The organism is Afipia sp. OHSU_II-C1, assembly GCF_000497575.1.
In the GTDB taxonomy this organism is placed as follows: domain Bacteria; phylum Pseudomonadota; class Alphaproteobacteria; order Rhizobiales; family Xanthobacteraceae; genus Afipia.
This window is the reverse complement of the sequence record NZ_APJI01000016.1, coordinates 169,153-226,823: the sequence shown is the minus strand read 5'-3', so window position 1 is coordinate 226,823 and position 57,671 is coordinate 169,153. Positions and strand designations below refer to the sequence as shown.

The window sequence follows — 57,671 nt, the reverse complement described above, 5'->3', positions numbered from 1 at the left end:
GCCCGAGGAAATCAGAACTTCGGTTGCACCTGCCTGCCGATGCAGCCACGAATCCTTGCCGGGAATATCGACATCAAAATTGCTGTGGGCGTGTTTCACCGTCGAGACATGAAGGCCCTCGGCGATAAGGTGCGGAATCAGGCGCGTGAGCAGGGTCGTCTTGCCCGCACCGCTCCATCCCGAAAGACCAATCACCTTCATACCCTGCTCCGAAACTAAAAAGGACCGCCCGGCCATGCCGGACAGTCCTTTATATAGGTATGAGCCTTATCGATAGATGGAATTATTCGGCGGGCATGGCCCGCGGTGTGCCTGTGTCGGGCGCCCGGCCCTTGGCCTGCTCTTCCTCGACCCAGAGCGAATGGTGCTCCTTGGCCCAGTTGAGGTCCACCTCGCCGGTGCCCATAGCGTCGAACGCGCCTTCCATACCGACCGTGCCGATGTAAATGTGCGCCAGAATGCCCGCGATAAACAACACGGCGATGATCGCATGGATCACCGTCCAGAACTGGAGCGCCGTCACATTAGCGGGGATGTACGGAAACAGCATAAACCAGCCCGATACCGACATCAGCAAGCCGCCGAGAATGACCATCCAGAAGATCCCCTTCTGGCCGGCATTGAAGCGCTTTGCCGGCGGGTGTTCGCCGTTCTTGAGAATGCCACCGCCCTTCCTGATCCACACGAGATCAAGCTTCCCCGGGATGTTATCCTTGACCCAGATCAGGAACATGATCACGAGGCCAAGCATGAACGGGAATGCGAGATAGTTGTGCGCGATCTTGCCCCACGCGGTCAGCGTGGAAAATGCTTCCGCTCCGAATATCGGAAGAATCAGTATGCGGCCGAAGCTGATATTCAGGCCTGACAGCGCCAGAATGATAAAGCAGCTCGCCGTCAGCCAATGCGTGAATCGCTCGAAGCTCGCAAAGCGAAGAATCTTGATGCCGGACAATCCATGCTCCACGCGGATGCGGCCGCGCACCATGAGAAAGATCGTGAGCAACGCGAGCATGCCCAGGATGGCAACGCCGCCAACAACGGGAAGCGTGTGGCGCTGGAAATCCCGCCAATCCTTTCCGGCAGGCTGAATCAGACTCCTTGCCATCGGATCAGGAATGGTGATCCGCCCGGTAATTTTGTCGCCTTCCTTCAGCGCCTTGAGAAGCTGGTCTTCATGCACAGCGTCGGCGGTGGGCTTGAACGATAGCTGCGCGGCGGCTGGCTGAGCCAGCACAAACAGCAGCGCGACGGCGGCACATATGGCCTTAAGGGTTGAGAGCGAGATCGACATCGGCACGACCTTCCAGTTTTCAATCAAGAACAACTTCGGACACGTTGTCCGAAGGCCGCTGGGGGCCTTCGGCGCTGCGCCCTAGCCTGTCGGTGAGTCGCTATAGGCTGTCTTCCAGCCCCACATGCCCGAACCATAGCCGCGCTTCATCACTCGTTCTTTGTAGATCTCGGCAATGATGGCGCCATCGCCGGCCAGCAACGATTTGGTCGAACACATCTCGGCGCAGATCGGCAGCTTGCCCTGGGCAAGACGGTTGGCGCCGTACTTGGCGTATTCGGCCGGCGAATTATCGGCTTCCGGACCACCCGCACAGTAGGTGCATTTGTCCATCTTGCCGCGCGAGCCGAAGTTTCCGACCTTTGGATACTGAGGCGCGCCGAACGGGCACGCGTAGAAGCAATATCCGCAACCGATGCAGAGATCCTTCGAGTGAAGGACCACGCCGTCTGCCGTGGTGTAGAAGCACGACACCGGGCAGACCGCGGCGCAAGGTGCGTCGGTGCAATGCATGCAGGCCATGGACACCGAGCGCTCGCCGGGCTTGCCGTCATTAATGGTAACGACGCGGCGGCGGTTGATGCCCCAAGGGACTTCATGCTCGTTTTTGCAGGCGGTCACGCAGGCGTTGCACTCAATGCAACGGTCAGCATCACAAAGAAATTTGACGCGAGCCATTGGTTATTCTCCTCTCACGCCGATTGAATCTGGCACAGGGTCACCTTGCCCTCGTGCATACCTGTGACCGGGTCGTAGCCGTACGATGTGATCGTGTTCACGCTTTCGCCGAGCACGATCGGATCCGCACCCTTCGGATATTTCGAGCGCTGATCGACGCCCTGGAACCAGCCGGAGAAGTGGAAGGGCATGAACGCCACGCCCTTGCCGACGCGATCTGTGACGAGCGCCTTCATGCGCGCCTTCGATCCGTTTTCCGGTCCGGTAACCCAGACCCAGCCGCCGTCCTTGATGCCGCGCTCGGCCGCGTCGGACGTGTTTACTTCAACGAACATGTCCTGCTGCAATTCGGCGAGCCACCGGTTCGACCGTGTTTCTTCGCCGCCGCCTTCATACTCCACGAGGCGTCCGGAGGTGAGGATGATCGGGAATTGCTTGGCAAGTCCCTTGTCCACTGCCGCCTTCTGAATCGAGAAGCCCAGGTTGGCCATGCGGAACTGACGACCGTCAGGCCGCGTCGGATACTTCGCGACCAGCTCAGGCCGCGCCGTGTAGATCGGTTCGCGGTGAACCGGCACCGGGTCCGGCAGATTCCACGCCACCGCGCGGGCCTTGCCGTTGCCATAGGCCATCACGCCATGCTCCAGCGTAACGCGGATAATGCCGCCGGACAGATCGACCGCCCAGCCCACGCCGTCCGGATTGTTGCCGCCGATCTTATTGATAGTGGCGAGTTCGGCCTCGGTGAGATCCTTGTCCCAGCCGAGCTTCTTCAGCACGCCATAGGTGAATTCAGGATAACCATCGGTCAACTCCGAGCCCAAGCTATAGGAGCCTTCGGCCAGAAGATTGACGTTCTTCACCGAACCATCGGGTTGCTTCTCCTCGTACACCACACCGAAGCGCGCACGGAATGTGCCGCCACCATCCTTCACATGAAGATTGGTGTTGTAGAGAGTATGCGTTCCCGGATGCTTGATCTGCGGCGTGCCCCAGCACGGCCACGGCAGCCCGTAATAGTCGCCGCCGACTTCGGGCTCGTCTTTCTTGGCGCGCAGCGTGACCAGGTCGAATTTGCCCTGGTTCTTCATGTGCGCCTTCAGCCGCTCCGGCGACTGGCCAGAGTAACCGGTCGAGAAACCGCCGCGATTGATTTCGCGCAGAATATCTTCAGGAACTGGACGATTGTTCTCCACCTTGATGTTCTTGAACATCAGATCGGCAAAGCCGAGTTTCTTCGAAACCCGATAGATAATCTCGTAGTCATCCTTGGACTCGAAGATCGGCTTGACGATCTGCTCACCCCACTGCAGCGAACGATTGGATGCGGTGCGGGAGCCTGATGTCTCGAACTGGCTACAGGCCGGCAGCAGGTAGGTGCCGTTCTTGCGTTCCGAGATCGCCGCGAACGTCGTCGGGTGCGGATCGGCGACCACGAGCAATTCGAGCGCTTCAAGACCTTTTACCATTTCGGTCATGCGGGGGATGGTGTTGCCACCATGTCCCATGATGAACACGCCCTTCACGGTATCCCGCTGATCGACGTCATCCGGTTTGGCAAGCGTCGCATCGAACCAGCGAGTCCACGGGATACCCGGCAATTCCATGTTCTGCTTGCGTGTGCGGGCCGGACGGCCGGCCTTTGCCGGCACTTCGTCGAAACGCGCCTGCAAGTAATCGTAATCGACTTCCCAGACACGGGCCCAATGCTTCCATGCGCCTTCGACGAGACCGTAATAGAGCGGCAACGACGTGATATCGAGGCCGATATCGGTCGCGCCCTGCACGTTGCAGTGACCGCGGAAGATGTTTGCGCCGGTCCCGTAAGAGCCCACGTTGCCGGTCGCGAGCAAAAGATTGCAGTAGGCGCGGACGTTGGCGGTGCCGACGGTGTGCTGCGTGCCGCCCATGCACCAGATGAATGTGGCAGGCTTCTGTTTGGCGAATGTCTCGGCGACCTTCTTCAATTGCTCGCCGGGAATACCGCTGACGCGCTCGACTTCTTCCGGCGTCCATTTGGCGACTTCGGCGCGGATTTGATCCATGCCGTAAACGCGCTGGGCGATAAACTGCTTGTCTTCCCAGCCGTTGTTGAAGATGTGGTGCAGCATGCCCCAGATCACCGCAATGTCGGTACCGCCGCGGAATCTCACATACTCGGTCGCATGCGCTGCCGTGCGCGTGAACCGCGGATCGAGCACGAAGACGTTGGCGCGGTTGATTTCCTTGCCCGTCAGAATGTGCTGAAGCGAAACAGGATGCGCTTCGGCAGCATTCGATCCCATGAAGATAATGGTCTTCGAATTACGGATATCGTTGTAGGAGTTCGTCATCGCGCCATAGCCCCAGGTGTTCGCAACACCCGCGACCGTTGTCGAGTGACAGATGCGCGCCTGGTGGTCGATCGAATTGGTGCCCCAGAACGCCGCGAACTTGCGGAACAGATAGCCGCCTTCGTTGGAGAACTTCGCCGATCCAAGCAGGTAGACCGAGTCGGCGCCGGACTTGGCGCGGATCTCGAGCATCTTGTCGCCGATCTCGTTGATGGCCTGATCCCATTCGATCTTCTGCCACTCGCCGTTGACCAGCTTCATCGGATACTTCAGGCGGCGATCGCCGTGCACCAGCTCGCGCACCGACGCACCCTTTGCGCAGTGCGATCCGCGATTGATCGGACTATCCCAGGCCGGTTCCTGACCGACCCAAACGCCGTTCTGCACTTCCGCGATGACCGTGCATCCGACCGAACAATGCGTGCAGATGTTCTTTTTGATCTCCGTCGGCGCACCGACGATTTTCGGCCCGGCCTGCGCCTTGCGCACCGATCCGAGTGGCATCAATCCGATAGCTGCGCCAGCGCCCGCAACGAGGCCTGAGCGGCGCAGGAAGGTTCGGCGATCGAGAACACCGGATGCGAGGCCCGCGGCAATGCCCTGCAAGCGCGCGCGGCCGGCGATTCCTTCTTTTCTCTTGATCAACATGTGCGTGCTTCCATCAATAACGGTTGACGCGATAGTAGTTTTTGACGTCCGGCGAATCGGCCTTGTAGCGAGCCTTGACGCGCTCGGCCTGTGACTCGTCCGCTTCCGCCTCGGTTGCCAGCGGCACAGCGGTAGCGGCCGCAGCGACGACGGATCCGCCCATCATGAAGAAGCGGCGACGATCCAGGCCCTTCGCATCCTGCGGCGCCTCTGGAGATGCCTTGCTCTTGGACGGTTTGCTCATCGCGGTCTCCTTCCAGTCAATTTCCACAGCGGGATTTCACGTCACTCTGAAAGCGTGAAAGCCTCTGATTCCAATTCCATGAAGATGCGGCCGACGCGCCCGACAGCGCGATAGAACTTGACCGATTGCGAAATCTCGAGATCGGCGAACATCCGCGCGGCCCATGGCTTTAGATGCCGCTCGAAGAACCGCGCCTGCGCCGCGAAGTCCGTATCGAACTCGCCGCGCGCAAGACCGGCCATGACCTCGAGCAGAATTGCGATGTGATCTTCCGGCTCACGCGCCGGTCCAGCGCGCTCAATTCCCAGGACGTCGAAATCTTCACGGACGCGCGCGAGCGGCCGCTCGTGCAGGAAGCCCGTGAGATAATACGAGGCATAGGGCAGCAGTTCGCCTCGTCCCAATCCGATAAACAGATCGAAAAATTCCTTGGCGACAGCGCGCTCGTCGAAAGCCATCGCAGCTGCGGCGAGTTCGATGTGCGCCATGCCGAGATCGGACGCGTCGCCTTTGAGCATCGCGACCTTGGACAACGTGTCAGCGGTCGGCGCCTTGCCCAGCAGCAACGACAACAAGCCGTACTCCGCGGCGCGAAGCTGATCGATTTCGTCGATGTCTGATTTCGCTGACATATGATCCCCGGCTGATCCGTAGAGGTCGGGGCGGAGAACGAAACGGGGGACCTGTGTCAGAGACTCAACGGCGAGAACTCTCTCAGCCGGAATACGCGACCATGCCGAAACCGAAGGCTGTGCAATTCCAATGGCCCTCGCCAGGGAAGCGACGCCGCCTGCGGCCTTGATTGCCTGCTCTAATCCCGCGTCCCGCATGGTACGAACCGAGTTCCCCCACCCGTGCCTTCAAATCAGGCATCTGTCTTACTGGAATTATTCTAGTTCCAATTAGTACCATAGGTTCGTCCTATGCCTCAAAAACTTTTGTCTAAATCCTTGGTTTTGCAGAACCATGTCGACGCGACGGATGTTGCGACGCATTAGATCTGATTTCGTCGACAGCTTGCACAATCTCAATCCGGTCCTGCTCAGTTTGCTTGAAATCAGCGGCAACAGGCGTTGTGGTCGACGACGGGGCAGACACTCTCACCTGTTGGAGTGGCAGATCCGCTTCTGAATTTTGCAGCGCAATACCGGAATCGCCGCTCGCAGCGGCGGGTGCGTCACTATGAGGCAGTGTATCCGACGATTGCTGAGCGCTGGATGATTCCCCGCCCATGATCTGCAAAACCATTTTCGAGATATCAGTGCCGGCCGCGATCTCGCTGCTTCCCGGCACACCGCCCGGCGTGTTCCAGTCATACGCATAGTCCAGCGCCGGATTGACGTAATTCCGGATCGCAGGATCCAGCGCCCAGGATTTGCGTAAAGCCGCATTTCGCAAACTCTCGGGCACGCCGTTGCGCAGGAAGCCGGTTATGTCGGTGGTTTCCGTGATGTCTTCCAGCTTCGGCAAGCTCGAGAGATCAAACTCCTCATCGGCATCGCCTTCAACAACTGGCGCGGGCGCAGCATCAGCCTCTTCAGCCGATCTTTCAGCCGCGCCATCGGTCTCTGGCTGCTTCGCAGCCTGTTTGCGCTGCGACCAGCGTGAAAGGAAACTCTTCTCGGTATCCTTCTCGTCCTGACTCATGCGCCGTCCTTACGTTCGCCGGATGGATCATCGCCGCGCCTGCGATTAACATTTGCCCGATCGCGCTTGCGCTTGTGGAATACCTGCTCAACGTGAAACTCATCGACGAAAGCAGCAATCCACGCCGCGATTTCCGGTGGCATCGGCACGGTGCCGATCACATCGGTGCCGCTTTCGAACATCGCCTCGCCTTCAGTCGGATCGGCCGTGACCTTGGTGAGTTCGAGTTCCGGTCCGCCATCCTGACGCCGCAGCGCGACCCATATGCGCGGCGACCCGTCAGCGAGATTGTCGCGGTAATTGGTCGTCTCAGCGCTGAACAGGTCGATAAATGCGGCACCAGCGTAATACAGCGTCGCACCCTCCTCCTGCGACAAGACTGTCCAGGGAGCTGTGGCAGGCACATTCTCGAGAATGGTTACAGGCGACCACATGTGGTCGATCCATGGATTCTCGATCACGCGGCGACGCAAGACCACGCCGACTTCACGGGACGCTTCGGTCATATCTGAACCTCCCGTTACCGATGAATCACGCAATATTCGCCGCTGGCGCAAGCGGCAATCCCGGAACAAGATTCTGCGGCTTCAGGCGCACCACCTTGTCCGCGCCCATCGCCAGGATGAGATAAACCGGCTTGTTGCCGACGCGTTCATCCACGAACCGCGAATCCTCAAATGTCATACGCATCAGCGCCACGATCCGCTCGGCGGCATCTGCTCCTGGCGTATCTCCATTCCACAGCGCGTTGCCGATCCGGGTCCCTTCGCTGTCCAGTCCAATGAACCAGCGCCAGTCGCGGTCCTCGATAGACGCGACCGGCTCCACCTTCACAGCGACACCCAGAAGATGGGCGATCCAGCGTTCGATCACCCGGCAGAGCGCATCGCGCGCCTTCGGGTTGCCGCCCAGATTCATGACCATCGCATGCGCATCGGATCGCGACCAATAGGTCCAGGCATTCTCGTCATCCATGACGTCCATCTCGCCGAACGCCTGCGGCTGCAGCATTGCGGTCAAAGGCGAAGCATGAAGATCATGTTGCGCATGATGCTGCGCCTCGACGACTTCGGCATCGGCAAGCAACAGCGCGCCGTCGTGAACCGTAGCTTTCTGGCTCCGATAGAACAGTTCGGCCGCGCGCAACACATAGGGATCTTCGCAGCCTTCAAGTGCGTTGCGCAGGATCAGATGACATAGCTGCGACAGAAAGATCGGCGGCAGATCGCCGGCACCCTTGCGCGCCAGCGCCACATACACGGCCTCCAGCGATGGTGCCGCCATCAGCCGATCGCGAAACGCCGTCATGAACGTCCAGTTTTCGCGGGCGTCAGCGTCGACCAGTGCGGCAATGTCGGCTTTCGATACCGGCCGAAGCGGGTCTGCCAGCAGGCTTGCATGCAGGTTCCGCTCGGCGTCGCATGCATCATCGGGCGGCATCAGTTCTGGCCGCGCCAGGTAAGCCATGATCAGTTCCGGCGTCGCAATCAGCCCGCCGTGATCGGCCCGGCGGGTCAAATGATGGCCTGAAGCAACCCAGAATTCTCTCATGTCCGGTCCGTCTTTGTGAGCCCAAGAAGATCGACTTCCTCGGCGGGTTCGTCACCTTCGACCTCATGAAAGGTAAAGGCGCGTGCATGGGTGTGCAATCGATCACCACCCGGTTCGATCGCGCGCGGCTTCAGCGTCCGAAAGCGCTCGCGGATTTCTCCGTTCTCCACACTCCGGTGTACGGCCAGCAAAGTTTGTGGCGGATGATCGCAAAGCGAAGCCGCAAACGCGACTTCTTCTTCAGCGGCAGAGCGCGCGGCCTCAATGTTTGGTGCGCCGAAACTCGCCATCAATTGCGCCGCGAGCTGATCGACCACACCCTGCCGTTCGGCTTCGGTGGCCTCGGTTACGACGGCAAGCGTCGACCAGCCGAGACTATCGACCCCGAGAAAACCGGAACGCAGAGCAACCCGTTGCTTCTGTCCGAGGGTCGCGGGATCGCCGTCCCAGAACACGAACGCACCGGACACCGCCCATTCACCGGGCTCGGCGGCACGCTCGAACACAAATGTGTCCGAGGGGTCAAGCCTGATGGTGCGTGGCAACTTATGCATGTAAGCCTCACGCCAGTTTCGGGGCGCGGTATTCAGGGTCATACCATGCGACCTTGGCCAGCCTATCGAGCAGGCTGTCACGCTCCGGCGGATTTTTCGCGGAGGTACTGCGAAGCAGATCGCCATTGACGTCGATTCCGCGCCTCTGGCCGGCCGCGTGCGGCGTAAGCCGCTCCAGATAATCCCGCGCAATCGGCTCGAAACCTCGCTCGTTCCATCGATCGAACGCCGTCATGAGATGGCGGGCAAAGCTGCCCACGATCGCCTCTGTCTCGACCATCTCGAACCCTTCGTTGAGCAGGGCAACACCGCCCGCCGCAACGGTTTCCTCAACATGAGCCATGTCCGCGGCGCGCAGAATGACGCCGAATACAAGCCAATCCGGAACGTCATCTTCGCGGCAGGTCTTCGGCCAGCCAAGCCGCCCACCGCCCAGCACGCCGCCATCGAACAGGATCGTATCTGGCCAAGTGAACTGTACCTCCCGCTCCGGCGGGCAATGCACCGCGATAGCGTCCCCGATCGCATTCATCCCGGCGAAGAACGCCCGGCGCGCCGACACCAGCGGCTCGTCCGGCTCGAGCACGACGGCGAACTCGACCAGGTCGTAGCGCCGGACCCAGACCAACGTTCCCGCGCCGGCTTCGGATGCAATAGTGCAGCCGTGCGCAAACGCATCGCCATACTCGCGAAGCGATACGAGTGTGTACCCCGGAGGCAGATCGAGCGGCTGTTCCGCTTGCGCGTGACGCGAAACCATCATCGTAGAAAATTTCCCTAAGCTCTTTGTATTTGGGCAGTCTATGCTATCCCGGTCAAGGCGGCCGGGCGCTTGCGCGAGCCGTCATCTCGGCACCATATGGTTGAAATAGCCACTCTGAGCAGACGCCAAGGGTCAAGGTTGCAGATCATGAACAGCGCAAAGTCCCGCCTTCTGGTTTGCAGTTGCGAAAAGAGCATGCCGCTCGATGCGCAGGCAATCGGGCGCGGGTGCGCGGCGTACATGACACAGGCCAACCAGCTCTGCGGTCTGGACCTCGCCCAGTTCAAGGCGGCGCTCGCTGAAGGCCAAGCGATCACGGTCGCGTGTACGCAGGAAGCGCCACTGTTCAAAGAAGTCGCTGAGGAATTTCCCGACATTCCCCTTACCTTCGTGAATATCCGCGAAACCGGCGGATGGTCGAAGGATGCCGCGGCGGCTGGGCCGAAAGCCGCGGCGCTGATCGCCGCTGCTTCGGAAGAAATGCCGCCGATCTCGCTGGTCACGCTGGAAAGCGGCGGGGTCGCGCTGATTTACGGCCATGACGATGTTGCCATCGATGCGGCCAAGCGCCTCGCGGATCGCCTCGACATCACCGTCATACTCACCAAGCCCGGCGATATCACGCCGCGTGCTGTTAACGAATTTCCGGTACTCAAAGGCACGATCCGCAATGCGCGCGGATACCTTGGAAATTTCGAACTCTCCATCGACGACTACGCTTTGCCGGCTCCCTCCTCACGGAGCAAGCTGCTGTTCGGCGCCTCGCGCGACGGAGCGACTTCAACCTGCGATCTCATCCTCGATCTCAGCGGCGGCCTGCCGCTATTTCCGGCGCATGATCTGCGGCCCGGCTATCTGCGCGCCGATCCGCGCGACCGCGCCGCCGTTGAGCGCGCGATTGCGGAAGCCGGTAACCTTGTCGGCACGTTCGACAAACCGCGCTTCATACACTTCGAAGAATCACTCTGCGCGCATTCGCGCTCCAACATCACGGGCTGCACGCGCTGCCTCGATCTGTGCCCAACCGGCGCGATCACACCGAACGGCAACGCCGTCGCGATCGATCCCAATATCTGCGCCGGATGCGGCTCCTGCGCTTCAGCCTGCCCGACCGGCGCTGCATCCTATGCGCTGCCGAGTGCGGATGCGCTGATGCGCCGCCTGCGCACGTTGCTGCAAACCTATCGCAAGGCAGGTGGCGAACACGCTGTTGTACTCTTTCATGACGGCGACCACGGCGAGCCCCTGATCGATGCGCTGGCGCGATTTGGCGACGGCTTGCCAGCTAACGTGCTTCCGGTTCGCGTCAACGAAGTCACGCAGCTCGGACCGGAATCCCTCGCAGCGGTCTTCGCCTATGGCGGCACGGGCGCCGCGCTCCTGATGCGCGCGCAGCCCCGGCACGAAACGGCCGGACTGCGGCGCGCAGCCGATATGTCAGGGATGATCGCCGCTGCGCTCGGCTTCGGCGACGGCCTCGTCCGCGTTCTGGGAACCGACGATCCCGATCAGTTGCGCGCGATGCTCGACGCGATGCCGCGTGGCGTTGCTTCATTGAATCCCGCGACCCTCATTCCGCGCGGCGCCAAGCGCGGCGTGCTGGAGACCATTTTCCGGGAGCTGCATCTCGCGGCCCCTGCTCCCGTCGATGTCGTTCCGCTCGCGGCCGGCGCGCCATTCGGCACCGTTCAGTTGAATGTCGAAGGCTGCACGCTCTGCCATGCCTGCGTCACCGCCTGCCCGACCAACGCGCTTTCCGACAATCCCGACCGGGCGATGCTGCGCTTCACTGAAAGCCTTTGTGTTCAGTGCGGACTTTGCGAAGCGACCTGTCCCGAGAAGGTTATCACACTAGAGCCGCGGCTCGATTTCCAGGCGTGGAATGCACCACTGCGCGTACTGAAAGAAGAAGAACCATTCCACTGCATCGCCTGCGGCACGCCGTTCGGCACCAGGAGCTCGATCGAGCGCGTGCTGTCGAAGTTGCAGGAAAAGCACTGGATGTTCGAAGGCGCCAACGCGCCGCGGCTCGACGTCATCAAGATGTGCGCGGACTGCCGGGTCGAGGCTGTCGTCAATGAAAGTTTCGATCCCCATGCCGCACCGCAACGGCCGCCCGTGATGTCCACCGAGGATTATCTGCGCGCGCGGGAAAACAAGAAGAACGATCCTTTCGGATCGCAATGAACCGGGCGCGCCGTGAGCGCGATCGGCCGGGAGATCGAACTTGTCAGTTACCCATGCCACCTCGAACCCACCCGCCACATCGAAGGCCGCGGGCATTACCGGCGTGAAGCACGTCGTTGCCGTGGCCTCCGGCAAGGGCGGTGTCGGCAAATCGACGACCTCGTGCAACCTCGCGCTCGGATTTGCGGCGCTCGGACTGAAAGTCGGTATTCTCGACGCCGATATCTATGGCCCGTCGCAGCAGAAGCTGTTCGGCCTGCGCGGCAAACCGCGTCTGCTCGGTCCGCGCATGCTGGAGCCGCTGGAGCGCTTCGGGGTTAAAGTCATGTCGATCGGATTTCTGGTCGAGGAAGACAACGCCATGGTCTGGCGCGGGCCGATGGTGATTTCAGCCATCACGCAAATGCTGCGCGAGGTCGCGTGGAATGATCTCGACATTCTCGTCGTCGATCTTCCGCCGGGTACTGGCGACGCACAACTCACAATGGCGCAGCAAACGCCGCTGGCGGGTGCGGTTATCGTTTCAACGCCGCAAGATATCGCTTTGATCGATGCACGCCGCGGCATCGAGATGTTCAAGAAGGTCAACATCCCGATATTGGGCCTGATCGAGAACATGGCGAGCTTCTGCTGTCCGGCCTGCAACCATGTCACGCCGATCTTCGGCCACGGCGGAGCGCGGCTTGACGCGGAAAAGCGCGGCATCCCCTTTCTCGGCGAAATCCCGCTGGACATGGCGATACGCCAGACATCAGATGAAGGCCGTCCGATCGTTGCCACCGACCCAGAAGGCGTTCATGCGAAGCACTATATCGGCATCGCACGCCAGCTCTGGACATCCATCACCACCGGCGCCGCGGTGAGACCCGCGCCGCGTATCGTGATCGAGTAAGCCATGACGGAAACAATTCAAGCCAGGTCGGCAAATGCGAGAAAGGACCAGCCGATCCCGCGCGTGATGCCTGACCCGAAGAATCCGCGCCTCACCGAACGCGTTGTGGGGATCGACCAGACCGGTGCTCCAGTCGAAATCAGCGTACCGGTCGAGCGGCCGCTGACCCTTTATCTGAACTCCCAGGAGATCGTCACCATGATGACGATCAACGACTATCCGGAATATCTCGCGCTCGGCTATCTCCTCAACCAGAACATGCTGAAGCCCGACGATGTCGTGACCGAGGTGGTCTACGACGACGATCTCCAGGTCGTGGTCGTCTACACCGAGCGGGGCACCAACTTTGAAGAGAAGCTGAAGAAGAAAACGCTCACCTCGGGCTGCGCACAGGGCACAGCATTTGGCGACCTGATGGAAGCGATCGAGGGTGCCGTCCTGCCCAAGGCGGAATTGCGCACATCATGGCTCTATCAGATGACCCATGCAGTCAACACCGCGCCTTCGCTCTATCTCGAAGCCGGCGCCATCCACGGCTGTGTGCTGTGCAAGGAAGGCGAGCCGATCTGCTACATGGAAGACGTCGGACGGCACAACGCCGTCGACAAGATCGCGGGATGGGTCTGGCGGCACAAGGTCGATGCCGCGGACAAAATCATGTACACCACAGGACGGCTTACTTCCGAAATGGTGATCAAGACCGTGCGAATGGGCATTCCCATCCTGGTGTCGCGCTCCGGCTTCACCGCATGGGGGGTCGAACTGGCGCGGCAGGTGGGGCTGACACTGATCGGCCGGACCAAGGGCAAGCGATTCATTGCGCTGTCCGGACAGGAGCGGATCGTCTTCGACCAAAGCCTGGAATTTGTCGCCGAGGAATCCGCGCGGCACCGGCGCAAGGGCAGCGACGATGACTGAGGACCGGCCATCGACAGTCGGTGTTCTTCTCGCAGGCGGGCTGGCGCGGCGGATGGGCGGCGGCGACAAGCCGATGAAAACCATCGGCGGCCGCACCATCCTCGAGCGTGTGATCGCGCGGCTCGCACCGCAATGCGATGGACTCATTCTCAACGCTAATGGCGACCCTGCCCGCTTCGCGGCGTTTGGGCTTCCTGTCGTCGCAGACACCGTTGAAGGATTCGCCGGCCCGCTCGCCGGCATCCTGACAGCGCTCGACTGGGCGGCCGCGCACAGGCTGGATGTCGAATGGGTGCTCAGCGCGGCAACGGACTGCCCTTTCCTGCCGCGCGATCTGGTTGCGCGATTGCAACGTGCGCGGATCGCGGAAGACGCCCAACTTGCGGTCGCAGCTTCCGGCGAACAGGTCCATCCGGTCATCGGACTCTGGAACGTCGCACTGCGCGGCGAACTTCGGCACGCGCTGGTGGTGGAAGACATGCGCAAGATTGATCGCTGGACCGCTCGCTACAAGCTGGCAACAGTGACCTGGCCGGACAAGCCGATTGATCCGTTCTTCAACGCCAACACCGTCGAGGACGTCGCAGAGGCCGAGCAACTCGCGGCGCTCGACGACGCTTGACCCGGACCTACTATGCCGGACGGAATCCCGCCCGCTCGAGCGCTGCACGCGTTTCCGGCGATGTGAGCGAGTCCAGAAAAGCCCTTACGGCGGGCCGCTGCTTTCGCGCGGTCACGAGCGCAAAGTCATAATGCTCTTCAGCGAATGGAATGAAGCCCAGCCCGGCTGCACGCGCCACCGGCGCAATGGTCATGCCCCAGTCGGCACGCTTCTGCGCCACCGCCGCCGCGACGGCATTGTGCGAGCGCGGCTGGTTCCAGTAGCCATCCGGTTTTACGCCATCGAGCAAACGATCGATCAGAATGCGCGTGCCCGCGCCCTGATTGCGGTTGACCATCAGACATGACGGGGCTTTCAGCGCGGCCCGCACAGCATCTTCCGCACTGAGACTTTCGAAGCGTTCGTCCCCCACACGAAACACAATGCCTTGCATACGCCGGTAGCCCGGCACGAGTTCAAGGCCGGGTACAAGAAACGGCGTGTTGTGTGTATCGGTTTTTTCATCGAAGAGATGGATCGGCGCGAGATCACACTCACCGCGCCGGGCCGCTGCCAGCCCACCAAGGCTTCCCACCGAGATCGAACGGACAGACAGTCCGGCGCGCGCCAGCGGCGCCGTGACAACATCGAGTCCTGTACAATGGCTGCCGACAATGACCAGATCGGGCACACGGACATGCGGTGTGAACAGCGTCACTTCTGTGTCGGTTCCTGCGGGCATCTGGTCCGCAAGCGCATCGATTTTCAAAAACCCGTCGGCCTGCGCGAACGACGTGATCGCGCCGGAGCCCTTGCCCGACGGATAGGCGATCAATCCATCGTCGCCCTCCACCAGCGACACCATGACGAATTCGGTACGCCCAAGCTCTGACGCGATGCGCACCGGCACCTTCGCCGTCACACGTGCATCGTTGCGCGCCGGCAAACCCGCGAGACGGCGCAACACCGGCACGATCATGTCGTGAAATGTGAACATCGCCGACGTGGGAAACCCCGGCAGGATCACGACCGGCTTGCCGTCGCACACTGCGAGGCACAACGGCTTTCCCGGCTTCAGCGCAACGCCATGCGCGACGATGCCCGGCTTTCCAAGCCGCGCGACAATGCGATGGGAAACGTCACCTTCGCCTTTCGATGTGCCACCGGACAGAAGAAGCATGTCGCTGGCCGCCAGCGCCTCGCGCATCACAGCTTCGAGCTTGTCCTCCTCGTCCGGGAATGCGCCAAGAAAGACAGCCTCGCCGCCATTTTCGGAGACAGCCGCGGCAACGATTGCACCGTTGGTGTCGTAGATCGCAGCCGGACGCAGCGGCAGGCCGGGTTGAACAAGCTCGTCTCCGGTTGAGATGATTGCAACGCGCGGCTTCTTCGTCACCGGAACGCGTGCGATCCCCGATGCAGCAAGCATGCCGATCTCGCGCGAGCCCACCAGCGTGCCGGCGCGCAGCAAAATCTCGCCGCGCGCGATATCCGAGCCGGCATAGGACACGAACTGCCCCGGCGAAACAGCACGCCGGATCTCGATCGCGTCATTGCGCAGCGGCTGCGTATGCTCGATCATCACCACCGCATCAGCGCCACGCGGGATGGGACCACCGGTCGCAATCGGCGTTGCGGAGCCTTGCACCACCGGCAATTCCGGCGCGATGCCACAGGCAATTGTTTCGTTGTTCAGCCGCAGATGAACCGGCGACGCCTCGCCCGCAACGGCTAAATCGGCGGAGCGAACGGCAAATCCATCTACATTTGAGCGGTCGAACGGCGGCACATCCATCGCCGCCACGATATCGTTCGCCAAAGCCAGGTCGAGTGCGTCTGACAGCGCGCGTTCTTCGACGGGCAGATCGCGGGGAAAAAGCGCGGCCTCAAATCGCGCGAGCGCCTCCTCACGCGACAGGATCGTGAGAAACTGATCCTGACCTCCGCTATTACGGGTTGAGTTTGGGCCTGACTTGTTCATTTCACCGAACTCATGACATTTCGCGAAGGAGAAACGCATCTACGGGCGTTCCAACTGCATAGCCTTCGCTGTTCCCAGGTACCGCAAGCCATGCGTCAGCGCTAACAATGGCATTGAGCGAAAGCTGTCCTGTCGCGAGCGGCATCCAGGCCTGATCCGACATTTTCAGCAGTACGATTTCGGTAACACCGATAGCGGAAGAAATCTTGCGCGCAAGGGGGCTGACCATTTCCTGCCGCGGCTGTCGTGCGGTCAGCATGTCCAGCACCGGTTGAACCACCGCAAGGCAAGCGCCCAGGGCCTGCTCGGGCAAGCCCGGCAGCGCGACCAACGGCGTTGCGCCGATTTTACCAACGGCTGCGGTGCGCCCCGGCTGGAGGGCAAGGCCGTGCGCTAGCAGCGTACCGCGCTCCTTGAGCGCCAGAACTGCCGTATCCATCCGACCGCTCCCCGTTCCGCCGACCGTCAGCAGCAGATCGCATCCCTCTGCGCCGATAGCAGCAGATATGCTTGCCACGTCGCGCCCGCTCGTTTGCGACATTGTCACACGAGCGCCGTTCGCTTTCGCGAAATCGGAGACGAACTGTGACGATTCCGCGCTATCAGCATGCACATCGATCACATGAACGCACGGAGATCGAACCGCCACGCGCTGGAGTCCGGCTGCGCGAACAGCAAGCAGATCGAACGCATCGATCCGTCGCCCCGGCTCAACAAGCGCTCCCCCTGCTGCGATGTCATCCCCCGCACGTCGAACTCCCTGACTGGGAACTGCCTCCGCCACAACCTGACACAATGGACCGATCTGCTCGACAAGGTCGGCATCCAGCACGCAGTCGCAATCGTCCGGCAGACGCTCGCCCGCCTCAACCCAGCGTAGCGGTTTCGCAAGCTGAACGGGCGAATAGGACGATGCGCCCACAATGTCGTGCGCACGCAACGCCCATCCGTCTGTCATTGCAGTAGTGAAGGCAGGGAGCGCTGTTTCTAGCGGCGGAGTTTGCGAGGCGACACAGCCAATGGCTTCGGCTAACGACACTTCAATGGCGTCGACAGGTCTCAGGTCGCGGTATAGCAACCCGAGCGCAACCTCGAGCGGCGTGAGCGCCGCTGTCAAACGCTGTGTCTGAATCATGCCGGATGGTGGACCATCTGGCGGCGGCTTAGCAACCGCCGGATGGTCCTGCTCAGACAAGCCCTCAAGATGCCTTCTTTTCGGCGTTGGGGAAGAACAGCTGCTTGCCGTTGACCTGATAAGCGGCGATAGCGGCCTGCCCCTCCGGCGAAATCAGCCAGTCAATAAAACTCTGGCCAAGATCCTTTTTCACGGTGGGGTGCTTTTCGGGGTTCACGAGAATCACGCCATACTGGTTGAACAGGCGCCTGTCGCCTTCGACCACGATGGCGAGGTCGCCGGGGCTCTTGAACGACAGCCAGGTGCCCCGATCGGAAACGACGTAGGCATTCATCGCACCCGCGGTGTTGAGCGCGGCGCCCATGCCCTGCCCGATCTCGCGGTACCAAGGTCCTTTGGCGGTTTCGAGATCGACTCCGGCCTGCTTCCACAAGGCAAGCTCCGCCGAATGGGTACCTGACTTGTCGCCACGCGAGACAAATGGAGCGGCCTTTTCCTGAATGGTTTTCAGCGCAACGACAATGTCCTTGCCCTTGACGCCTGCAGGATCGGTTTTCGGGCCGATCAGGACAAAGTCATTATACATGACATCGAAGCGCTTCACGCCCTGCCCTTCGCTGACGAATTTTTCTTCCTGCGCCTTGGCATGCACGAAGACAACGTCGGCGTCGCCGCGCCGCGCCGTATCAAGCGCCTGCCCGGTGCCCTGCGCAATCACCTTCACGTCAATGCCGGTCTTAGCTTTGAACAAAGGCAGGATGTAACCGAACAGACCGGAATCCTGGGTCGATGTCGTCGAGGCGACGACGATGGACTTGTCCTGGGCGGAGACTGGTGTCGTGAACGCCGCCGCAAGCAGTGAGGCGACGAGGGCATAAGCATATCGATGTGTCATGACATGTCCTTGTGAGGGTTCAAACGACGAGATCACCGCGCACGAAAGCCGCAGCTTCCGGTGTCGACGGGTTCCTGAGAAAGTCTTCGGCAGGTGCCTGTTCGCGGACGGTGCCGCGCACCATGAAAACAACATCACCGGCAAGCCGCCGCACCTGGCCCAGATCGTGAGATGCCATGACGATCTTGATTCCGGATTGAGCGGCGGCACGTACGATCTCCTCGACGCCGCGCGTCGCCGCTGGATCAAGACTCGCGGTCGGCTCGTCGAGCATGAGCAATTCGGGATCCCGTGCAAGCGCGCGCGCAAGGGCAAGCCGCTGTTGCTCACCGCCGGAGAGACGGCGGGCCGGGCGCATCGCGAGTTCGGAGAGGCCTACGCGTTCAAGCAATTCCACCGTACGAGCGGCAACCTTCTCGCGCGGGTAATCCGCATGGGTCAGGCCGTAAGCGACATTGGCGGCAGCAGTCCGTCGTAACATGACCGGGCGCTGAAACACGAACGCGCGCCGTGTTGGCTTGATGTCGGCCCGCCCGCCCCAGGTGATTGTGCCTTCGGTTTGCACCGAAAGACCCATACAGAGCCGCAGCAGCGTACTCTTGCCCGCCCCGTTCGGCCCCACCACCACGGTCGGCGCACCGGATGAGAGCGTCAGACTCAGGCGATCGATGATCGTCGTGACGCCAGCGCGAACGGAAACTCGATCGAGGATGACAGGAAGATCGGTGACCGGCGCGCGCATGTTCACCCCGCCTGCCGTTCGGACCACATACGCGCACCCCATGCGGCGGCGTTGATCGCAAAAACCAGAACGACGAGAATCAAACCGAGCCCTAGTGCGAGCGGCAGGTTTCCTTTCGATGTCTCCAGTGCGATCGCCGTGGTCATCGTCCGGGTGAAGCCGTCGATGTTGCCGCCGACGATCATGACGGCGCCCACTTCTGCCGCGGCCCGGCCGAAGCCGGCAAGCAATGCGGTCAGCAGACTGAAGCGCGCGTCCCACAACAGCGTCGTCATGCGGCCAAGCGGCCCGACGTCCATCGCAGACAGTTCGTCGCGATATTCTGTCCAAAGATCTTCAATGGTCTGGCGTGCAAGTGCGGCGATGATCGGCACGATCAGGATCGCCTGCGCAATCACCATGGCGGACGGCGTGAACAGAATGCCGAGCTCGCCGAGCGGTCCGGAGCGCGAGAGAAGAAGATAGACCACAAGGCCGACAACGACCGGCGGAAGTCCCATGAAGGCATTCAGGAGGACCACGATGGCATTGCGTCCGGAAAAGCGTGTAAGCGCCAGGACCGCCCCGAGTGGCAGGCCAATGCAGGCCGCGAGCACGACGGCCGAAAGGCTGACAGCGAGCGACAGTTTGACGATGGCAAATAACGCTGCATCGCCGCTCACGATCAATTGCCAGGCGTTTAGCCCGTCCAGCATTCCGTTTCCTCCCCATGCGTTGTCCTGCATATTTTTCGATGGTGTCAATGAATTGAAAATATGCAGGAATATTCATATAAACGCAGAATGGAAATGCTGACGACCAGTGAGGCAGCCGATTACCTCCGCCTTGGCGAGCGCAAGCTCTACGAGCTCGTCGCGGAAGGCGCGATCCCCTGCACCAAGGTCACTGGCAAGTGGCTTTTCCCGCGCGATGAGCTCGACCGCTGGATGCTGTCAGGCCTGATGCGGCCGGCCGGAATGATGGCGGCCGATCCGCCCCTCATTGTCGGTGGAAGCCAGGACGTGCTGCTCGAATGGTGCCTGCGTGAATCCGGCTCCGGCCTCGCGACTCTTGCGGAGGGGACCGAAAGCGGTGTTGGACGCGTCTTGCGCGGCGAAGCGATCGCCGCGGCCATTCATTTTCATACGGACAATGAGGTGAACGGTTCAGGCGAAGACGCGAATGTCGCCGCGGTGCGCACATTGTCAGGCTTGCACGATGCGGCGTTGATCGGTTTCGTGCGGCGCGAACAGGGCCTCCTGCTCCAGCCGGGAAATCCGAAAGGTCTGAATGGGCTCGCGGATGTCCTCGCGCGCGGTGCAACCATGGCCCTGCGGCAGCCCGGTGCGGGCGCTCAGATGCTGCTGGAAGTTCTTCTGAAACAGCATGGCGCGAAGCCGAAAGATCTCCGCTGGCTCGAGCCGCCTTGCTTGACCGGACCCGATCTCGCAACAGCGATCCGCGCGGGCGAAGCCGATTGCGGCATTGCGACGCGGGCTGCCGCTAGAGCAGCGGGTCTCGATTTCGTGCCGTTGCTCTGGGAAAATTTCGATCTGGTGATGCGGCAGCGCTCTTACTTCAAGCCTGCACTTCAAGCATTGGTCGGCTTTATTTCAAGAAAGCCGTTCAGGCAACGCGCGACCGATCTCACCGGCTATGACGTTTCGCCCGCCGGGACGGTCCGCTTTTTTGCGTGACGTTATTTTGATTTGGTGTCCGGCGGACAATCCGGGCTCACCTGCATCGGTTTGCCATCACTCTGGACAGTTGGCGCCGCAGAATTGGCATGGCCGCTGGCTGACGGCAGAATGGCGCTCTTCTCCATCGCCATCGAGTTCGTCGACGATGAATCCGCCGCCTTGCCCGTCGTTGTGCCGGGGGCCGTGTTGCAACTGGTTTCCGGCTTGTCAGCCGACGGTGCCGGCGTCTGTGCGAAGACAGGCGTCGTGGTGAAAACGCCCACAAGAATGGCTGCGGTGATCCGGTCAATCATTTTGAGGCTCCTGTGAGCGGAAAACATCAAGCGTCCGAACGAGGCAAACGCCCGTCCGTGACCATTGTTCCGTTGCAGCCAGTGACGCGCTGACGCAGGACCGCTTGGGCAGCACTTTATTGAACAGGACTTTCATGCTTCGCTGGATAAGAAATGAAAATGGCTTTTCGAGAAGGAACCACCGGTGCAAGGCCTTGACCGTCGCAACATAAGGTACCGGTTTCGCCTTTTGCTCGCGGTCAGTGTACTCGCCGCGGCAATCGGTGCGATTCCTGCCATCGCACAGTTACGTGGCCACGGCGGCCCGGTTCGGGCGCTTGCGATTTCATCCAACGGACGAACACTGCTCTCGGGAAGCTTCGATGGCAGCGCGATTCGCTGGTCGCTTGATCGCGACGCTGCCGAACAAGTGCTGCGATTTCATGCCGATGCCGTCAATGCGACCGCCCTCCTCAGGGATGGCCGCGCAGCAACTGCGGGCGCTGATGGTCGCATCGCAATCTGGACTCCGGGCAAACAGCAGCCTGACAGCGTACTCGAAGGCCACACGGCCCCGATCGCCGCGTTAGCGCTGTCACCGGATGGGGCAATCCTCGCTTCGGCGGCGTGGGATCACACTGTGCGACTCTGGCCGCTCGCTGGCGGCCCAGCGCGTGTGCTCGAGGGCCATACGCAAAACGTCAACGGCGTCGCCTTCAGCCCCGATGGCGAATCTCTTGTCAGTGTCAGCTACGACCTCACGGTTCGCATCTGGCCGCTCGACAGCACGGCTTCGCCGGTCATTGTTGCCCTGCCCACACCGCTGAACGCGGTGATCGTGTCCGGTGACGGCGAGATCGCCACCGCCGGCGCAGACGGGAAAATCTATTTCCTCACCGGCGCGGGAAAACCGGACGGCGAAGCTGCCGCGGGACCGATACCGGTGATTGCAATGGCGGCATCGAAAGATGGTGCATTGCTCGCGGCGGCGGATGTTCGGGGCTCGGTTGCGATCGTCGATCGCAAAGCGCGCGCACTCGCCCGCAGGCTCGTCGGACCGGGACTTCCGGTGTGGTCGGTGGCGTTCCTGGCAGACAACGGCACGCTTTTGACCGGCGGCGCCGACACCGTGATCCGGCGCTGGAACGCACGCACCGGAGAGCCGATCGGATCGACAATTCAGGACAGCCCGAACGACCCGCTCGCCGCCTTTGCGGGTGACCGCGGCGCCGAGGTTTTTAAAGCTTGTGTGGCGTGTCATACGCTCACGCCCGATCAGGGCAACAAGGCTGGCCCAACGCTCTCGGGAATTTTCGGACGCAAGATCGCAACGCTGCCGGGCTACAATTTTTCAGAGCCACTGAAAAAGCTCGAGATCGTTTGGACGCCGGAAACCGTGGCGAAACTTTTCGAGATCGGCCCCGCAGCCTATACTCCGGGCACAAAAATGCCGGAGCAGCTGATCGGATCGCCCGAGGATCGTAGCGCGCTGGTCCAGTTCCTTGCTCGCGCGACAAAGAAATAAGCCCGAAAACTTTCCTGGTTCAGTTCCGCAGGCCGGGCGCCTCATGGCCGGTGCGCGCGACGTACTCCGTATAGCCGCCGCCATACTGGTGAACGCCTTCCGGCGTCAACTCGAGCACCCGGTTGGACAAGGCTGCGAGAAAGTGCCGGTCGTGCGAGACGAATAGCATGGTGCCCTCAAACTGCGAGAGCGCTTCGATGAGCATTTCCTTCGTCGCCATATCGAGATGGTTCGTCGGCTCGTCCAGCACCAGAAAATTCGGCGGATCGAACAGCATCTTCGCCATCACCAGCCTTGCTTTCTCGCCGCCTGAAAGAACCCGGCACCTTTTCTCGACGTCGTCACCCGAGAAGCCGAAGCACCCAGCCAGAGCGCGCAACGATCCCTGCCCCGCCTGAGGAAACGAATATTCCAGTTCCTCGAACACGGTGCGTTCGCCATCGAGCAGATCCATGGCGTGCTGCGCGAAGTAACCCATCTTCACGCTGCCGCCGAGACTGACCATTCCATCATCCGGCTCTGTGGAGCCAGCCACCAGCTTCAGCAGCGTGGACTTGCCCGCGCCATTGATGCCCATCACACACCAGCGTTCCCTGCGCCGTACCGAGAAGTCCAGCCCCTCGTAAATGCTCCGGCTACCATAGCCCTTGTGTACATTCTTCAAGCTCACGACGTCTTCACCGGAGCGCGGCGCTGGCAGAAACTCGAACGCCACCGTCTGGCGTCGCTTGGGCGGCTCGACGCGTTCGATCTTGTCCAGTTTCTTCACGCGGCTCTGCACCTGTGCCGCATGCGAGGCGCGCGCCTTGAACCGCTCGATGAACTTGATTTCCTTCGCCAGCATCGCCTGCTGCCGCTCGAACTGCGCCTGCTGCTGCTTTTCGGCGAGCGCACGCTGCTGCTCATAGAATTCGTAATTGCCCGAATACGACGTCAACGAACCGCCGTCGATTTCCACCACCTTGCTGACGATGCGATTCATAAACTCGCGATCGTGCGAGGTCATCAGCAGCATACCCTCATAGTTTTTGAGGAATTCTTCCAGCCAGATAAGGCTTTCCAGATCCAGATGGTTGCTCGGTTCATCCAGCAGCATCGCATCAGGCCGCATGAGCAGAATGCGGGCCAGCGCCACGCGCATCTTCCAACCGCCCGACAGCGCGCCGACGTCGCCGTCCATCATTTCCTGACTAAAACTCAAACCCGCGAGAACCTCGCGCGCACGCCCCTCCAGTGCATAGCCGTCCAGCTCCTCGAAGCGGTGCTGCACCTCGCCGTAGCGCTCGATGATGGCGTCCATCTCGTCCGCCTTGTCGGGGTCCGCCATGGCGGCCTCGAGTTCTTTCAACTCCGCAGCCACGGAACTGACCGGGCCGGCGCCGTCCATGACCTCGGACACCGCGCTGCGGCCCGACATTTCACCGACGTCCTGGCTGAAATAGCCAATGGTCACACCGCGATCGACGGCCACCTGACCTTCATCAGGAAGCTCCTGGCCGGTGATCATGCGGAACAGTGTCGTCTTGCCTGACCCGTTCGGACCGACGAGGCCAACCTTTTCGCCCCTCTGAAGCGCTGCGGAGGCTTCGATGAAGAGAATCTGATGGCCATTCTGCTTGCTGATATTGTCGAGACGGATCATGTGCACACGAGTCAGGGAAAAAAGTTGCGCCGTCTTAGGCCATGTGGCGCGGCCACGGAAGGGTGTGTATCACCACCAGATCACGCGAATACGACCCCGGAAATTTGCTATTTCGCAAAAACAGGATTGTTACATTACATCAATGGTTTACGATGAATTGTTCAGGCAAGATGGACGCCAGCCGCGCAGCATCGTAGCAATGCGCTGATACGCCCTCGCTGACCGGCCGCGTCCGGTTTAGGGTGATCTGACAACAGCCGGAGATATCGATCGTGACGGAACATCTGCCGGCGGCTTCAATCGATGCCGTCGAAACCAGCCTCGCCTCGGCTGGCTATATCGCCAGCCGCCAGATTGCGACCGCGGTCTTTCTCGCGCAGCGAATTGAAAAGCCCATCCTTGTCGAGGGCCCCGCCGGTGTCGGCAAAACCGAGCTTGCCAAGGCTCTCGCCGCCTCGCGCAACCTCTCGATGATCCGCCTGCAGTGTTATGAGGGCCTTGATGAGGCAAAGGCGCTCTACGAGTGGAAATACGCTAAGCAGCTTCTCTATACGCAGATCCTGAAAGACAAGGTCGGCGAAGTCCTCGGCGGGGCTGAAACGCTTCCCGCCGCCCTGAGCCGCTTGCACGATTTTGGCGACGTCTTCTTCTCCCGCGAGTTCGTCGAACCCCGCCCTCTTTTGCAGGCGCTTCAGCAGACCAACGGCTGCGTGTTGCTGATCGACGAAATCGATAAGGCCGACGCGGAGTTCGAAGCTCTGCTTCTGGAAATCTTGTCTGATTTCCAGATCACCATTCCCGAACTCGGAACGATCTCGGCCATCGTGCCGCCGACCGTGATTCTCACTTCGAACGGCGAACGCGACCTCGGCGACGCCCTCAAGCGGCGCTGCCTTCATCTTCACATCGGATTTCCCGATCAGAAGCTGGAAGAGCGGATCATCGAAAGCCGCGTTCCGGGAATCTCGCAATCCCTGCGCAAGCAGATTGTCGGCTTCATCAACGACGTTCGCACACTCGATCTGAAGAAGCTGCCGTCGGTCAGCGAAACCATCGACTGGGCGCGCGTGCTCGTCCTCCTGGAAGCGCCGGAACTCGACAGCGAGACCGTCAAGGAAACGCTGAACGTTCTCCTGAAGTACGAAGCGGACATCGAAACCACGCTGCCGCAAGTCAGCGCTTTAGTGGCCAAGGGCGGCCGACAGAACGTATTCGGATAATGCAATGAGGGAAAACCTTCATCGCTTCTTTCGTGCAGCGCGCGGCGCCGGCGTTCGCATCTCGCCGTCCGAGAGCATGGATGCGATGAGGGCTGTGGCCGACATCGGTTTTTACGACCGGTCTGTTCTGCGCGACACCTTCCTCGTGACTCTCGCCAAGAGCCAGGAAGAAAAGCGGCTGCTCAGCGACTGCTTCGATGTGTTCTTCGATCATCCCGAGCTGACCCAGCCCCGGGCCGATGGCGATCCGGACGCCTCGGGCGTACAGCAAGAGGGCTCGGAGTCTGGACAGACTGAAGGCGCACCCGGCGCGCCCTCCTCCGGCCTCGGCCAGCTGGCGCAGACGCTTCTTTCGCAGGACCGCGCGGAGATGGAAGCCGCCATTTCCAATGCGGCCAACGCTGCTTCGCTGTCAGACATCCGGTTTTTCACCCAGCGCGGCATCTTTTCCAGCCGGATTCTCGATCTGCTGGGCATTCAGCAACTGCGCGACGATCTCGAGCAACTGGCGCAAACCAATCCTTCCGAAGCCGAGCGGCTCGCTACCGCGACCGAGGCCCTGCGCGAAAACGTTCGCGATCGTGTCTCACAGGCACTCCTTCTCTACGGGCGCGAAGAAACCGAAAATCTTCGCAACGAAATCCTGAAGAATGCGCCCCTCTCGCAGCTCGACCGGCGGCAGGTCGAACAGATGCGCGCGCTCATCCGCGTCATGGCGCGGCGGCTCCGCGAGCGCTACAGCCGGCCCCGCAAGCGCCAGCGGCGTGGGCATCTCGACGTGCGCCGGACCATCCGGCGCAACGCCGCGTGGGGCGGCGTTCCGTTCCTGACCACGTGGAAACGCCGCCACCGCGACAGGCCGAAAATCGTTGCCATTTGTGACGTCAGCGGTTCCGTCGCCAAGGTGTCGGATTTTTTCCTGCTGCTGATTTACAGCCTGCATGAAGTTGTCTCCGATGTGCGCTCTTTCGCGTTCTCGGGTCATCTGATGGATGTCAGCGACATTCTGGATTCAAAAACGCCCGAGGCAGCCATGGCGGACATCATGTCGCTGGTCGGCCTGGGATCGTCCGACTACGGAAAATCGCTGGCGGATTTCGAGTCACAATGGATGCGTCACGTCACGCCGCAGACGACGGTCATTGTGCTCGGTGACGCGCGAACGAACAATCTTAATCCGCGGGCCGATATCCTTCGTCGTATTTCGGAGAGATCGAAGCGGCTGGTATGGCTCAATCCCGAAGGGCGCATGATCTGGGGAATGGGCGATTCCGAAATGCCGCGATACGCGACGTATTGCAGCGTCGTGCGTCAGTGTTCGACGGCCCGTCAGCTTGAACGCGCCATCTCCGATATCGTTGCATCCTACCAATAGAACAGGAGCTGAGAGCCCTCCCCCTGTCGGGGACAGGGCCTCCTCTCGTGTCTCACCAGGTATCGATGCACGGCCGCTTGCGGTGCTCGCGCTTGGCCGGCTTCGGCACCGAGCGCAGCCCGGCCATGATCCAGCCTCGCGTTTCCGCGGGATCGATCACGTTGTCGATTTCGAACACCGACGCGATCGAAGTGGCCTTGCCGTTGGCGTATAGTTCGGCGACTTTTGCCTTGTAGTATTTCTCGCGTTCCACCGGATCGGGAATCGCTTCCATCTCCTTGCGGAAGCCGAGCCGGACATAGCCTTCCAGACCCATGCCACCAAATTCGCCGGTCGGCCACGCCGCCGTGAAGAACGACGCGTGGAAGCCACCGCCGATCATCGATTGCGCGCCAAGGCCGTAACCCTTGCGAAGCACGATTCCAAACAGTGGCACGGTCATGCTTGCGCCGGTTACGAACATGCGCGCCACATGACGAACGATTGCGGTTTTCTCCGCCTCCGGGCCAACCATGAATCCCGGCGTGTCGCACAACGACACGATCGGAATGTCGAACGCGTCGCAAAGTTGCAGGAAGCGCGCCGCCTTGTCACCCGCGTTGGCGTCGATCGCACCACCGAGATGCTTGGGATTGTTCGCAATCAGGCCGAAAGGCTTGCCCTCGATTCGGATGAACGCCGTAATCATGCCGACGCCGAAATCGCGCCGGATTTCGAGCACCGAGCCTTCGTCCGCGATCAGATCGATGACGGATCGGATATCGTAAACACGCAGGCGATTTTCAGGGATCGCGCGGCGCAGCAACCGCTGGTCTGGTGCTTTCCAGTCGGCAAGCGCGCCCTGAAAATACGACAGGTATTTTTGCGCGGCAGCCGTCGCGGCCTCTTCGTCCGCGACGAGAATATCGACAACCCCATTGGGCGACTGGAACGACACCGGCCCCACTTCCGCCGGATGATAGACGCCAAGGCCGCCACCTTCGATCATCGCCGGTCCACCCATGCCGATCGACGCATTCTCCGTGGCAATGATAACATCACAGCAGCCGAGCATTGCGGCGTTGCCTGCGAAGCAATAGCCCGAAACGACGCCGACCACCGGCACCAGCCCGGACAACCGCGCAAACTGCACGAACGAAGGCCCGTCGAGGCCAGTCATGCCAAGCCGGTCGGTATCGCCGGGTCGACCGCCGCCGCCTTCAGCATAGAACACAAGCGGCATGCGCCACTGCTCGGCAAGGCTGAGCATCCGGTCGATCTTCTTGTGATTCATGTGACCCTGAGTGCCGGCCAGCACGGTGTAATCGTAAGAGATCACCATGCAGCGTGCATCCTGCTCGCCGAGCTTGGTTGCGTTCACTGTCGCAACACCGGCAACAAGACCGTCGGCCGGGGTGTTCTTGATCAGGTCATCGACAGGCCGGCGGCGGCGCTGCGCGGCAATCGCCAGCGAGCCGTACTCCATGAATGATCCCTCGTCGACGAGTTGGGCGATATTCTCCCGCGCCGTTCTCTGGTTCGTCTTGCGGCGGCGCTCCACCGACTGCGGCCGGTTTTCATCCAGTGTATTGCCCTGGCGTGCGATCATCTCGGCCAGATCGGGACGAATGAAATCGAGATCGATCTCGGCTTCCTCCACCAACTCCTGCCCGGCCATCTCCTGCGGCTCGATATAGAGGATCGTTTCGCCCTGCATTAGCGTGACGCCGTCAGCCGCGACGATCCTGGTGATCTTTCCGCCCTGCTGGGCGGTCACCAGATGCTCCATCTTCATGGATTCGATGATCGCAAGTTGCTGTCCCGGATGCACGATGTCGCCCTCAGCAACCGGGATCGCAACCACCGTACCTTGCAGCGGCGCCGCTACTGCGACCGATCCCGCCGGCCCGCTCGTCGCGCCGTCGTTCTTGGCGCCGGTGCCCGATTTATCCTCGCCCACGCTTGTAAAGAACAGCGGCTGAGCAGCCTCCCTGGCCGCACTAACAAGCGCGGCCGCATGGGTATCGACAAAATTCGTGCTGATCCGGTTAGCAACAAAATCCGAATTTGCCAGCAGCGCCTGGATGAACGGGATGTTGGTCGCGACACCGTCGATACGAAATTCGCGCAGCGCGCGCGCAGCCTTTGCGACCGCATCAGGCCAGCGTGCGGACGGCGTATGAACGATCACCTTGGCCAGCAGCGAGTCGAAGGCGGCGCTTGTCTTGTAGCCAGCATAACCGAAGGTATCGACACGCACGCCCGGACCGGACGGCGGCTCAAACACCCCTAGCACGCCGCCGGTCGGCTTCGTTGCTCCGCTCTCGTCCATCACTTCCATGTTGATGCGTGATTGAATCGCAAAGCCGCGCGGCGGCGGGACATCGGACTGCGCCAGCCCGAGCGAGCCCAGCGTCGCACCGTCTGCGACCGCAAGCTGCGATTTCACCAGATCGACGCCGAGCACTTCTTCCGTGACCGTATGCTCGACCTGAAGCCGCGGATTTGCCTCGATAAACGCAAAGGCGCCATCGCCCTCGCCAGCTTCCCCGTCCACCAGAAACTCGAAGGTGCCGAGGCTGTCGTAGTTCGCCGCTCCGGCCAGTTGTTTTGCGGCTTCAACGATGCGCGCACGGAGACCATCGCTAAGCGAAGGGCTTGGCGCGACCTCGATCAGCTTCTGGTTGCGGCGCTGGATGGTACACTCGCGTTCCCACAGATGGCTGATCGCGCCATGGCGATCTCCGATAATCTGCACTTCGATATGGCGCGCCTTGCGAATGAGCCGCTCGACATACACACCGTCGCTGCCGAATGCCGCTTTCGCCTCGGACTGGCAGCGTGCATATGCTTCATCCAGATCGGACGCCTTCTCCACAGCACGCATGCCGCGGCCACCGCCGCCGGCCATCGCCTTGACCATGACAGCGCCGCCCTTGCCGAGCGATGTAAAAAACGCTTTTGCCTCGTCCAGCGTAGTCGGGCCGACGGTGCCTTCGATCACCGGGACACTGCAACGTTTCGCCAGCGCTTTCGCCGCAACCTTGTCACCGAACAGATCAAGCGCCTCAGGCGAAGGCCCGACGAATATAATCCCCTCTTCCGCGCAGCGCCGTGCCAGCACCGCGTTCTCGCTGAGAAATCCGTAACCCGGATGCAGTGCATCGCAACCGGTGGATTTCGCCGCCGAGATCACGCCTTCAATATCAAGATAGGCACGTGCACCGCGCCCGGGAATTTCGCAGGCCTTGTCCGCCGCACGGACATGAAGCGATAATGCATCGTCAGCCGGGTAGATCGCAACCGTTGCGAGCCCAGCGTCTGCGGCGGCGCGCGCGATACGAATGGCGATCTCGCCCCGGTTGGCGATCAGCAGCTTGCGAAACGACATAACTCTCTCCGTCACAAAACAACATCACTCCGGTGCGGGCAATCGTGACACCGCATCGGATGAATAATTTGGCGATCAACTCACGATGCGGCGGGCGCCTTCACGTCAAGTTCCTGCTTCTTGACCTTGCCGGTCGCGGTCATCGGCAACGCGTCGATGATCCGCACTTCCGGCACCTTGTAGACGGCCATCCGCTCCGCGCACCATGTACGAATATCTTCCGGCCTGGTCGTTCCGATCGCCTCAGGTTTGAGCTGAATGAACGCCACCGGCACCTGTCCCTTTTCGGGATCATCACGTCCGACAACACCCGATCCCAGCACCGCGGGATGCTGTCCGAGCAGCGCCTCGATCTCCGGCGGAAACACGCTCATGCCCTTGACCTTCAGCATCTCCTTGCGGCGACCGAGGAAGTGAATAAACCCTTCGGTATCGATGCATCCGATGTCGCCGGTGCGCAGCCAGCCATCGACGAGAGACTCTGCCGTCGCTTCCGGCTTGTTCCAGTAGCTCTTGAGCAGCGACGGCGTGCGAACGCGGATTTCCCCCTCGCTCCCAAGCGGTACGAGTTCGCCGGTCTGGAAGTCCGTGATCTTGAACTCCGCGCCCGGCACCGGAAGTCCGACGAAAATCGGCTGCGAAATCAAATCGAAATCATTGTCCTGGAAACCCGCCGTGAAGGTGTTCGACGTATGGGTTTCGGTCATGCCATACGCAGCTTCTGTTAGAACTGTTCCCGTCAGATCCTTCCACCGCTTGCGATAGTCAGGATTGAGCTTCTTCACGAACGAGACCACGCGGACCTGCGTCAGCGACGACAGGTCGAACTCCTTGAATCGCGGATGATCCATCAGCTCGACCGCGCCATCCACCGGCATCGCCGTGATGTTGACTTTATACTTGTCGATAGCAGCAAGTGTGCTCACCGCATCCCAACGCGCCAGCAGCACCAGCGTCGCGCCAGTGAACAGCGGGAAAATCAGTCCAAAGTTCTCACCCGCAATCCAGAATTCCGGGAAGAATGACAGAAAGATGCTGTCCTCATTGGCTGCGACAGAAATGCCATGGTTGGCCGCGGCCGTATAGACCATGTCGCCTTGGGTATGGACACAGCCCTTCGGCATGCCCGTCGTACCGCCAGTGTAGTTGAGCGCCGCAATGTCATCGAGACTGGCCGGCGGCAGCGGAACAGGCGCAGGCATCGCAGCAAGAGCCGGCAGCAGATCGGTCGCGCCCGGAACCGCGAGGCGCGGGCCGGTGATCGAATCCGGGGCCGGAATGGAGGGGTTTGCAGGGATAACATCGGCGAAGCTGGTGACGATGACCTCGCGCAGCTTGGTCACCGCTCTCACCTGATCGACGGTCGCCGCAAGCTGGTCGAGCGCGACGATGACCTCGGCATCTGTGTCGTTGAGCTCATAGGCGAGCTCGAAAGCGCGCGACAACGGGCTGACTGGCACATGGATCGCACCAAGTTTAAGGATACCGAAGAACACAATGTGAAACTGCGGACAGTTCGGAAGAAACACGGCGACGCGATCGCCCTTGCGCACGCCCTTCGCCTGCAAGAGGGCTGCGAACCGGTCGCTTTGCTGATCGAGATCGGCATAGGTCGTCACATGGCCGTAGAAAATCACCGCCGGTCGCTGCGGCCGCCGTTTCGCCCAGGCACGCAGATATTCGGTAAGCGCGACCTCGCCGTGCGGATACTGCGGCGCTCGCGCGATTCCCTCTGGCCATGTCTTGTTCCAGAGGGCGTGCAACTGCTCCAGATATTCTTTTTCGTCCAGGCGCGCGGCCATTTCCGGTCTTCCTTCTTATCTTTCAGAAATCAATCATCAACGGCGCTTCATGGTTGGATCGAGCGCAACACGCATCGACTCGCCCAGCGTGTTGAACGCAAGTGCCGTGAACAAAATCGCAAGCCCAGGCGGATACATCTGTTCAGGCGCGATCTCCATGTTCTGGTAAGCGCGCGCCAGCATCGCGCCCCAGCTCGGGTCCGGCGGCTGAATGCCAAGACCGAGGAAACTGAGGCTTGCTTCAGCGAGCAGTGCTGCGGCCAGCAACAACGTGACCTGGACGATCACCGGCTGAATTGCATTCGGCAGAACATGCCGCCAGAGGATGCGCCCCGTGGAAACGCCGAAACAACGCGCCGCATCAACATAGAGTTCGTTGCGCACCACCAGCGTGCGCGCACGGACCAGCCGCGCCAGTTGTGGCGCGAATACGATCCCGACCGAGATCATGCCGTTGGTCAGGCCGATCCCGAGTGCACCCGTGACCGCGATTGCGAGCACAATGGCTGGAAACGACAGGAAGCTATCCACCACGCGGCTGATCGCCTCGTCGACCCATCCTCCCAGATAGCCGGCCAGCACACCGACCGGAACGCCAATCGCAACGGCGATGGCGACGGCGAGAAAGCTTGCGTAGAGCGACGCCATGCCGCCGTAGATCAGCCGGCTCAGCGTATCGCGGCCGAGATCATCCGCGCCGAGCCAGTGCTTTGCCGTCATCGGCGACAAAGCCGCATCGAGATCTTGCAACGTCGGTGAATAGGGAGAAATCCAAGGCCCCAGGATCGAAATCAGGATCAGGATCAGCAGAAACGACAGGCTTAAAGCGCCCCGCAGATCAGAACGAAACCAGCGGCCGAAGCCAGCGAACCAGCTTGGCTTGCGTTCCACGATGACAACCGTATCCGCCATCTCAGGAAATCCTCGGGTCGAGAACGCTGTAGAGAATGTCGGTCAGCAGATTCAGCGTGACCACGATCAGGACCATTGCGAACACGACGCCCTGCACCACCGGAAAATCCCGGTTCATCGCAGCATTGACAATGAGACTGCCCATACCGGGAATGGCGAACACAGCCTCCACGACGACTGTTGCCGCAAGCATGCGATTGGCGAGCAGGCTCACCACCGTGAGGAGATTAACGCTGACATTCTTCAGCCCGTGCCGCCACAGGATCGACGACGGCGGCAGGCCCTTGGCGTGCAAAGTGCGCACCTGCTGCGACGACAGGATTTCGACCAGCGAGGAGCGAAGCTGCCTTGCAACCTCGGCGATGCCACCGGAAGCCAACGCTGTCGCGGGTAGAATCGCATGACGTAACGCACCCCAGGGATCCTGCGAGAACGCCACTGCCCCCGTAGCCGGCAACCAGTTCATTTCCAGCGCGAAGAATGCCACCAGCAACATGCCGAGCCAGAAGTTCGGCACGGCAACACCCAGCGATGCGATCGCCATGACGAAACTGTCGATCCATGATCCCGGCCTACTGGCCGCCGCGATACCAAGCGGAATTCCGATAAATAGCGCCAGCAGCAGCGCGAGTGTCACGATCAGAAGCGTGTGTGGCAGACACCGCTGGATCGAGGTGAGGACCGCCTCACTTGAGATGAGCGAGTTCGACAAATCACCATGCGCAGCTTTCCAGAGCCACGCCCCGTATTGGATGAGAAACGGCCGGTCGAGGCCGTAGATCTCGCGGATTTCCGCGATCCGCTGTTCCGATGCATTGTCGCCAGCGAGCGTTACCGCGACATCGCCCGGCACCAGCTTCAGCAGGCCGAAAACAATGAAGGTCGAGAGCACGACCACCGGCACCGTCTGCAACAGACGGCGACCGATGATGCTGAGCTTTGCGGCGGTAATCATGACGGACCATGCCCTCGTGGTCGAATGACCGGCGCCGCGCTTATCGCAACGGCGCCGTCAAGGATATTATCCCAGCGAGATGTTCTCGAACTTCGGCTTGCCGAGCAGGTTTGGCTTGAAGCCCTTGACCTTCTCGGAGAGCGCGTCGAGTTCAAACTGGAAGGCGAGCGGAGCAGACAGCGCGTTCTCCATGGTGAATCGCTGGATCTTCGCGAACACCGCTGCGCGCTTCGCAAGGTCTTCGCTTTCGCGGCTTTCCTGAATCAACGCCGACAGCTCGGGTGCCGCAAGGCGGCCTGCGTTGTAGTAGGCGCCCTTATCGAAACCGAGCGCATAGGTCATGCTTGGATCGGGACGTCCGGTCCACGCAGACACCAGAAGATCGAACTTCTTCTCGGTGGCGAAGAACTGCGAGCTGATTTCCGCGATCGTACCGCGCGTGAACTTGAGCCGGATGCCCGCCTTGCCAAGCTGATCCTGGATCACTTCGCCGCGGCGAACCGAGTCCTGATCCATGTAGCCGCCGATGGTCAGTTCAAGACCATCCTTGAAACCGGCCTCCGCCAGCAGCTTGCGGGCTTTGTCCGGATCGTGCGGATAGAGATTGGCGATGGACTTGTCATAAGCCCAATGCGTGCTCGGCAAGGTCATCCTTGCCGGTTCGCCAAGACCTCCCATGGTCGCCTTGACGAAGGCGTCGCGATCCAGCGCGAAATTGATCGCCTGCCGGACCTTGATGTTATCGAGGGGCGCACGAGCGGTATTGATGTAAATCTGAACGCAATACAGCGTCGGCGACGTCACCGTTGTGAGGTTCTTCGCCCGGTCAATGACCGGCTTCAGACGTGCAGGCAGCGCGAACGACATGTCGTTTTGGCCAGCAACCACCGAGCGCAGCGCGGTCGCTAGCTCGGGAATAATATTGAATTCGATCCCGTCGAGATAAGGCCGCCCCGGGCGCCAGTAGCTCTCATTGCGAGCGACTACAATGGCTTCGTTGTCGGCCCACCGCACAAACTTCCACGGCCCTGCCCCGACCGGCTTGCGGTCAGTGTCGTTGCCAAGTGCCTTGATGTTGGTCGGCGATACCATCATGCCTGCACGGTCGGAGAAGATCGCAGGCAATGCGCTGTCCGCGTTCTTCAGCTTCAACGTGACCTGCAGCGGGCCGGTGACCTCGACGGACTCGATACTCGTGAGATCCGCCTTCACGTTCGAGCGCTGATCCGCGCGGCCGCGATCGATGTTGAACTTGACGGCTTCCCCATCGAGCGGTGTGCCATCGTGAAACTTGATGCCACTCTGGATATCGAACACCAGCGTCTTGGGATCCGGGTAGTTCCATTTGGCAAGGCCGGGCTTCGGCTTGAGCGTGTCGTAGTCCCACTCGACCAGCGTATCGTACATGGTCCAGAGAATGCTGTGATCGGAACCTGCACCACCAGTTGCCGGATCGAGCGACGACGGATTGGCAGGCGCGGCAACTTTCAGGATGCCGCCCTTCTTTTGCGCCTCTGCGAGCGCCGGCAGACCGAATGCACCAGCGGCGGCGGCACCTCCCATCAGCGCCAGCATCTCACGACGGTGTAAAAGGCCCAGCATGTGATCGGATTTACTCATTTCGTTTCCTTCCGTTGTTATGGCGCAATTGACGCTTCTTGATTGTCCGGTGGCGGCCCGTCGGGGGTAGCGAAGTGGCAAGCAACCGCGTGTCCTGGCTTCAACTCACGCCAGGCCGGAACCTCGGCTGCGCAACGCGGCTGCACTGAGGGACAGCGGGTCCGAAACCTGCAGCCGGAGGGCGGCGCGACGGGGCTCGGGATCTCACCCTCAAGAATGATCCGTTTGTCGACCCGCATCGTGGACGGAAGTGGAATCGGCTCCGCCGACAGCAACGCCCGCGTGTAAGGATGGAGCGGCTGCTCGATGACATCTTCGGTCGGGCCAAGCTCCATCAACTTGCCAAGATAGGTCACGGCCACGCGATCGGAGACATGGGAAACAACGGAAATGTCGTGGGTGATGAAAACGTAGGTCAGCCCGAACTCGCGCTGCAGATCGGTGAAAAGATTGAGCACGTCGCCGCGGATGGACACATCCAGCGCGGCCACGACTTCGTCGCAGACAATGACCTTCGGGCGGAGCGTCAATACGCGGGCAATGTTGACACGCTGCTTCTGCCCGCCCGAGAGCTGGTGCGGATACCGGCCTGCCGTTTCGGGGGACAGCCCCACCCGCTCCAGCGCTTCGATACCGCGCCTGCGGCGCGATAAATCGTTGCCTTCGCGCATCACCTCCAACGGCTCGATCACGCTGTCGATGATGGTCATGCGCGGATTGAGGGCCGCGTTCGGGTCCTGAAAGATGATCTGATAGTCGCGCCGGTGCTTTCTGAACTGGCCGGTGCTGAGCGATGCCGGATCGATTCCGTCATGCAGGATATGTCCGTGAGTTGGCGCAATCAGCGACACCAGCGCGCGGCCCAGCGTCGTCTTGCCCGACCCGGATTCACCGATCACGCCGAAGGTCTCACCGGCGCATACATCGAAATCCATTCCGTCGATCGCCTTGACCGTCTCGCGGCCGTCGCGCGTCGGAAACAGGATACGCAGATCGCGTACCGCCAGAATGTTTTTCGTCGCGGTCATCAGTTCACCGCTCCCGGCAAGACAAGATCGGGCGAACGCCAACAGCGCGCGCCGCGCCCCGGCTCGACATCGATCATTGGTTGCTCGCGCTCGCAACCGGCGGCCGCATGGGAGCAGCGAGGGCGAAAGCGACAACCTGCAGGCATGCGGTTCGGCGGCGGAACGCGGCCAGGAATCGAAGGCAGAACACCGCGACGCTGACTTAGACCGGGCAACGAACGCAGAAGCCCCGATGTATAGGGATGGCGCGGGCGCATCAGTGCGTCATCGACGGGCGCGTCTTCCACCACCTCCCCTGCATACATGGTGATCATGCGGGTGCAGACTTCAGCGACCACGCCGAGATCGTGCGTGATGAAAATGAGCGCCGTGCCGGTACGCTCGCTTAAGGAGCGCAGGAGATCGGTGATCTGGGCCTGAACGGTGACATCAAGCGCGGTGGTCGGCTCATCTGCTATCAACAGCTTCGGCTTGCAGATCAGCGCCATCGCGATCATCACGCGCTGACGCATGCCGCCGGACAGTTGGTGCGGATACTCATCGCAGCGCCTCTCCGGCGCCGGAATGCCCACCTCTGCCAGGGCGGCAATGGCGCGTTCGCGCCCTTCCGCACGGCTGACGGGAAAATGCGCACGATAGGCTTCGCTGATCTGATCACCGACGGTGAAAACCGGATCGAGTGCGCTCATCGGCTCCTGAAAGATCATTGCAATATCGCGGCCGCGTACAGCTCGCATCTTACGTGACGAAAGCCCCGCGAGATTGGTGCCCTCAAACAGGATTTCGCCTTTCACGCGCGCGGACTGCGGCGGCAGCAGCCGCAACAGCGAAAGCCCCGTCACCGTCTTGCCGCAGCCGCTCTCACCGACAATGCCGACTCGCTCGCCCGGCGCGATCGAGAAGCTGACATTCCTGGTAATCGGCAACTCGCCATCTCCGGTCGCGAAGGACAGCGAAAGACCGCGCACGTCGAGCAATCGTGGCGCGGGCGCAGATTGCGTGCACGTCTCAGTGGAACTGGACAAGTCCGTCACGGGGACCATCACGCGGTCACGTCAAACGAACGGAAGGATTGAGCGAAACTTCGAGAGCTGCGGCACGGGACGAACCGAGGCGTCTGGATCAACCCGATCGACTTTCCCTGTCGATGGACCCCGAAGGATTAACGTCGCACGCGGCGCCTTCATCACTCTGCTCCCTTGCCTGCCTCGCCCGGTCTTGGTGCCGGGGATGACGGTCGTCCGCTCTTGTTTGCTGAAGCCGGTCGAGTTCGGGCCCAAGCGAGGCGTTTTCCCCTCGAAACGAGCCGCTGCTCGCATTTCGGGGTGACGTGCGGCCATACAAGGTTATCAGTTGTCAATTGTCAACAATTGACTTTAGCGGTAAAAAAAGGGACTGAGGCCGTCCGATGTGCGAACGTCCTTACACGGAGCAAAATGCAATGGACGCGCCTCTTCGGATGCAGAAGGCAACAAACGACGCCGACCTCGAGCGAAAGTTCGCGCCAAGAACAATTCCGGATCAGGTTGCCGAAGAACTCGGTGCGGAGATCGTTGCTGGCCGCCGCAAGGCCGGCGAACGTCTCGTCGAACTGGATCTCGCACGAGACTTCGGTGTCAGCCGCGGCCCGATCCGCGAGGCTATTCGCATTCTCGAACGCCGGCGCCTCGTTGAGCTGCTGCCACGGCGCGGAGCTTACGTGCGGCCTCTGTCGCTGAAATCGATCGCCGATCTGTTCAATGTCCGCATGGCCCTCTCGATGCTGGCGGTACGCGCAATGGCAACCGCACCGATCGAGAGCTATGTCGAAACTCTCGCAAGGCGCTGCTCAGAGTTGGAAGCGCTGGTGGAAACCGGCGATCCGGCGGCGTTTGCACTTGTCACGACGCGCGCGGTCAAAACTGTTGCGCGCGGCTCGGGCAACGAGCTTCTGGTCGAACTTCTGACTGATCTTGCCAACCAGACGGTGTGGACGACGATCTGGAAGGCGCCGCTCGACTATCAGACGCGGGAGCTGCGGCGACTAGCGACCGATCTGATGACGTCAACCCTGGAATCCATCAAGCGCAGGGACCCCGAGGCGGCGGCCGCGAGCCACGGCAAACTGCTTGAGGAAGACCGCGACCGGGCGCTGGAAACCCTGTCTCAATTGCGCGGAGAGTCTTTCAATCTGAGCGCCCTCTCGCAACCGGCGTCTCCGGCAACAAACGAACTGGCTCAGGCAGATTAAAGATCGGCCGACACGTTCTACCGATAAAGGCTTTCGATCTCGGTCTCGTACTTCTTGTGCACGTTGGCCCGGCGGACCTTCATCGTCGCCGTGACCTCGTCATCATCGTGGTCCAGCTCCTTGGTGAGCAGATAGAAGCGACGGATCTGCGAGACCTGCGCGAGCTTCGCGTTGGCGCTGTCGATCTCGGACTGGATCAGTTCACGCAGACTCGCATTCTCGGTCAGGTTCTTGAAATTTGTATAAGCGAGCCCCTTCTCCTCCGCCCACTTCCCCGCGAGATCATAATCAATCTGGATCAGCGCGGAGACGAACTTGCGGGCCTCGCCGATAACGATGCATTCCTTGATGAACGGACTTGACTTGACCGTATTCTCGATCTCGGACGGACTAAGGTTCTTTCCGCCAGCGGTGATCATGATGTCCTTGAGACGATCAACGATACGGAAGTGGCCATCGGTGAACTCAGCAACATCGCCGGTATGCAGCCAGCCGTCGCGGATCGCGGCCCTGGTGGCTTCCTCGTTGCGATAATATCCGGCGAATACCGTATCGCCGCGAATGAGAAGCTCGTTGGAGGCGCCGAGCTTCACTTCCATCTTGTCAATGCCATGCCCCACCGTCCCGACCCGGCGATCGGAAAGCACCTGCCCGAGCGCAATGCCGGAACTTTCGGTGAGCCCATAGACCTCGATCAAAGGCACTCCCAGCGTGCGAAAGAAATGCACAATGGCAGGCGAGATCGGCGCAGCGCCGGTCATCGCGATGCGTGTTTTCCGCAGACCGATGAAATTCTGCAACGCGCGGAAGATCAGCCAGTACGAGAGCGTAAACTTGAGCCTCTCCGCAAACGTCCTGTCCGCCGGGTTCTTTTCGGCGAACGGCTCACATACAGCATAAGCCCAGTCGAACAGCGCGCGGCGAACGCGCCCTGCTTCGAGCAGCTTGATGTGGATCGACGAGTGGAGCTTTTCCCAGATGCGCGGCACACCAAGGAACATGCTGGGCGCAACCTCGCGAAGATCCTCCTGCACGGTTCGGATCGACTCGCCAAAATTCACCAGCGAACCGAGATAAACCGGCACCATGACCGTCGTCATCTGCTCCGCGACGTGACATAGCGGCAGATAGGACAGAAGGCTCTCTGAGGCGTCAAGACTCAGCCGCTCCGTCGACGCGATCGCCTGCGCCCGGATGTTCTTGTAGCTGAGCATTGCGCCCTTGGGCTTGCCGGTCGAGCCGGAAGTGTAGATCACCAGTCCGATCTGCGAGAGTTGCTGGCGGTCAATGGTGCTGTCTGTCAGTCCAGCGTGAGTTGCTTCGAATTCGACGCCAAGCGCTTCGAGCGCATCGAACGACATGACCTGATCCGGCGGATAGTCCCTGATCCCCTTGGTTTCGAGGACGACGATGCTCCGCAGCTTCGGCAACTCATCGCGTCGCTCCAGAACCTTGTCGACCTGCTCCTGATCTTCGCACACGATGATTTCGGATTCGGAATGCGCGAGGACGTAGGCGACTTCGTTGGCCGGGCTGGTCGGATAGACGCCGACAGCGACACCATCGACAATATTTGCCCCGAGTTGCGCAAGCACCCACTCAATCCGGTTCTCGGACAGAATGGCGACGTGGCCGTTTGCGCTCAGTCCGAGCGCCCGGAAGCCAAGCCCCACATGGCAGGCGCGCGCGTAATAGTCCTTCCAGCTGCACGGATTCCAGATTCCGTATTCCTTCTGCCGGATCGCCACACGATCGGGATGACGGCGCGCGTTCTCACGCAGCGCCTGCGGCAACGTTATCTGGGGAAATCTCTCGGTCATGTCAGTGTTCCGAATCCAACGTTCACCGTATCTGCAGCGCTTTTCCTATCGCCTCGATCAGGACAGCCAGCGCTTGCGGCGCTTGTAGTGCTTGATGCCGCGAAAGCCCTTTGCTTCGGCGTTGGCAGCGCCGACGCCCAAATAGAATTCACGGACATCCTGATCGCGGATCAGTTGCTCCGTTGGCCCATCTGTCACGATCTTCCCGGACTCCATGATGTACCCGTACGTGGAGACAGCGAAGGCAACCGCCGCGTTCTGCTCAACGAGCAGCATCGAGACGCCCTGCTCACGGTTGATGCGCGCGATGATGGTGAAAATCTCTTCCACAAGTTTTGGTGACAGGCCGAGCGACGGCTCGTCCAGCAACATCAACTCGGGCTGCGCGATCAGCGCGCGCCCGATGGCCAGCATCTGCTGCTCGCCTCCCGACAGATATCCGGCACGTCCGGTGCGCCGCTCGAACAGGCGGGGGAAATAAGTGTAGACGAGGTCGAACGGCGTCCTGCCTCCTGCCCGCCCCGACATCGCATAGGTCGCGGCGGTGAGATTCTCCTCGACCGTCAGGTCCTCGAAGATCCTGCGCCCTTCCATCACATGGAAGAGGCCGCTCCGCACCAGTTGATGCGGAGCGAAGCGCGAGATGGTGTCGCCCTTGAACAGGATTTCGCCGGTCGTCACCTTGCCGTCTTCCAGTTCGAGAAGATTGGAGACGGCCTTGAGCGTGGTCGATTTGCCGGCGCCGTTGGAGCCGAGCAACGCGACCACCGCTCCCTTGTCGACCTTCAGCGACAGGCCGCGGAGCACCTGGACCGTCTTGTTATAGACGACCTCGATGTTGTTGACTGAGAGAAGTGCTTCCGCGGTCATTGTCGTTACTTCGCGATCTTGATCCAGTCGGAGACCGGCTTCATGGTCTTGTTCGCGCCGTCATACTGATAGACGCGGCCGACAGGAACGGTATTGCCGGGAATCGAAATCGGCACGCCGATGATGCCGCCGGTGTCGAAGTCCTTGATCGAATTCAGCGAGGCTTTCATGTTGGCCGCGGTGAGCTCCTTCTTGGCGTCAAGCGTGCGCTTGGCCGCTTCGGTCATCAGCATCGCGGTCAGGAAGCCCTGCATGTAGCCGGTCGACTGATACTCCGGACGGATCTGCCGGATCTTCTCCAGCATCGGCGACTTGCCTTCCGTGTCGTAATAGTAGCGATACGGCATCACGCCCATGAAGCCGTCAGCAACGTCTGCCGACTTGGCCCAGATGGCATTGTCCATCGACCAGAACGTACCCATGAACTTGGTCTTGAGGCCGAGCTGCTTTGCCTGGGTCATGAATTCCGGCAGCGGGGCCAGAATGTAGCCGTGGAAGATCGTGTAGTCGGGATCGGCACGGCGCAGCTTGAGAACTTCGGTGGAGACGTCGACGCTGGTGGGCGGCGTGGCAATTTTCTCAACGACCTTGAGGCCGAGCTCCGCCGCCCGCTTTTCGGTCGGCGCGATCGGATCGCGGCCGAATTCGGTATCGGAGTTGACCAGAGCGATCTTGGCGCCCGGCTTCGTCTTCGCGATATATTCAAGCAAAATGCCGATCATTTCCGAATAATCCGGACCCGCGATGAACTGGTACGGGAAATTCTTCGGATCGTTCAGCTCGGTCGCGAACGACGCGCCGGCCAGGACGATATCGCCGCGGCGACTGAGTTCGGCGTTGATGGTCTTGGAGAACGCGGTGGAGTCTCCGTAGTAGAGGCTCACCTTCTCCTGGCTGGTGATGCGATTGAACACCGCCACGGAATTATCGACCTTGTAACCGGTGTCTTCAGCGACATACTTGACCTTGCGGCCATTGATGCCGCCGGCATCGTTCACGATCTTCACATAGTCCTGGAAGGCATTATTCAGCGCGATCCCTGCGAAGGCGAACACGCCGGTCATCGGCATCGATGCGCCGATCACGATGTCGTCGGCGGCCCGAGCTGGTGCGTTAAAGCCTAAAGCAAAACAGCCCGCGGCTGCGTACGACAGAAGCTTCCGCCGCGTTGGAAGGATATTCATTGTTGTTTCTCCCTGCATACTATTTTTTGAACGGCCACAGATGGAAGAAGCGCCGCACGCGGCGCCAGATTTCGGCAAGGCCCTGCGGCTCGAACAGCAGGAACCCGATGATGAGCAAGCCGAAAACGATTGTCCGGATCGGTGACAGTTGCGCCACCGCATTCGGAATGAAGGTCATGTAGGAAACCGCGATCTTTAGAAATTCCGGCACCATGGTCATGAAGATAGCGCCGAGGATCGCGCCGAGAATGGTGCCCATCCCTCCGACGATCACCGCGGCAAGGAAAAACACCGAATAGATCAGCGGGAAGCTTTCCGGCGTGACCACACGGAAGAAGTAAGCCCACATTCCGCCGGCGACGCCCGCATAGAATGACGACAGCGCAAACGACAGCAGCTTGTACTTCAGCAGCGGAATGCCCAGCACTTCCGCGGAAATATCGCGATCACGGATGGCGATGAAGGCCCGGCCAATACGGGTGCGGAACAGGTTGGCCGCCGCGAGAACCGACAGCGCCGTAAGCGGCATAAAGAGCCAGTACAACTGGAACGGACGCGCAAGATCATATCCGAACAACCGCGCAGGTGGCATGCTGAGCCCCTGCGTTCCACCGAGAATTGCCGGTCCGTTGGCAAACAGGAAGTGGAGAATGAAAGACGCTGCGATGGTGGCGATGGCGAGATAAAGCCCCTTCACGCGCAGACTCGGAATGCCGACCACCATGCCGACGCCCGCCGCGACAAATCCCGCCACGACGAGATTGATAATGAACGGCGTACCCACCCGTATTTCAAGAATGGCGACGGTGTAGGCCCCGACCGACATGAAGGCCGCCTGCCCCAGACTGACAAGGCCGGTATAGCCGGTGAGAATGTTAAGCCCGGTCGTGCTGACGATATGGATCAGGACAAGACAGGCGAGATAGATCCAGTACTGATCGGCGAAGAACGGAAACAGCACGAGCCCTGCGAACAGCAGCACGAGCATGAACCGTTGCACGCTGGTGTCGAACAGCGCTTCCGCCTGGGCGTAGGTTTGATGGATGGCGCCGATACGCATCAGAGTCGCTCGATTTCAACAGTGCCGAACAATCCGTAAGGACGGATCATCAGCGCAACCACGAGAATGATGAAGGTCACGAGCAGCTTGAACTCCCCGCCTAGATAGGTGCCAACCAGCGCCTCGACAACACCGATGGCCAGACCCGCAACAAGCGCGCCGGCAATGGAGTCCAGACCGCCGACAATGACAGCGACCAGCACCGACAGACCGAACACACCCATGGTCGGCGAAATCCCGCCGATCGAACCGATCAGGATCCCGGAGCCCGCTGCCGCCATTCCGGCGACGATCCACGAGACCGAGAACACCGCTGGGACATTGATGCCGCAAGAGAATGCCGCCCCCTGATCGGTGGCAGTGGCGCGCAGCGCGACACCGCCGCGCCATGTCCGGAAAACCGCAAGGAACACCGCGATCAAGATCGTCGCGACCACAAAGCTCACCGCAATCTTCGGGGAGACGTAAGCGCTGCCGATAAAGATCGGTTTCGACGGCAGGAAGTTCGGCAACGTTGCAGGATCGCTTCCCCAGACGAATTCGACGAACCCGATCAGAACAGAGCTGAGGCCGACCGTCACCATGAACACCGAAATCGGGCTTTCGCCCAGCATCGGCCGGATCAAAACGCGCTCGATCACGCCGCCGAGAATGCCGCCGCCGATCACCGTCAGAATGATCGCAAGCCAGACCGGAAGCGCGAGCGCAGCAGTCAGTCCGAAGAAGAAATACGCGCACAGCATCAGCATTTCGCCGACCGCGAGATTCAGCACCTTGGTGGCCTTGTAGATCAGGACGAACGCGATGCCGGTCAGCGCCAGCAATGCGCCCGACCCGAGGCCCGAGAGCACGATCTCGATGAGAAAGAGCCAATCCATCACGCCGCCTTCTCGCCCGCAATACGCCGCGACAATTCGCCAACATCGCCCGAACCCAGATAGGCCGAGATGACATCGGGGTTGTTCTGGATCTCGGCCGGCTTGCCGGCTGCAATCACCTGTCCGAAGTTCAGCACGACGACGTGATCGGAGATGTCCATCACAAGGCCCATGTCGTGCTCGACCATCAGGATGGTGACGCCCCACTCTTCTTTCACATCGAGAATGAAGCGGGCCATGTCCTCGGTTTCTTCGCGGTTCATGCCTGCGACCGGCTCGTCCAGCATCAGGATGCGCGGACGCATCGCAAGCGCGCGTGCCAGTTCGACACGCTTACGGAGGCCGTAGGACAACGACGCCACCGGCTGATCGCGGATGTGTTCCATCTCAAGAAAGTCAAGCACACGCCGCTCGATCTCGGAGCGCAGTTCAAGCTCTTCGCGTTTTGCCCGGCCGAAGTACCAGAGCGCATCGAAGACATTTGTCTCCATGTGGGCATGGCGGCCGAGCTTGATGTTGTCGAGCACAGTCATGCCGCGAAACAGCGCGATGTTCTGGAACGTGCGCGCCAGGCCGAGCTTGGCTCGCGCCGGGGGATGCAGTTTGCTGATGTCCTCGCCGCCGAACGCGATGATGCCGGTGGATGGCCGATAGAAGCCGGAGATGCAATTGAACAGCGATGTCTTGCCCGCGCCGTTCGGGCCGATCACCGCCGTGATCGATCCGGGCGCGACTGAAAACGAAACATCCGTCAGCGCCTTCAGGCCGCCGAAAGCCAGCGACAGATTGCTGACGTTCAGTTCGGCGGACGACAGCGGATCGCGATCACGCATCGTCATGCCGCGCTCCGCGCGATCGGCCTATCGATATCCGGATGCACCGGATTCCCCAACCCTGTCACCATGACCTCCCCTTTTGATTTGCCTGGCGCTTCAGCGCTCTTGTGGCCAAGTGTTTTTTAAATCGCTGTCCTCATCGCTTCTGCTGCGCCAGCAGCGCATGTTCCATGTACATCCGCTCCACCGGCCGATCGAGCGAGTTGCCGGCCCGCTCAAAGCCGCGCCGCCAGTCTTCGACATGCCGCCGCATCCAGATCATACCGTGTTGCTTGTCGCGCTTCCGGATCGCATCGAGCAGATGATGATGTGCGGCAATCAGACGCGGCATGCCTTCGGCAACATTGCGCACCACCATCTCGGTGGTCGGAAAGAACAGCAGACCGGCCGGCTCGCGCGCCAGTTGCAGCACGCGATTGTGTGAGGCTTTTGCAATCAGGATATGAAACTCGGCGTCAAGTTCGGCGAACGCCGCGGGATTGGCAATGGATTGCTCGGTCTTCTCAATGTTGAGAGCGATCTCGGCGATGTCCTCGTCGGTGGCGTGATTAACCGCGTACTCAATCGCGGCAACCTCGAGGATCATCGCGGTCTCGAACAATTCCCTGAACGTGACTTCGTGCAGCACAAGCGCGCGGCTCAGCCGGCTTGCGAGCTTGTTGTATCGCGGCAGGCACGCATACAGACGGCGGCTTGAATCCCGCCGGATCAATCCGCCTTCCTCGAGAACCCGGATTCCCTCGCGAACCGTCGAACGATTGACGCCGAATTGTTGAACCAGTTCGGATTCGGTCCCGATCGGATCATCGGGCTTGATCCGGCCGTTGACGATTTCACGCTCGATCGCGTCAGCCACCTTTTGATAGGCGGGCGCGACTTCGATGCGCTTGAAATTCGGGGACGTCGACGACATGAAAGCCCGATGTTGATTGTCGGACAATTGGTAGGGGTGTGTCTTGTGCTCGTCAATGGGCTGCTAGCAGCGACTTTTTTGCTGCATTGCGAAAATTCGTCGGCCAAATTTCACTTTTGTTGTCTTGTCCGACAATGCAGACCAACCTAATGGCTTTTGATTGATCCCGTTGCAGTTGCTGGAGAATGTCGCCCTCCCATCCCGGCATTGAACAACCGCGGCCGAGGTGTTCGCCGCGACGAAAAGCAAGAGCATGCGGATGCCGGAATTCGATTGGCATCGTTGCAACTGTGCAAATTGACAAAGAGGGTGCCGTAGACGAAATCCGAATATGGAATTTCCGGTTATATTGCGCCGTCACCGATTAGCAGAGCGGATAACCTATGGTCAGCCAACGACTCCGAGCCCTGGACGGCTTGCGCGGCGTGGCCATCCTGCTGGTGATGGGCTTTCATTATTTTTATCATCTCGAGTCGTTCTACTATAAATCGACGCTGTACCCGTACGGCGAGACGTTCAGCAGCGTCCTGATCTTCAAGTACGGCTACATGGGCGTCGAACTGTTCTTCATCATCTCGGGCTTTGTCATCGCGATGACTCTGGAATCGTCGCGATCGGTGATTGATTTCGTGATCCGCAGATTCGCGCGCATCTGGCCCGCGCTGATTGTTTCTGCGATTCTCACATTCTTTCTGCTGAACTGGTCCGATGCGCCATTCGCCCTCCACCGCCGCCAGTTCTGGCCGAATTTCCTGCCGTCGCTCACGCTGACGCCGCCGTCGCTGTGGTCCGGCTGGTTTCCGAAGGTGGATTACGTCACCGGGGTCTACTGGTCGCTGGTGGTCGAGATCCGGTTCTACGTGATCGCGGTGATCCTGTTCTGGCTTTTCTCGCGGGAGAAACTCGCGCGCAACATCGTCATCTTTACACTCGTCGTCTATATCGCCCGCGCCCTGCTGCGGCGCGCGATGCCCGGATACAACGGGGTCTATGACGCGCTGTTCATTCCTGATTACCTGCCGTGGTTCGCGGCCGGTGCAGTGTTCTACGAACTGTACAAGGAACGGCTCGCCAAAGGCGCAGCGCTTATCATGCTCGCCATGATGTATGCGCTGATCGCGCGGGTCAGCACAAACTACGCGATGATCGGGCGAGATCCGGTCTTTGCCAGCGCCGCTGCGCTGTTTTTTCTGACGTTATTCTGGTTTCTCGCAACAAAACCGACGTCAATGAGAATTTTTGAAATTCGCCCGCTGGTCTGGATCGGCGAGTGCAGTTACTCGATCTATCTTTATCACTACGCGGTGGGGATGATCCTCATCTCGCAAGTGTCGAAGACCATCGGCCTCGCGCCGCAGCTTTTCCTGGTGGCGGCGATTTCACTGCTGGTGCTTGCTGTGGGCCGCGTGTCCTATGCGGTGGTTGAAAATCCGAGCCGGCGCTGGCTCACCAAGCTGCTGATCGGCCCGCCGCAGAAACCTGCGGCGGCGGCATCCCCGGCGGCCTAGTTATTTGCCGGTGAATGTCGGCTGTCGCTTGGCGAGAAACGCGTTGACGCCTTCGGTAAAGTCCTTCGTACCGATACATGCGCCGAACGCCTTCGCCTCAGCCTCCATCTGATCGTGCAAGGAGTTGTCGAGCGAGCCGCGCAGCAGCGCCTTTGCCTGTCCATAGGCGAATGTCGGCCCCTCCGCGAGACGTCGCGCCAGCTTCTCGGTCTCGCTGGCGAGATCGGCCGCAGGCACCACGCGATTGACGAGACCCAGCCGCAGCGCTTCCGCGGCATCATAAACATCCGACAGCAGCGCAATCTCCAGCGCTTTGCGCAGGCCGACCAGCCGGGGCAGCGACCATGACGACGAGCCGTCAGGGCTCGTGCCAAGCTTGGAATAGGCCAGCGTGAAGATCGCGGTGTCCGCAGCAATCGCGAGATCCGTCGAAAGCGCGATGCTCATGCCTGCTCCAGCGACCGCGCCGTGGAGGCTGGCAATCACCGGCTGGGGCAGCCCCGCCAGAATTTCGAGTCCTTCATGCAGCGGTTCCATGATCGTCGGAACATGCCTGCGCACTTCGTCAGCCGGTCCCTGAAACGCGGAGATGTCGCCGCCCGCCATGAAGGCGCGCCCCTCTCCTGCAATGATGACGACACGGTTTTCCTTATCGGCGGCGACGCTTTTGCAGGCGCTCAGAAACGCGTCCGCCGCATCCACGCTCAGCGCGTTCAGAACCTTGGGACGATTGAAAACAATGCGCGCAATAGGTCCATCGACCTTCAGAAGCACCGGCTGATCTGACACTCGCATCTCCCTTGACCATTGTTTCTTTGAACAACCGGTAAGCCGGAAAATTCAGAGCGTCAACGCACAGCGAGCCGCAGAAAACTCATGATGCAGCCGAGCGCGCCGAAACCGGCCCCGAGCGCGAGCGCGACAGTCGCGCCGTGATGACCGGCGAGCGCGAAACATAGCGCAGCCAGGGCCGCGCCCAGAGTCTGCCCGATCAGCCGCGCGGTGGCGACGATGCCGCTCGCGCCGCCGCTGCGCCCGGCAGGCGCACTGCCCATGATGGCTTTCATGTTCGGGGACTGGAAAAAACCGAACCCGCAGCCGCAGATCGCCATGCGCCAGACGATGTCGGCAACGCTCGGTGAGGCCGGCAGCATGGCCAGCAGCGCCATTCCGATCCCGAGCATGAGAAGCCCCAATCCGCCCAGCAGACCTGCGGGATGACGATCCGACAGACGCCCTGCGATGGGCGCCATGATGGCGACGACGATCGACCACGGTGTCATGAAGAATCCGGTCTCGACCTGGGTGCGGTGGAGAACGTCCTCGAAGTAGAACGGGAGCGACACGAAGGCGAGCCCCTGCACTGCGAACGAACAGACAGCGGTCGCGACCGACAGGGAGAACATCGGCCTGCGAAACAGATCGATCGGCAGCATGGGAGCCGGATGATCCGCCTGCCTGTAAAGCAGCCACGCACCGAAGATAACCGCACCCACGAGCTCGATGACGACAACGCCCATCGGCGCCTTGTGGGCGGCGCTGCCGATTCCGAGGATAAAGAGGCACAGGCTGACCGACGTCAGCAGTGCGCCGGGAAAATCGAAGGCGTGGGCCGCGCGCGGCGTCTGCGGCAGCGTCTTGATGCCGATCAGCATGGCGGCCACGCCGAACGGAATGTTGATCGCGAACAGCCACGGCCAAGAGGCCACGGACAGGATGCCCGACGCCAGCGCCGGGCCGAGCGTGAATGCGGTCGCGACCACAAGCGCATTGTTGCCAAAACCGCGTCCGTGAAGTCTTGAAGGATAGACGAATCTGACGAGAGCCGTGTTCACGCTCATGACGCCGGCTGCGCCCAACCCTTGCAGAACGCGCGCAATCAGCAACGTCGGCAACGACCACGCCAGGGCGCACGCCAGCGATGCAACCGTGAACAGCAGGAGTCCGCCAAGGTAGATCCGCTGATGGCCGACGATTTCGCCGAGCGCCGCGAGCGGCAGCAGGGTCGCGACCATCGCGATCTGGTAGACGTTCACGACCCAGATGACATCGGCGGGCGTTGTGCTGAGATCGGCTGCAATCGCCGGAAGCGCGATGTTGGCAATGGCGGTGTCCAGCGCCGACATGGCCAGAGCGGTGAAGATCGCAAACACCGCCCAGCGTCTGGTTTCCGGTGGAAGACCATCGATTACGGGAGGCAGCTTCGCCGAAATAGCGTCCATTTCGCGAAGTGTCCTGAGGCGGTTCGCGCGCGGTGTGAGACCGGTATGTAGCCCGGAATAGGCTCGGCCTGCACCGGCGATGCCGCATGCGGCATATGCGCAGCGCAATAACCAAGCCAAATGGCTACACGATCGCGTGAGAACCGCAGTGCTCAGGGCGAACTCAGAGAGTCCTCTCCGAGGTAGCGGATGCGCGCCTCGATCCACGACTCTTTCTGTATGGCGTCCAGGATCGCAATCGACAGCGACTTTCGCAGCGGACTGTCGGGCGGCAACGCGAACGCGTAGTTCTGCGCCTCGATGGAAATGTCCAGCACCTTGAGCCGAGACGCGAAGCCCTGCCGGATGGCCCATGTCAGCAGCGGCTTGTCATAAACGAACGCGTCGATACGGCCTGCACGCAAGGCCTTCAGTCCGTCGCCAAGCGTATCATAAGGCTGGAACTTGAGCTTGCGCCGCAGAAGATCGCCTTCGGATGATGTCCCCTTGACCGTGCCGACACGCACCGATGCGAGGTCGGAGGCGCCATAGATCGTTCCCCGGATTTGCGAAGTCGTCAGCACCGAAGTGACGCCGGCTGTAAAAACCGCAATGGTGATGACCGACACCACCAGCCAGATAGTTGCGACGCTCCGGCCGAGAATGGTCTGCGGACCCTTTTCCGCCGACGATCGCTGCGTCATCGCCAGCGTCGACCACCACACGCTGGAGCTGATGCCCTTGGTGATGCCGCCTCCGAAATATTCGTTCTGCCGCCGCTCCAGCAACCAGACGAGAATACCAGCCACCAGCGTCAGCCCTATCAACACAGCAACGGCCTGGATGAAATTGAATGACGTCATCGCGCGGCGGAGTGTCGCCCAGTTCATCACACTGACGATGGGAACGGCGATGCCGGTGCCTGTCGAATAGTAAGACTGCGTGAAATCCAGAATCTTTTCGCGATCGACAGTGACGGTGATGGCTCCCACCGCAATATCGAAACGCGAGGACGCCGTCCCCTGAATCAATTCGGGCATGTCCTCGACTTCGACGAACCGGAACGTCTGGTTCGTCGCCTTCGCGACCTGCCGCCAGAGTTCGATGCTGAGACCCGACCAGGCGCCGTCGGAGCCCTTCATCGCAAACGGCGGCGCATTGTTGACGCCGACCACCAGTTCGCGCTTCGCGGGCGCCGACGCCTTCTGCGCCTGCCCTTGGGCGAAAGGCAGAACGCACGACCACACGAGCACCAGAAAGGCTATCCGCAGGATCATCGCTTCTTCCGCAAGTTCGGTGGCGTCCGAAGGCCGACCGGGAAAAATCAGTGACGCGTTTCTGACTGATTCTGCCGACATCACGTTACTAAAAAGCTGGGATCTATCAGCTATTGCCAGCCGTTATTGCCGAGCGCCGCGCGCTACCCACCTTTTGTGAGCCTTGAAACTACTGCTATACCTTGGCTTCATCCGAGTTCGCACGATCGAGAGAACAATCTCATGAAAGCCTATGTCTACGGCGCGAACGGCGCGGCGATCACCGACGTCCCGAAGCCCGTGCCGAAGGGCCCGCAGGTTCTGGTAAAGGTTCACGCCTGCGGCATGAACCGGGCGGATCTCGGCATGATCAGAGGGCATGCCCATGGCGCAGCCGGCGGCGTCGGCACTGTGCTCGGCATGGAATGGGCCGGCGAAATCGTTGAACTCGGCCCTGACGCAAAAGGCATGAAAGTCGGCGACCGCGTGATGGGCTCTGGTCCCGGCGGCTACGCGGAATATGCCGTCACCGACTACGGCCGCATGTTTCCCATTCCGGCGTCGATGGATTTCGAGCAGGCGGCGTCGCTGACGCTGGCGCTGACCACGATGCACAACGCGGTCGTTACCAACGGTGCGCTTCAGCCGGGTCAGAACCTGCTCGTCCAGGGCGCGAGTTCAGGCGTCGGGCTGATGGCGCAGCAGATCGCCAGGCTCAAAGGCGCGAAGCTCGTGATCGGTTCGTCCACCGATCCGAAACGACGCGCGCAACTCACCGAGTGGGGCGCGGATCTCGCGATCGATTCCAACGATCCCGCATGGGTCGATCAGGTGTTGAAGGCCACCGGCGGCGCGGGCGTCGATGTCATCATCGATCAGGTCTCCGGCAAGCTCGCGAACCAGAACCTCGCTGCGACGAAGGTCCTCGGGCGCATCATCAACGTGGGGCGGCTTGGCGGCACCCATGGCGACTTCGATTTCGATCTGCACGCCGCGCGCCGCATCCAGTATATCGGCGTGACCTTCCGCTCCCGCTCGATCGAGGAAATCCGCGACATCTTCGCGGCCGTAAAGCAGGACATCTGGCCCGCGGTCGTATCCGGCAAGCTGAAGCTGCCGATCGACCGTATCTTCCCGTTCGGCGACATTGCGCAGGCTGTGGACTACATGTCCGCCAACAGGCATTTCGGCAAGATTGTCCTCAAGCTCTGACCTACTATCCTTCCTGCGAATGATACGCATTTTGAATCGCGAACTCATGCGTTGACCTTCGCCGCAGGGACGTGACAAGAGGCGCGCATTGAGGAGCCGATGAGCGCAGTCAAGCAACGAGTAGCCGCGATATCGATTGTCGCCAGCGCCAGCATGGCAGCCATCAAATTCGTCGTGGGCGTAGCCATCGGCAGCCTTGCGCTCATTTCCGAGGCGCTGCATTCGTCCGTCGATCTGATCGCCACCGTCGTCACCTGGGTCGTGGTGCGGGTGTCGGACAAGCCCGCCGACGCCGAGCATCACTACGGCCACGGCAAGCTCGAAAGCCTCTCCGCACTGGGTGTGATCGCCCTGCTTTACATTCTGGCCGGCGGCATCGTGGTCGAGGCCTACAGCCGCCTGCGGGAGGACGTAGCACCGCCGACACTGACTGCCCTGCCTTTCGTCGTTCTCGTCGTGGACATCGTGGTGAACTTCTGGCGCGCGCGGACGCTCCACAAGACAGCCATGGAGACCAAAAGTCAGGCGCTGGAAGCTGATGCCCTGCACTTCGCCTCCGACGTGCTCGGCTCATTTGCCGTGATCATCGGCCTTGGGCTGGCGGCTTTCGGCTATGCCTGGGGCGACGCCGGCGCGGCCATCGCAGTCGCGGTGCTGATTTCTATTCTGGGACTGCGGCTCGGCAAGTCGACCATCGAGACGCTGCTCGACCGCGCGCCCGACGGCGCGTCGGAGAAGGCAGAGGACGCCATCCGGGCTATTCCGGGCGTGGTCGCTGTTGAGCGGCTCCGTGTGCGGATGGTCGGCGCCCGGCACTTCGTCGATGCGGCGGTACAGGTGCCCCGCACCTACCCCATCGACCGTATCGACAGCATCAAGCGCAAGGCGCAGGATGCGGTGACCCGCGCGCTTCATGACGCCGACCTGACCTTCACCGCGGTGCCCGTCGCGCGCAACAATGAGAGCGTGCGCGAACGTATCATGGTGATCGCGCGCAACTCGGGCCTCGCAATCCACCATGTGACCGTGCACGACCTTGGCGAGAAGCTGACCGTCAGCATCGACCTCGAAGTCGATGGCGACATGCCGCTGAACGAAGCCCACGACATCGCCCACGGGCTCGAACACGCCATCCGCGATGAATTCGGCGCCGATGTCGAGGTCGATACCCACATCGAGCCGCTTGAGCCGGAGCTTCCCCACGGCACCGACGCCAGCGCGGACCGCGTCGAAGCCATCCAGCAGGCGCTGTCGCGCTACGCGGCCGAGAGCGGCGCGATCCATGACGTTCATAACGTACGGGTGCGCGATACCGATGCCGGCGAGATCGTGAACTTCCACTGCCGTGCGGTGCCTTCAATGAGCGTCATCGACGTCCATGGAAAGGTCGATGAGATTGAACGCGCCCTGCGCCGCGCATTTCCGTCCGTGAAGCGCGTCATCAGCCACGCCGAGCCCGCGCGCTGACGATCAGTTGCTCCGTTCTCGTTTCGGACTCAACTTTCATCATCGAAACGAGTCCGTTTTTCCTTGGGACAACATTTATTTCGTCTTAACGATTCGTTGACTCTCGACAGCCCCGGAAAAGTGGATTCAAATCACATTGATTCGGAGGGTTGGGGAAAACCTCCCGAACGGGGTGCAGACAAAAAAGTTCGAGGGGCAAGGAATGGCGCGTTCGCACGCAGCGACCACGTGTGTCCAATCCGATTCTATCAAGGGATTGGCACAGTCGATCGCGAAGCCGGCATATCACCGGCTGCTGATCGCGGAGCCGACGCTGCGGCGCGCCGTTCCCACCCTGATCATCGCCTTCCTCGTCACCATCTGCATCGGCGCCTTCGTCCAGGTCCTCGACCAGACCCGGCAAAAGCGCGCATCGGTCAAACGCGATCTCTCAGCGCTGGCAGATGTGCTGGCGGAACGTCTCGACCGCATTGTCCTGACGCGTCAGGATCGTGCGGCGTCGGCCGAGCGGCTTCAGAGCCTGTTGCCCGGCTTGGTGCCCTCATGGGGTACAGCCGCCGGCCGCCATATTATCGTGACCAGCCCCGACCAGCGCATCATTGCGCGGGTCTCCATCGATGTGCCGAACGACGACGCCAGCCGTCTGATCGACGTTCTGAGCGCGACTCAATTGCTGACCTTGCAGGGAACGCAAACCAGCGTGGTCGAAGTCAATCTTCCGAACACCTCCCGAGCTCTCGCTGCCCAGCGCACCGTCAAATCGATGCCCGGTCAGGTCGTCGTGGTTCAGGAACAGGTCGAATCTCCCTGGCGTTCGGATGCCGCATTGCAGATCACGCTGTCCGCCACCACCGGCTTCGTCGTCCTGATCCTCGGCTTCGCTTTCCACTGGCAGTCGACACGCGCCCGTGAGGGCGACCTCATCAACGATGCCGTGCGCTCGCGGATCGACACCGCACTCAATCGCGGCCGTTGCGGCCTGTGGGACTGGGATCTGTCACGCGGGCGGATCTTCTGGTCGCAGTCGATGTTCGAACTGCTTGGCCTCGAAAGCCGCAGCGACCTGCTGACATTCGGCGAAATCAATGCGCTGGTCAAAACCGACGATATCGACCTCTTCCACATCGCCGACCAGCTTGTCTCCGGCAAACTCGATCATATCGACCAGACGTTCCGGATGCGCCACGCCAACGGTCACTGGATCTGGCTGCGGGTTCGCTGCGAACTCAGCCAGGGCCAGAACGACAACAGCTGCCACCTGATCGGCATCGCGGTCGACATCACCGAGCAGAAGAGCCTTGCCGAAAAGACCGTCGAAGCCGATCTGCGGCTGCGCGACGCCATCGAGACAATTCCGGAAGCCTTCGTGCTGTGGGATGCCGACAACCGCCTCGTGCTCTGCAATTCGCACTTCAAGCGCCTGCACAAGCTCCCCGACTCCGCCGTGAAGCAAGGCACGTCCTACGAGACCGTGATCGAAGTCGGCAGCATGCCGGAAATCCGCACCCGGCTCCCGAACGCCCTTGCCCCCGGCGCCCGTACCTTCGAAGCGCAACTCGAAGACGGAAGCTGGCTGAATATCAGCGAACGCCGCACCAAGGACGGCGGCTACGTCTCGGTCGGCACCGACATCACCCAGATCAAGCTGCATGAGCAGAAGCTGATCGACAACGACCTCCGCCTCACCGCGAACGTGATCGATCTGAAGCGCTCGCAGGCCGAACTCGAGCGGCAGGCCCAGTTGCTGGCCGAACTCGCGCAGAAATATGCCGAGGAAAAGACGCGGGCCGAGGAAGCCAACCAGACCAAGTCAAAATTCCTCGCCAACATGAGTCACGAACTGCGCACCCCGCTGAACGCAATTATCGGGTTCTCGGAAGTGATGGGCAGCGGCATGTTCGGCGCGCTCGGCTCGGAGAAGTATCAGGAATACTGCAACGACATCATGACCAGCGGAAATTACCTGCTGGACGTCATCAACGACATCCTCGACATGTCGAAGATCGAAGCCGGACGCATGAAGCTCGACTACGAGCCGCTCGATCTGGCGCAGACCCTGACCGAATCCCTGCGCGTCGTCTCCGGTCGGGCCGAAAACAAGAACCTGACGGTGAATGCGGACATCCGCGGCGCGATCCCCATCGTCGCCGACCGCCGCGCCATGAAGCAGATTGCGGTCAACCTGCTGTCAAATGCCGTGAAGTTCACCCCGGACCACGGCAAGATCACGGTGCGCAGCCGGACGCGCAATGGCTCGATCGTCCTCACCATCGCCGACAGCGGGATCGGCATCGCGCCGCAATCGCTGGCAAAACTCGGCAGGCCGTTCGAGCAGGTCGAAAGCCAGCTCACCAAGAGCTATCACGGCTCCGGCCTCGGGCTTGCCATCGCAAAGTCACTGGCCAACCTGCACGGCGGCTCGATGAAGCTCCGCTCGCGCCTCGGCGCAGGAACCATCGTCTGCGTGACGCTCCCCTCCGGACACGGCGAACAGCCCGCGCCAAGCATTATTGCCGAGGCGATCCCTCAAGCAGCCTCAGGAAAACGTCGCGGACTTCGTTCTGCGTCTCGCGCACCCGCGCCTCAAGCGCCGAAAAATCCGGCGCGTCCCCAGCCCGTGTCAGCACCCGCAGGAGATCCTCCCCAGCTGTCTCTGGTTTGAACTTCCCGATCACGCAGAGACGGATGATCTGCGTGAGATCATGATACAGCCGCGAGGCCGCCCGCAGGACATCGGCATCGGACTGCGGCAACACTCCGAGCCGCGCAGCATTGTCCAGCACCTGCACTGTGCTGACGTTCAGAATCTCCGGCTTTTCCGCTGCGTAGATCAGTTGAAGATACTGCGCGACGAACTCGATATCGACCATGCCACCGGCTGCATTCTTGATATCCCAGATGTCGCTCTCGCCTTTTTCCTCGGCGATGGCGCGCCGCATTTCGAGAACGTCGTTGGCAATGATGCCGGTTTCGCGCTTGCGCGTCAGTACCTCACGAATGACGGCTTCGATCTTGGCCTGAAACGCCGGCGATGCTGAAATGACGCGCGCCCGCGTCAGCGCCATATGCTCCCAGGTCCAGGCCTCGTGCTCCTGATACTCGGCGAATGAATCGATCCGCGACGCCAGAGGCCCCGCGCGGCCCGACGGCCGCAGCCGCATATCGACCTCGTAGAGCACGCCGTAATTGGTGCGCGTGGTGAAAGCGCTGATGAGACGCTGGGTCAGCCGCGCGAAATACTGCGAGCCGTGCAGCGATCGCGCGCCGTCCGAGTCCGGTGCGTCGTGATCGAAGTCATAGATCAGGATCAGGTCGAGATCGGAAGATGCCGTCATCTCGCGGCTGCCGAGCTTGCCCATCGCAACAATGGCGGTTTCCTGATCCTTGATCCGGCCGTGCTGTTCCGCGAACTGGTCCATGACCAGCCCGTGCACCGTATGCGCGATGCCCTCGGCCACATCGGCGAAGGCAACACTGGCGTGCTGCGCCGAGACTGTGCCGGACAGGATTCGTGTGCCGATCAGGAACAGGCTTTCCTGTCCGAACAGCCGCAGGCGATCCAGAAACTCCTCATATGAATTCGCGTCGGACAATGTCGTCGCGAGGCGCGAGGACAGTTCACGCTGATCGGGCATCGCACCGAAGAAGCGCGGATCGATCAGGCCGTCCATGATCTGCGGCTGCCGAGCGAGCATGTCACTCAGGCGCGGCGCGGCGCCCAGCACGAGCGCCACCAGCGCCACCAGATCCTTGTTCTGGCTGAGCAGCGAGAT

The 57,671-nt window shown here is 61.0% G+C and carries 48 protein-coding genes and 2 pseudogenes (2 of these 50 only partly in view); 13 read left to right on the top strand and 37 right to left on the bottom strand.

Going from position 1 to position 57,671, the window contains the following annotated elements:
* The 11 genes from mobB to I554_RS0118940 form a co-directional block, all read right to left on the bottom strand.
* Positions 1–201, bottom strand: the beginning of a protein-coding gene (mobB, locus tag I554_RS0118990) for a molybdopterin-guanine dinucleotide biosynthesis protein B (RefSeq protein WP_024574099.1). Its footprint begins 327 nt before the window's first position; 201 of the gene's 528 nt are visible here — the first part of the coding sequence; its start codon is at positions 199–201; its stop codon lies off the left edge, out of view.
* A gap of 82 nt (positions 202–283) precedes the next feature.
* Positions 284–1,294, bottom strand: coding sequence for a formate dehydrogenase subunit gamma (locus tag I554_RS0118985; protein WP_024574098.1), 1,011 nt, complete (start codon positions 1,292–1,294; stop codon positions 284–286).
* An 81-nt stretch (positions 1,295–1,375) separates the two neighbouring features.
* A complete protein-coding gene (gene fdh3B, locus I554_RS0118980) occupies positions 1,376–1,972 on the bottom strand; it encodes a formate dehydrogenase FDH3 subunit beta (protein WP_006019899.1) in 597 nt (198 codons plus the stop codon).
* A 14-nt stretch (positions 1,973–1,986) separates the two neighbouring features.
* The gene (locus I554_RS0118975; protein ID WP_024574097.1) at positions 1,987–4,953 is read right to left on the bottom strand and encodes a formate dehydrogenase subunit alpha; all 2,967 of its coding nucleotides are present in this window, start codon (positions 4,951–4,953) and stop codon (positions 1,987–1,989) included.
* Between the two features lie 13 nt (positions 4,954–4,966).
* A complete protein-coding gene (locus tag I554_RS0118970) occupies positions 4,967–5,197 on the bottom strand; it encodes a hypothetical protein (RefSeq protein ID WP_006019897.1) in 231 nt (76 codons plus the stop codon).
* Positions 5,198–5,238: 41 nt separating this feature from the next.
* Positions 5,239–6,027, bottom strand: coding sequence for a Cro/CI family transcriptional regulator (locus I554_RS0118965; RefSeq protein WP_024574096.1), 789 nt, complete (start codon positions 6,025–6,027; stop codon positions 5,239–5,241).
* A gap of 112 nt (positions 6,028–6,139) precedes the next feature.
* The gene (locus I554_RS0118960; RefSeq protein ID WP_024574095.1) at positions 6,140–6,844 is read right to left on the bottom strand and encodes a DUF3306 domain-containing protein; all 705 of its coding nucleotides are present in this window, start codon (positions 6,842–6,844) and stop codon (positions 6,140–6,142) included.
* Complete coding sequence (locus tag I554_RS0118955; RefSeq protein ID WP_024574094.1) at positions 6,841–7,350, bottom strand: DUF3305 domain-containing protein; 510 nt, start codon at positions 7,348–7,350, stop codon at positions 6,841–6,843. The genes I554_RS0118960 and I554_RS0118955 overlap by 4 nt, the downstream gene beginning before the upstream one ends.
* Positions 7,351–7,375: 25 nt before the next feature.
* Complete coding sequence (locus tag I554_RS0118950) at positions 7,376–8,395, bottom strand: DUF6352 family protein (RefSeq protein ID WP_024574093.1); 1,020 nt, start codon at positions 8,393–8,395, stop codon at positions 7,376–7,378.
* Positions 8,392–8,949: a DUF6505 family protein gene (locus I554_RS0118945; protein ID WP_024574092.1), complete on the bottom strand. Its 558-nt coding sequence runs from the start codon at positions 8,947–8,949 to the stop codon at positions 8,392–8,394. Before I554_RS0118945 ends, I554_RS0118950 begins: the two co-directional genes overlap by 4 nt.
* A gap of 7 nt (positions 8,950–8,956) precedes the next feature.
* Entirely contained in the window at positions 8,957–9,712 is a 756-nt protein-coding gene (locus tag I554_RS0118940; RefSeq protein ID WP_024574091.1) for a biotin/lipoate--protein ligase family protein, read from the bottom strand.
* A 147-nt stretch (positions 9,713–9,859) separates the two neighbouring features.
* Between I554_RS0118940 and I554_RS0118935 the strand changes: the two genes are divergently transcribed.
* The 4 genes and pseudogenes from I554_RS0118935 (at position 9,860) to mobA (ending at position 14,331) form a co-directional block, all read left to right on the top strand.
* Positions 9,860–11,899, top strand: coding sequence for a 4Fe-4S binding protein (locus I554_RS0118935; protein WP_024574090.1), 2,040 nt, complete (start codon positions 9,860–9,862; stop codon positions 11,897–11,899).
* Positions 11,900–11,993: 94 nt separating this feature from the next.
* Positions 11,994–12,791, top strand: a pseudogene (locus tag I554_RS0118930) (Mrp/NBP35 family ATP-binding protein); the annotation flags it as partial.
* Positions 12,792–12,794: 3 nt separating this feature from the next.
* Positions 12,795–13,709, top strand: coding sequence for a formate dehydrogenase accessory sulfurtransferase FdhD (locus tag I554_RS0118925; RefSeq protein ID WP_024574088.1), 915 nt, complete (start codon positions 12,795–12,797; stop codon positions 13,707–13,709).
* Positions 13,702–14,331: a molybdenum cofactor guanylyltransferase MobA gene (mobA, locus tag I554_RS0118920; protein WP_024574087.1), complete on the top strand. Its 630-nt coding sequence runs from the start codon at positions 13,702–13,704 to the stop codon at positions 14,329–14,331. The genes I554_RS0118925 and mobA overlap by 8 nt, the downstream gene beginning before the upstream one ends.
* Before the next feature lie 10 nt (positions 14,332–14,341).
* Here mobA and I554_RS0118915 read toward each other — a convergent pair whose 3' ends face one another.
* The 5 genes from I554_RS0118915 to I554_RS0118895 form a co-directional block, all read right to left on the bottom strand.
* Entirely contained in the window at positions 14,342–16,291 is a 1,950-nt protein-coding gene (locus tag I554_RS0118915; protein ID WP_024574086.1) for a molybdopterin biosynthesis protein, read from the bottom strand.
* 10 nt (positions 16,292–16,301) lie between these two features.
* Positions 16,302–17,426 carry a molybdopterin-binding protein gene (locus I554_RS0118910; protein WP_024574085.1) on the bottom strand — a complete coding sequence of 375 codons (1,125 nt, stop codon included), beginning with the start codon at positions 17,424–17,426 and terminating at the stop codon, positions 16,302–16,304.
* Between the two features lie 64 nt (positions 17,427–17,490).
* Positions 17,491–18,321 carry an extracellular solute-binding protein gene (locus I554_RS0118905; protein ID WP_024574084.1) on the bottom strand — a complete coding sequence of 277 codons (831 nt, stop codon included), beginning with the start codon at positions 18,319–18,321 and terminating at the stop codon, positions 17,491–17,493.
* Positions 18,322–18,340: 19 nt separating this feature from the next.
* Positions 18,341–19,063 (bottom strand): ATP-binding cassette domain-containing protein, encoded by a 723-nt coding sequence (locus I554_RS0118900; RefSeq protein ID WP_024574083.1) that lies wholly within the window; start codon positions 19,061–19,063, stop codon positions 18,341–18,343.
* Positions 19,064–19,065: 2 nt separating this feature from the next.
* Positions 19,066–19,758 (bottom strand): ABC transporter permease, encoded by a 693-nt coding sequence (locus I554_RS0118895; RefSeq protein ID WP_024574082.1) that lies wholly within the window; start codon positions 19,756–19,758, stop codon positions 19,066–19,068.
* An 87-nt stretch (positions 19,759–19,845) separates the two neighbouring features.
* Here I554_RS0118895 and I554_RS0118890 point away from each other — a divergent pair, with 87 nt between their 5' ends.
* On the top strand, positions 19,846–20,739 hold the full coding sequence (locus tag I554_RS0118890; RefSeq protein ID WP_024574081.1) for a helix-turn-helix transcriptional regulator: 894 nt from the start codon (positions 19,846–19,848) through the stop codon (positions 20,737–20,739).
* Between the two features lie 2 nt (positions 20,740–20,741).
* Here the strand turns inward: I554_RS0118890 and I554_RS0118885 are convergent, their stop codons facing one another.
* Positions 20,742–21,035, bottom strand: coding sequence for a hypothetical protein (locus I554_RS0118885; protein WP_024574080.1), 294 nt, complete (start codon positions 21,033–21,035; stop codon positions 20,742–20,744).
* Positions 21,036–21,264: 229 nt separating this feature from the next.
* Between I554_RS0118885 and I554_RS0118880 the strand changes: the two genes are divergently transcribed.
* Entirely contained in the window at positions 21,265–22,539 is a 1,275-nt protein-coding gene (locus I554_RS0118880; RefSeq protein WP_051358654.1) for a c-type cytochrome, read from the top strand.
* 19 nt (positions 22,540–22,558) lie between these two features.
* Here the strand turns inward: I554_RS0118880 and I554_RS0118875 are convergent, their stop codons facing one another.
* Complete coding sequence (locus I554_RS0118875) at positions 22,559–24,181, bottom strand: ABC-F family ATP-binding cassette domain-containing protein (RefSeq protein ID WP_024574078.1); 1,623 nt, start codon at positions 24,179–24,181, stop codon at positions 22,559–22,561.
* A 272-nt stretch (positions 24,182–24,453) separates the two neighbouring features.
* Here I554_RS0118875 and I554_RS0118870 point away from each other — a divergent pair, with 272 nt between their 5' ends.
* Complete coding sequence (locus I554_RS0118870; RefSeq protein ID WP_024574077.1) at positions 24,454–25,401, top strand: MoxR family ATPase; 948 nt, start codon at positions 24,454–24,456, stop codon at positions 25,399–25,401.
* Positions 25,402–25,405: 4 nt separating this feature from the next.
* Complete coding sequence (locus I554_RS0118865) at positions 25,406–26,776, top strand: VWA domain-containing protein (protein ID WP_024574076.1); 1,371 nt, start codon at positions 25,406–25,408, stop codon at positions 26,774–26,776.
* A 52-nt stretch (positions 26,777–26,828) separates the two neighbouring features.
* Here I554_RS0118865 and I554_RS0118860 read toward each other — a convergent pair whose 3' ends face one another.
* The 7 genes from I554_RS0118860 to I554_RS0118830 form a co-directional block, all read right to left on the bottom strand.
* Positions 26,829–30,146 carry a carboxyl transferase domain-containing protein gene (locus I554_RS0118860; RefSeq protein WP_024574075.1) on the bottom strand — a complete coding sequence of 1,106 codons (3,318 nt, stop codon included), beginning with the start codon at positions 30,144–30,146 and terminating at the stop codon, positions 26,829–26,831.
* Between the two features lie 80 nt (positions 30,147–30,226).
* Positions 30,227–31,948 carry an AMP-binding protein gene (locus I554_RS0118855; RefSeq protein ID WP_024574074.1) on the bottom strand — a complete coding sequence of 574 codons (1,722 nt, stop codon included), beginning with the start codon at positions 31,946–31,948 and terminating at the stop codon, positions 30,227–30,229.
* A 36-nt stretch (positions 31,949–31,984) separates the two neighbouring features.
* Positions 31,985–32,860, bottom strand: a complete 876-nt coding sequence (locus I554_RS0118850; RefSeq protein WP_024574073.1) for an ABC transporter permease — start codon at positions 32,858–32,860, stop codon at positions 31,985–31,987.
* Between the two features lies 1 nt (position 32,861).
* Positions 32,862–33,815 carry an ABC transporter permease gene (locus tag I554_RS0118845; RefSeq protein WP_024574072.1) on the bottom strand — a complete coding sequence of 318 codons (954 nt, stop codon included), beginning with the start codon at positions 33,813–33,815 and terminating at the stop codon, positions 32,862–32,864.
* Between the two features lie 66 nt (positions 33,816–33,881).
* The gene (locus I554_RS0118840) at positions 33,882–35,435 is read right to left on the bottom strand and encodes an ABC transporter substrate-binding protein (RefSeq protein WP_024574071.1); all 1,554 of its coding nucleotides are present in this window, start codon (positions 35,433–35,435) and stop codon (positions 33,882–33,884) included.
* Positions 35,436–35,452: 17 nt separating this feature from the next.
* Complete coding sequence (locus I554_RS0118835) at positions 35,453–36,463, bottom strand: oligopeptide/dipeptide ABC transporter ATP-binding protein (RefSeq protein WP_024574070.1); 1,011 nt, start codon at positions 36,461–36,463, stop codon at positions 35,453–35,455.
* Positions 36,463–37,506 carry an ABC transporter ATP-binding protein gene (locus tag I554_RS0118830; protein WP_024574069.1) on the bottom strand — a complete coding sequence of 348 codons (1,044 nt, stop codon included), beginning with the start codon at positions 37,504–37,506 and terminating at the stop codon, positions 36,463–36,465. Before I554_RS0118830 ends, I554_RS0118835 begins: the two co-directional genes overlap by 1 nt.
* 398 nt (positions 37,507–37,904) lie before the next feature.
* Here I554_RS0118830 and I554_RS0118825 point away from each other — a divergent pair, with 398 nt between their 5' ends.
* Positions 37,905–38,693, top strand: a complete 789-nt coding sequence (locus I554_RS0118825) for a GntR family transcriptional regulator (RefSeq protein WP_024574068.1) — start codon at positions 37,905–37,907, stop codon at positions 38,691–38,693.
* A gap of 17 nt (positions 38,694–38,710) precedes the next feature.
* Here the strand turns inward: I554_RS0118825 and I554_RS0118820 are convergent, their stop codons facing one another.
* The 8 genes from I554_RS0118820 to I554_RS27360 form a co-directional block, all read right to left on the bottom strand.
* Positions 38,711–40,513, bottom strand: coding sequence for an AMP-binding protein (locus I554_RS0118820; protein WP_024574067.1), 1,803 nt, complete (start codon positions 40,511–40,513; stop codon positions 38,711–38,713).
* 57 nt (positions 40,514–40,570) lie between these two features.
* Positions 40,571–41,383: an ABC transporter ATP-binding protein gene (locus I554_RS0118815; RefSeq protein ID WP_024574066.1), complete on the bottom strand. Its 813-nt coding sequence runs from the start codon at positions 41,381–41,383 to the stop codon at positions 40,571–40,573.
* Positions 41,384–41,388: 5 nt separating this feature from the next.
* Positions 41,389–42,567 carry an ABC transporter substrate-binding protein gene (locus I554_RS0118810; protein WP_024574065.1) on the bottom strand — a complete coding sequence of 393 codons (1,179 nt, stop codon included), beginning with the start codon at positions 42,565–42,567 and terminating at the stop codon, positions 41,389–41,391.
* Positions 42,568–42,586: 19 nt separating this feature from the next.
* On the bottom strand, positions 42,587–43,627 hold the full coding sequence (locus I554_RS0118805) for a branched-chain amino acid ABC transporter permease (protein ID WP_024574064.1): 1,041 nt from the start codon (positions 43,625–43,627) through the stop codon (positions 42,587–42,589).
* Positions 43,627–44,505 (bottom strand): branched-chain amino acid ABC transporter permease, encoded by an 879-nt coding sequence (locus tag I554_RS0118800; protein ID WP_024574063.1) that lies wholly within the window; start codon positions 44,503–44,505, stop codon positions 43,627–43,629. Before I554_RS0118800 ends, I554_RS0118805 begins: the two co-directional genes overlap by 1 nt.
* Complete coding sequence (locus tag I554_RS0118795; RefSeq protein ID WP_024574062.1) at positions 44,505–45,344, bottom strand: ABC transporter ATP-binding protein; 840 nt, start codon at positions 45,342–45,344, stop codon at positions 44,505–44,507. Before I554_RS0118795 ends, I554_RS0118800 begins: the two co-directional genes overlap by 1 nt.
* A 133-nt stretch (positions 45,345–45,477) precedes the next feature.
* Positions 45,478–46,254 carry an FCD domain-containing protein gene (locus tag I554_RS0118790; protein ID WP_024574061.1) on the bottom strand — a complete coding sequence of 259 codons (777 nt, stop codon included), beginning with the start codon at positions 46,252–46,254 and terminating at the stop codon, positions 45,478–45,480.
* A gap of 52 nt (positions 46,255–46,306) precedes the next feature.
* Complete coding sequence (locus tag I554_RS27360; RefSeq protein ID WP_152528583.1) at positions 46,307–46,534, bottom strand: hypothetical protein; 228 nt, start codon at positions 46,532–46,534, stop codon at positions 46,307–46,309.
* Between the two features lie 103 nt (positions 46,535–46,637).
* Here I554_RS27360 and I554_RS0118785 point away from each other — a divergent pair, with 103 nt between their 5' ends.
* The gene (locus tag I554_RS0118785; protein WP_024574060.1) at positions 46,638–47,762 is read left to right on the top strand and encodes an acyltransferase; all 1,125 of its coding nucleotides are present in this window, start codon (positions 46,638–46,640) and stop codon (positions 47,760–47,762) included.
* On the opposite strand, the gene I554_RS0118780 is transcribed toward I554_RS0118785, so the two are convergent.
* The 3 genes from I554_RS0118780 to I554_RS0118770 form a co-directional block, all read right to left on the bottom strand.
* Positions 47,763–48,551, bottom strand: a complete 789-nt coding sequence (locus I554_RS0118780; protein WP_024574059.1) for an enoyl-CoA hydratase-related protein — start codon at positions 48,549–48,551, stop codon at positions 47,763–47,765. It lies immediately after the preceding gene.
* A 59-nt stretch (positions 48,552–48,610) separates the two neighbouring features.
* Entirely contained in the window at positions 48,611–49,984 is a 1,374-nt protein-coding gene (locus tag I554_RS0118775; RefSeq protein ID WP_024574058.1) for an MFS transporter, read from the bottom strand.
* Positions 49,985–50,136: 152 nt separating this feature from the next.
* Complete coding sequence (locus tag I554_RS0118770) at positions 50,137–51,321, bottom strand: transporter substrate-binding domain-containing protein (protein ID WP_244432788.1); 1,185 nt, start codon at positions 51,319–51,321, stop codon at positions 50,137–50,139.
* A 141-nt stretch (positions 51,322–51,462) separates the two neighbouring features.
* Between I554_RS0118770 and I554_RS0118765 the strand changes: the two genes are divergently transcribed.
* The 3 genes from I554_RS0118765 to I554_RS0118755 all read left to right on the top strand — a co-directional run bounded on the left by I554_RS0118765 (position 51,463) and on the right by I554_RS0118755 (position 56,560).
* Complete coding sequence (locus I554_RS0118765; RefSeq protein ID WP_024574056.1) at positions 51,463–52,431, top strand: zinc-binding dehydrogenase; 969 nt, start codon at positions 51,463–51,465, stop codon at positions 52,429–52,431.
* Positions 52,432–52,530: 99 nt separating this feature from the next.
* Positions 52,531–53,898: a cation diffusion facilitator family transporter gene (locus tag I554_RS0118760; RefSeq protein ID WP_029659622.1), complete on the top strand. Its 1,368-nt coding sequence runs from the start codon at positions 52,531–52,533 to the stop codon at positions 53,896–53,898.
* A 202-nt stretch (positions 53,899–54,100) separates the two neighbouring features.
* Complete coding sequence (locus tag I554_RS0118755; RefSeq protein ID WP_024574054.1) at positions 54,101–56,560, top strand: PAS domain-containing sensor histidine kinase; 2,460 nt, start codon at positions 54,101–54,103, stop codon at positions 56,558–56,560.
* On the opposite strand, the pseudogene I554_RS26495 reads toward I554_RS0118755, so the two are convergent.
* Positions 56,481–57,671 (bottom strand): annotated as a pseudogene (locus I554_RS26495) (bifunctional [glutamine synthetase] adenylyltransferase/[glutamine synthetase]-adenylyl-L-tyrosine phosphorylase) (its annotated part continues 1,692 nt past the right edge of the window); the annotation flags it as partial. The gene I554_RS0118755 and the pseudogene I554_RS26495 overlap by 80 nt on opposite strands.

Bases quoted from the DNA above. Each gene is read 5' to 3' on its own strand.
- I554_RS0118875 (WP_024574078.1), bottom strand. From the start codon at position 24,181: ATGATCCGTCTCGACAATATCAGCAAGCAGAATGGCCATCAGATTCTC.
- I554_RS0118800 (WP_024574063.1), bottom strand. From the start codon at position 44,505: ATGGATTGGCTCTTTCTCATCGAGATCGTGCTCTCGGGCCTCGGGTCG.
- I554_RS0118915 (WP_024574086.1), bottom strand. From the start codon at position 16,291: ATGAACAAGTCAGGCCCAAACTCAACCCGTAATAGCGGAGGTCAGGAT.
- I554_RS0118850 (WP_024574073.1), bottom strand. From the start codon at position 32,860: ATGGCGGATACGGTTGTCATCGTGGAACGCAAGCCAAGCTGGTTCGCT.
- I554_RS0118860 (WP_024574075.1), bottom strand. From the start codon at position 30,146: ATGTCGTTTCGCAAGCTGCTGATCGCCAACCGGGGCGAGATCGCCATT.
- I554_RS0118785 (WP_024574060.1), top strand. From the start codon at position 46,638: ATGGTCAGCCAACGACTCCGAGCCCTGGACGGCTTGCGCGGCGTGGCC.
- I554_RS0118895 (WP_024574082.1), bottom strand. From the start codon at position 19,758: ATGCTGGACGGGCTAAACGCCTGGCAATTGATCGTGAGCGGCGATGCA.
- I554_RS0118985 (WP_024574098.1), bottom strand. From the start codon at position 1,294: ATGTCGATCTCGCTCTCAACCCTTAAGGCCATATGTGCCGCCGTCGCG.
- I554_RS0118830 (WP_024574069.1), bottom strand. From the start codon at position 37,506: ATGGTCCCCGTGACGGACTTGTCCAGTTCCACTGAGACGTGCACGCAA.
- mobA (WP_024574087.1), top strand. From the start codon at position 13,702: ATGACTGAGGACCGGCCATCGACAGTCGGTGTTCTTCTCGCAGGCGGG.
- I554_RS0118805 (WP_024574064.1), bottom strand. From the start codon at position 43,627: ATGCGTATCGGCGCCATCCATCAAACCTACGCCCAGGCGGAAGCGCTG.
- I554_RS0118770 (WP_244432788.1), bottom strand. From the start codon at position 51,321: ATGTCGGCAGAATCAGTCAGAAACGCGTCACTGATTTTTCCCGGTCGG.
- I554_RS0118975 (WP_024574097.1), bottom strand. From the start codon at position 4,953: ATGTTGATCAAGAGAAAAGAAGGAATCGCCGGCCGCGCGCGCTTGCAG.
- I554_RS0118815 (WP_024574066.1), bottom strand. From the start codon at position 41,383: ATGACCGCGGAAGCACTTCTCTCAGTCAACAACATCGAGGTCGTCTAT.
- I554_RS0118960 (WP_024574095.1), bottom strand. From the start codon at position 6,844: ATGAGTCAGGACGAGAAGGATACCGAGAAGAGTTTCCTTTCACGCTGG.
- I554_RS0118755 (WP_024574054.1), top strand. From the start codon at position 54,101: ATGGCGCGTTCGCACGCAGCGACCACGTGTGTCCAATCCGATTCTATC.
- I554_RS0118765 (WP_024574056.1), top strand. From the start codon at position 51,463: ATGAAAGCCTATGTCTACGGCGCGAACGGCGCGGCGATCACCGACGTC.
- I554_RS0118775 (WP_024574058.1), bottom strand. From the start codon at position 49,984: ATGGACGCTATTTCGGCGAAGCTGCCTCCCGTAATCGATGGTCTTCCA.
- I554_RS27360 (WP_152528583.1), bottom strand. From the start codon at position 46,534: ATGCCAATCGAATTCCGGCATCCGCATGCTCTTGCTTTTCGTCGCGGC.
- I554_RS0118825 (WP_024574068.1), top strand. From the start codon at position 37,905: ATGGACGCGCCTCTTCGGATGCAGAAGGCAACAAACGACGCCGACCTC.
- I554_RS0118890 (WP_024574081.1), top strand. From the start codon at position 19,846: ATGGAAATGCTGACGACCAGTGAGGCAGCCGATTACCTCCGCCTTGGC.
- I554_RS0118840 (WP_024574071.1), bottom strand. From the start codon at position 35,435: ATGAGTAAATCCGATCACATGCTGGGCCTTTTACACCGTCGTGAGATG.
- I554_RS0118810 (WP_024574065.1), bottom strand. From the start codon at position 42,567: ATGAATATCCTTCCAACGCGGCGGAAGCTTCTGTCGTACGCAGCCGCG.
- I554_RS0118935 (WP_024574090.1), top strand. From the start codon at position 9,860: ATGAACAGCGCAAAGTCCCGCCTTCTGGTTTGCAGTTGCGAAAAGAGC.
- I554_RS0118790 (WP_024574061.1), bottom strand. From the start codon at position 46,254: ATGTCGTCGACGTCCCCGAATTTCAAGCGCATCGAAGTCGCGCCCGCC.
- I554_RS0118900 (WP_024574083.1), bottom strand. From the start codon at position 19,063: ATGCGCGCGCCGGTCACCGATCTTCCTGTCATCCTCGATCGAGTTTCC.
- I554_RS0118855 (WP_024574074.1), bottom strand. From the start codon at position 31,948: ATGGCCGCGCGCCTGGACGAAAAAGAATATCTGGAGCAGTTGCACGCC.
- I554_RS0118970 (WP_006019897.1), bottom strand. From the start codon at position 5,197: ATGAGCAAACCGTCCAAGAGCAAGGCATCTCCAGAGGCGCCGCAGGAT.
- I554_RS0118965 (WP_024574096.1), bottom strand. From the start codon at position 6,027: ATGCGGGACGCGGGATTAGAGCAGGCAATCAAGGCCGCAGGCGGCGTC.
- I554_RS0118910 (WP_024574085.1), bottom strand. From the start codon at position 17,426: ATGATTCAGACACAGCGTTTGACAGCGGCGCTCACGCCGCTCGAGGTT.
- I554_RS0118955 (WP_024574094.1), bottom strand. From the start codon at position 7,350: ATGACCGAAGCGTCCCGTGAAGTCGGCGTGGTCTTGCGTCGCCGCGTG.
- I554_RS0118940 (WP_024574091.1), bottom strand. From the start codon at position 9,712: ATGATGGTTTCGCGTCACGCGCAAGCGGAACAGCCGCTCGATCTGCCT.
- I554_RS0118795 (WP_024574062.1), bottom strand. From the start codon at position 45,344: ATGACGATGCGTGATCGCGATCCGCTGTCGTCCGCCGAACTGAACGTC.
- I554_RS0118865 (WP_024574076.1), top strand. From the start codon at position 25,406: ATGAGGGAAAACCTTCATCGCTTCTTTCGTGCAGCGCGCGGCGCCGGC.
- I554_RS0118945 (WP_024574092.1), bottom strand. From the start codon at position 8,949: ATGCATAAGTTGCCACGCACCATCAGGCTTGACCCCTCGGACACATTT.
- I554_RS0118950 (WP_024574093.1), bottom strand. From the start codon at position 8,395: ATGAGAGAATTCTGGGTTGCTTCAGGCCATCATTTGACCCGCCGGGCC.
- I554_RS0118885 (WP_024574080.1), bottom strand. From the start codon at position 21,035: ATGATTGACCGGATCACCGCAGCCATTCTTGTGGGCGTTTTCACCACG.
- I554_RS0118925 (WP_024574088.1), top strand. From the start codon at position 12,795: ATGACGGAAACAATTCAAGCCAGGTCGGCAAATGCGAGAAAGGACCAG.
- I554_RS0118835 (WP_024574070.1), bottom strand. From the start codon at position 36,463: ATGACCGCGACGAAAAACATTCTGGCGGTACGCGATCTGCGTATCCTG.
- I554_RS0118845 (WP_024574072.1), bottom strand. From the start codon at position 33,815: ATGATTACCGCCGCAAAGCTCAGCATCATCGGTCGCCGTCTGTTGCAG.
- I554_RS0118760 (WP_029659622.1), top strand. From the start codon at position 52,531: ATGAGCGCAGTCAAGCAACGAGTAGCCGCGATATCGATTGTCGCCAGC.
- fdh3B (WP_006019899.1), bottom strand. From the start codon at position 1,972: ATGGCTCGCGTCAAATTTCTTTGTGATGCTGACCGTTGCATTGAGTGC.
- I554_RS0118905 (WP_024574084.1), bottom strand. From the start codon at position 18,321: ATGACACATCGATATGCTTATGCCCTCGTCGCCTCACTGCTTGCGGCG.
- I554_RS0118820 (WP_024574067.1), bottom strand. From the start codon at position 40,513: ATGACCGAGAGATTTCCCCAGATAACGTTGCCGCAGGCGCTGCGTGAG.